52 protein-coding genes, 1 tRNA gene and 1 pseudogene (1 of these 54 running past the window's edge) are annotated in these 57671 nt (G+C 46.5%); 29 read left to right on the top strand and 25 right to left on the bottom strand.

Annotated elements, in window-relative coordinates; translation table 11 throughout:
* Positions 1-58: 58 nt before the first annotated feature.
* The gene (locus QUA57_RS17125; protein WP_333062502.1) at positions 59-853 is read right to left on the bottom strand and encodes a DUF4347 domain-containing protein; all 795 of its coding nucleotides are present in this window, start codon (positions 851-853) and stop codon (positions 59-61) included.
* A 602-nt stretch (positions 854-1455) separates the two neighbouring features.
* On the opposite strand from QUA57_RS17125, the gene ctpA reads away from it, so the two are divergent.
* Complete coding sequence (gene ctpA / locus QUA57_RS17130; RefSeq protein WP_333062501.1) at positions 1456-2694, top strand: carboxyl-terminal processing protease CtpA; 1239 nt, start codon at positions 1456-1458, stop codon at positions 2692-2694.
* A gap of 223 nt (positions 2695-2917) precedes the next feature.
* Here the strand turns inward: ctpA and QUA57_RS17135 are convergent, their stop codons facing one another.
* Positions 2918-3334 carry a slr1601 family putative cell division protein gene (locus QUA57_RS17135; RefSeq protein WP_333062500.1) on the bottom strand — a complete coding sequence of 139 codons (417 nt, stop codon included), beginning with the start codon at positions 3332-3334 and terminating at the stop codon, positions 2918-2920.
* Positions 3335-3619: 285 nt separating this feature from the next.
* Positions 3620-3715, bottom strand: coding sequence for a photosystem I reaction center subunit XII (psaM, locus tag QUA57_RS17140; protein WP_015174804.1), 96 nt, complete (start codon positions 3713-3715; stop codon positions 3620-3622).
* A 338-nt stretch (positions 3716-4053) separates the two neighbouring features.
* On the opposite strand from psaM, the gene QUA57_RS17145 reads away from it, so the two are divergent.
* Entirely contained in the window at positions 4054-4824 is a 771-nt protein-coding gene (locus tag QUA57_RS17145; RefSeq protein ID WP_333062497.1) for a TerC family protein, read from the top strand.
* A gap of 489 nt (positions 4825-5313) precedes the next feature.
* On the opposite strand, the gene QUA57_RS17150 is transcribed toward QUA57_RS17145, so the two are convergent.
* Positions 5314-6402: an ABC transporter ATP-binding protein gene (locus QUA57_RS17150; protein WP_333062496.1), complete on the bottom strand. Its 1089-nt coding sequence runs from the start codon at positions 6400-6402 to the stop codon at positions 5314-5316.
* A 126-nt stretch (positions 6403-6528) separates the two neighbouring features.
* Here QUA57_RS17150 and QUA57_RS17155 point away from each other — a divergent pair, with 126 nt between their 5' ends.
* Positions 6529-8250, top strand: coding sequence for an iron ABC transporter permease (locus QUA57_RS17155; protein WP_333062494.1), 1722 nt, complete (start codon positions 6529-6531; stop codon positions 8248-8250).
* A gap of 36 nt (positions 8251-8286) precedes the next feature.
* Positions 8287-8808, top strand: a complete 522-nt coding sequence (locus QUA57_RS17160; protein ID WP_333062493.1) for a pentapeptide repeat-containing protein — start codon at positions 8287-8289, stop codon at positions 8806-8808.
* A gap of 65 nt (positions 8809-8873) precedes the next feature.
* Here the strand turns inward: QUA57_RS17160 and QUA57_RS17165 are convergent, their stop codons facing one another.
* Both QUA57_RS17165 and glgA read right to left on the bottom strand, forming a co-directional pair.
* Complete coding sequence (locus QUA57_RS17165) at positions 8874-9923, bottom strand: Fe(3+) ABC transporter substrate-binding protein (protein WP_333062491.1); 1050 nt, start codon at positions 9921-9923, stop codon at positions 8874-8876.
* Positions 9924-10692: 769 nt separating this feature from the next.
* On the bottom strand, positions 10693-12168 hold the full coding sequence (gene glgA, locus QUA57_RS17170; protein WP_333062489.1) for a glycogen synthase GlgA: 1476 nt from the start codon (positions 12166-12168) through the stop codon (positions 10693-10695).
* A 541-nt stretch (positions 12169-12709) separates the two neighbouring features.
* Between glgA and QUA57_RS17175 the strand changes: the two genes are divergently transcribed.
* From QUA57_RS17175 to QUA57_RS17185, 3 genes are all read left to right on the top strand, one after another.
* Positions 12710-13390, top strand: coding sequence for a sigma-70 family RNA polymerase sigma factor (locus tag QUA57_RS17175; RefSeq protein WP_333062488.1), 681 nt, complete (start codon positions 12710-12712; stop codon positions 13388-13390).
* Between the two features lie 51 nt (positions 13391-13441).
* On the top strand, positions 13442-14434 hold the full coding sequence (locus tag QUA57_RS17180; RefSeq protein ID WP_333062486.1) for a DUF1822 family protein: 993 nt from the start codon (positions 13442-13444) through the stop codon (positions 14432-14434).
* 133 nt (positions 14435-14567) lie between these two features.
* Complete coding sequence (locus QUA57_RS17185; protein WP_333062484.1) at positions 14568-16883, top strand: CHASE2 domain-containing protein; 2316 nt, start codon at positions 14568-14570, stop codon at positions 16881-16883.
* Positions 16884-17372: 489 nt separating this feature from the next.
* Here QUA57_RS17185 and QUA57_RS17190 read toward each other — a convergent pair whose 3' ends face one another.
* The 6 genes from QUA57_RS17190 to QUA57_RS17215 form a co-directional block, all read right to left on the bottom strand.
* Positions 17373-18125, bottom strand: a complete 753-nt coding sequence (locus tag QUA57_RS17190) for a hypothetical protein (protein ID WP_333062483.1) — start codon at positions 18123-18125, stop codon at positions 17373-17375.
* A 149-nt stretch (positions 18126-18274) separates the two neighbouring features.
* The gene (locus tag QUA57_RS17195) at positions 18275-19003 is read right to left on the bottom strand and encodes a response regulator transcription factor (protein ID WP_333062482.1); all 729 of its coding nucleotides are present in this window, start codon (positions 19001-19003) and stop codon (positions 18275-18277) included.
* Positions 19004-19237: 234 nt separating this feature from the next.
* Complete coding sequence (locus tag QUA57_RS17200) at positions 19238-19966, bottom strand: response regulator transcription factor (RefSeq protein ID WP_333062481.1); 729 nt, start codon at positions 19964-19966, stop codon at positions 19238-19240.
* A 277-nt stretch (positions 19967-20243) separates the two neighbouring features.
* A complete protein-coding gene (locus tag QUA57_RS17205; RefSeq protein ID WP_333062479.1) occupies positions 20244-23426 on the bottom strand; it encodes a tetratricopeptide repeat protein in 3183 nt (1060 codons plus the stop codon).
* 111 nt (positions 23427-23537) lie between these two features.
* On the bottom strand, positions 23538-24347 hold the full coding sequence (locus QUA57_RS17210) for a DUF928 domain-containing protein (protein ID WP_333062478.1): 810 nt from the start codon (positions 24345-24347) through the stop codon (positions 23538-23540).
* A gap of 177 nt (positions 24348-24524) precedes the next feature.
* Positions 24525-25253, bottom strand: coding sequence for an AIM24 family protein (locus QUA57_RS17215; protein WP_333062477.1), 729 nt, complete (start codon positions 25251-25253; stop codon positions 24525-24527).
* Positions 25254-25433: 180 nt separating this feature from the next.
* Between QUA57_RS17215 and QUA57_RS17220 the strand changes: the two genes are divergently transcribed.
* Positions 25434-26930: a glycosyl hydrolase family 57 gene (locus QUA57_RS17220; protein ID WP_333062475.1), complete on the top strand. Its 1497-nt coding sequence runs from the start codon at positions 25434-25436 to the stop codon at positions 26928-26930.
* 143 nt (positions 26931-27073) lie between these two features.
* Here QUA57_RS17220 and QUA57_RS17225 read toward each other — a convergent pair whose 3' ends face one another.
* Both QUA57_RS17225 and QUA57_RS17230 read right to left on the bottom strand, forming a co-directional pair.
* The gene (locus QUA57_RS17225; protein ID WP_006633230.1) at positions 27074-27373 is read right to left on the bottom strand and encodes a hypothetical protein; all 300 of its coding nucleotides are present in this window, start codon (positions 27371-27373) and stop codon (positions 27074-27076) included.
* Positions 27374-27422: 49 nt separating this feature from the next.
* Entirely contained in the window at positions 27423-28034 is a 612-nt protein-coding gene (locus tag QUA57_RS17230; protein ID WP_333062473.1) for a DNA-3-methyladenine glycosylase, read from the bottom strand.
* Positions 28035-28054: 20 nt separating this feature from the next.
* Between QUA57_RS17230 and QUA57_RS17235 the strand changes: the two genes are divergently transcribed.
* A complete protein-coding gene (locus QUA57_RS17235; RefSeq protein ID WP_006633228.1) occupies positions 28055-28177 on the top strand; it encodes a hypothetical protein in 123 nt (40 codons plus the stop codon).
* Between the two features lie 99 nt (positions 28178-28276).
* Here QUA57_RS17235 and QUA57_RS17240 read toward each other — a convergent pair whose 3' ends face one another.
* Entirely contained in the window at positions 28277-28795 is a 519-nt protein-coding gene (locus QUA57_RS17240) for a pentapeptide repeat-containing protein (RefSeq protein ID WP_333062472.1), read from the bottom strand.
* A 47-nt stretch (positions 28796-28842) separates the two neighbouring features.
* Entirely contained in the window at positions 28843-29025 is a 183-nt protein-coding gene (locus tag QUA57_RS17245) for a hypothetical protein (RefSeq protein WP_333062470.1), read from the bottom strand.
* Between the two features lie 282 nt (positions 29026-29307).
* Between QUA57_RS17245 and QUA57_RS17250 the strand changes: the two genes are divergently transcribed.
* Both QUA57_RS17250 and QUA57_RS17255 read left to right on the top strand, forming a co-directional pair.
* The gene (locus QUA57_RS17250; RefSeq protein ID WP_333042110.1) at positions 29308-29811 is read left to right on the top strand and encodes a hypothetical protein; all 504 of its coding nucleotides are present in this window, start codon (positions 29308-29310) and stop codon (positions 29809-29811) included.
* A gap of 108 nt (positions 29812-29919) precedes the next feature.
* Positions 29920-30360 carry a translation initiation factor gene (locus QUA57_RS17255; protein ID WP_333062469.1) on the top strand — a complete coding sequence of 147 codons (441 nt, stop codon included), beginning with the start codon at positions 29920-29922 and terminating at the stop codon, positions 30358-30360.
* 88 nt (positions 30361-30448) lie between these two features.
* On the opposite strand, the gene QUA57_RS17260 is transcribed toward QUA57_RS17255, so the two are convergent.
* Positions 30449-30533, bottom strand: a tRNA-Ser gene (locus tag QUA57_RS17260).
* Between the two features lie 34 nt (positions 30534-30567).
* Positions 30568-31485, bottom strand: coding sequence for a TIGR04168 family protein (locus tag QUA57_RS17265; protein WP_333062468.1), 918 nt, complete (start codon positions 31483-31485; stop codon positions 30568-30570).
* A 211-nt stretch (positions 31486-31696) separates the two neighbouring features.
* Here QUA57_RS17265 and nadA point away from each other — a divergent pair, with 211 nt between their 5' ends.
* From nadA to QUA57_RS17305, 8 genes are all read left to right on the top strand, one after another.
* Positions 31697-32665 carry a quinolinate synthase NadA gene (gene nadA / locus QUA57_RS17270; RefSeq protein ID WP_333062467.1) on the top strand — a complete coding sequence of 323 codons (969 nt, stop codon included), beginning with the start codon at positions 31697-31699 and terminating at the stop codon, positions 32663-32665.
* Positions 32666-32834: 169 nt separating this feature from the next.
* A complete protein-coding gene (locus QUA57_RS17275; protein ID WP_333062465.1) occupies positions 32835-33452 on the top strand; it encodes a TIGR04282 family arsenosugar biosynthesis glycosyltransferase in 618 nt (205 codons plus the stop codon).
* Positions 33453-33864: 412 nt separating this feature from the next.
* Positions 33865-34581, top strand: coding sequence for a TIGR04283 family arsenosugar biosynthesis glycosyltransferase (locus QUA57_RS17280; RefSeq protein WP_333062463.1), 717 nt, complete (start codon positions 33865-33867; stop codon positions 34579-34581).
* A gap of 113 nt (positions 34582-34694) precedes the next feature.
* Positions 34695-35204, top strand: coding sequence for a photosystem I reaction center protein subunit XI (locus QUA57_RS17285; RefSeq protein ID WP_333062462.1), 510 nt, complete (start codon positions 34695-34697; stop codon positions 35202-35204).
* 57 nt (positions 35205-35261) lie between these two features.
* Complete coding sequence (locus tag QUA57_RS17290; RefSeq protein WP_293127047.1) at positions 35262-35378, top strand: photosystem I reaction center subunit VIII; 117 nt, start codon at positions 35262-35264, stop codon at positions 35376-35378.
* A 336-nt stretch (positions 35379-35714) separates the two neighbouring features.
* Positions 35715-36269 (top strand): hypothetical protein, encoded by a 555-nt coding sequence (locus tag QUA57_RS17295; protein WP_333062460.1) that lies wholly within the window; start codon positions 35715-35717, stop codon positions 36267-36269.
* 138 nt (positions 36270-36407) lie between these two features.
* Positions 36408-37295, top strand: coding sequence for a hypothetical protein (locus QUA57_RS17300; RefSeq protein ID WP_333062459.1), 888 nt, complete (start codon positions 36408-36410; stop codon positions 37293-37295).
* Positions 37296-37482: 187 nt separating this feature from the next.
* Positions 37483-38199 (top strand): DUF2996 domain-containing protein, encoded by a 717-nt coding sequence (locus QUA57_RS17305; RefSeq protein ID WP_333062457.1) that lies wholly within the window; start codon positions 37483-37485, stop codon positions 38197-38199.
* A gap of 159 nt (positions 38200-38358) precedes the next feature.
* On the opposite strand, the gene QUA57_RS17310 is transcribed toward QUA57_RS17305, so the two are convergent.
* Both QUA57_RS17310 and QUA57_RS17315 read right to left on the bottom strand, forming a co-directional pair.
* The gene (locus QUA57_RS17310; RefSeq protein ID WP_333062456.1) at positions 38359-39180 is read right to left on the bottom strand and encodes an alpha/beta fold hydrolase; all 822 of its coding nucleotides are present in this window, start codon (positions 39178-39180) and stop codon (positions 38359-38361) included.
* A 92-nt stretch (positions 39181-39272) separates the two neighbouring features.
* Positions 39273-39998, bottom strand: coding sequence for a lysophospholipid acyltransferase family protein (locus QUA57_RS17315; protein ID WP_333062453.1), 726 nt, complete (start codon positions 39996-39998; stop codon positions 39273-39275).
* A gap of 417 nt (positions 39999-40415) precedes the next feature.
* Between QUA57_RS17315 and QUA57_RS17320 the strand changes: the two genes are divergently transcribed.
* A complete protein-coding gene (locus QUA57_RS17320; protein ID WP_190741078.1) occupies positions 40416-40730 on the top strand; it encodes a hypothetical protein in 315 nt (104 codons plus the stop codon).
* 129 nt (positions 40731-40859) lie between these two features.
* Complete coding sequence (locus tag QUA57_RS17325) at positions 40860-42587, top strand: succinate dehydrogenase/fumarate reductase flavoprotein subunit (protein ID WP_333062451.1); 1728 nt, start codon at positions 40860-40862, stop codon at positions 42585-42587.
* A 164-nt stretch (positions 42588-42751) separates the two neighbouring features.
* Here QUA57_RS17325 and QUA57_RS17330 read toward each other — a convergent pair.
* Together QUA57_RS17330 and QUA57_RS17335 are read right to left on the bottom strand one after the other, a co-directional pair.
* Positions 42752-42928, bottom strand: a pseudogene (locus tag QUA57_RS17330) (Uma2 family endonuclease); the annotation flags it as partial.
* Positions 42929-43185: 257 nt separating this feature from the next.
* Positions 43186-44094, bottom strand: coding sequence for a tetratricopeptide repeat protein (locus QUA57_RS17335; protein WP_333062449.1), 909 nt, complete (start codon positions 44092-44094; stop codon positions 43186-43188).
* Positions 44095-44676: 582 nt separating this feature from the next.
* Between QUA57_RS17335 and QUA57_RS17340 the strand changes: the two genes are divergently transcribed.
* Positions 44677-45924, top strand: a complete 1248-nt coding sequence (locus QUA57_RS17340; RefSeq protein ID WP_333062447.1) for a hypothetical protein — start codon at positions 44677-44679, stop codon at positions 45922-45924.
* Positions 45925-46554: 630 nt separating this feature from the next.
* A complete protein-coding gene (locus QUA57_RS17345) occupies positions 46555-46803 on the top strand; it encodes a hypothetical protein (protein WP_333251217.1) in 249 nt (82 codons plus the stop codon).
* A gap of 107 nt (positions 46804-46910) precedes the next feature.
* On the opposite strand, the gene QUA57_RS17350 is transcribed toward QUA57_RS17345, so the two are convergent.
* Positions 46911-51683, bottom strand: coding sequence for a CHAT domain-containing protein (locus QUA57_RS17350; RefSeq protein ID WP_333062446.1), 4773 nt, complete (start codon positions 51681-51683; stop codon positions 46911-46913).
* Between the two features lie 81 nt (positions 51684-51764).
* Between QUA57_RS17350 and rnhA the strand changes: the two genes are divergently transcribed.
* The 5 genes from rnhA to blaOXA all read left to right on the top strand — a co-directional run bounded on the left by rnhA (position 51765) and on the right by blaOXA (position 55775).
* Positions 51765-52682 (top strand): ribonuclease HI, encoded by a 918-nt coding sequence (gene rnhA / locus QUA57_RS17355; protein WP_333042079.1) that lies wholly within the window; start codon positions 51765-51767, stop codon positions 52680-52682.
* A 246-nt stretch (positions 52683-52928) separates the two neighbouring features.
* Complete coding sequence (locus QUA57_RS17360) at positions 52929-53717, top strand: HipA family kinase (RefSeq protein WP_333062444.1); 789 nt, start codon at positions 52929-52931, stop codon at positions 53715-53717.
* On the top strand, positions 53695-54159 hold the full coding sequence (locus QUA57_RS17365) for a DUF3037 domain-containing protein (RefSeq protein ID WP_333062441.1): 465 nt from the start codon (positions 53695-53697) through the stop codon (positions 54157-54159). Before QUA57_RS17360 ends, QUA57_RS17365 begins: the two co-directional genes overlap by 23 nt.
* Positions 54160-54342: 183 nt before the next feature.
* A complete protein-coding gene (locus QUA57_RS17370; RefSeq protein WP_333062440.1) occupies positions 54343-54756 on the top strand; it encodes an MAPEG family protein in 414 nt (137 codons plus the stop codon).
* Positions 54757-54902: 146 nt separating this feature from the next.
* Positions 54903-55775 carry a class D beta-lactamase gene (gene blaOXA, locus QUA57_RS17375; protein WP_333062438.1) on the top strand — a complete coding sequence of 291 codons (873 nt, stop codon included), beginning with the start codon at positions 54903-54905 and terminating at the stop codon, positions 55773-55775.
* Between the two features lie 264 nt (positions 55776-56039).
* Here blaOXA and QUA57_RS17380 read toward each other — a convergent pair whose 3' ends face one another.
* The gene (locus tag QUA57_RS17380) at positions 56040-56585 is read right to left on the bottom strand and encodes a phosphatase domain-containing putative toxin (RefSeq protein WP_333062436.1); all 546 of its coding nucleotides are present in this window, start codon (positions 56583-56585) and stop codon (positions 56040-56042) included.
* 57 nt (positions 56586-56642) lie between these two features.
* Here QUA57_RS17380 and QUA57_RS17385 point away from each other — a divergent pair, with 57 nt between their 5' ends.
* Positions 56643-57281, top strand: coding sequence for a pentapeptide repeat-containing protein (locus tag QUA57_RS17385; protein ID WP_333062433.1), 639 nt, complete (start codon positions 56643-56645; stop codon positions 57279-57281).
* An 87-nt stretch (positions 57282-57368) separates the two neighbouring features.
* On the opposite strand, the gene QUA57_RS17390 is transcribed toward QUA57_RS17385, so the two are convergent.
* A protein-coding gene (locus QUA57_RS17390; RefSeq protein WP_333062432.1) for a DUF4915 domain-containing protein crosses the window boundary here: on the bottom strand, positions 57369-57671 show its 3' portion. The gene runs 45 nt beyond the window's last position; only the last 303 of its 348 coding nucleotides appear in the window; the start codon falls outside the window, past its right edge; the stop codon is at positions 57369-57371.

A 57671-nucleotide genomic window follows, 5' to 3' on the forward strand; every position in this document is an offset into this window, starting at 1 on the left:
GCACGCTAACTTACTCTCCATTTTTGGAAACAATACCTAATTTACCAGGGTTTGAGCCTTAACTGAACCGTATTGGAAGCGAATCCCCATTAAAATTGCCCGCCACAATACCGCTGGGAGATCCTGCACTCCCCAAGGTCAAGTTAGTAGCAGTTCCAAAATTACCTTGACCTGTTCCCAACAAGATCGACACACTGTCAGAATTTCTGTTAGCTACTGCTAAATCGAGAAGGCCATCTCCGTTAAAGTCCTGGCTAACAATAGCTGTAGGGCTATTTCCTGTTGTCAAGCCAGTAGGTGTTTGTTTAAACGTATTGAGAACGTGGCCGTAAGCTGCGATCGCTTCTGGCCCAAATGCAATGCCAGCTTTGATTGTCCCCGCTGTCACTGCCAATTCCCAGTCGCCGCCGCCTTGTGCACAACCTGTCAGATTCTCAGAAGCAGCAACACTTGCCCCTGTTAGTTGACTCAAACGCTGTACCAATGCTTTGCCTATATTTCCTCGGCCAACATTACAGCCGTAGAGGAGAATTTCGGCATTTGGTGTCAGGGATTGCGCCCATGCTTGGACTGCTGCTACGCAATTACCCGCGCGATATCTCAAATTTTCCCAACTCAATTCAACGTTCCCCAGTTGCACGCAACCGGGTTGCCCGTGGGCAATAATGTGAATTATTGAAAATTGCTCTCCCTGCAAAGCTTCGGCAATTTGTTCTAGGCTGTTGCGGTTTGACTCTAATTGAATTACCTCGGTTTCAGGGATAACGCCGTCGATTAAGATTTGAGGGTCGGGGACGGCAGCATCGATAAATGCGATCGCTTTTGTGGAAAGTGGAGTTAGTGAGTTTAACATGACACACCTGCTAAAATTAAAATAGGATATTAGGATATCCTATGACTGATGTTTTTGTTTAGCAGCTATCAAAAAATCTTTGTTTTTCCCACTTGCGTTATCAAAAATTCATATAAGTTTTGAGAACTTAACCAACTATATAATCATTAATTTTTAACGTATCGATGATGTACGGATGCCACTCAATCTTGTTGCATCCAGACAGATAGTCCTGGACGCACTGCGAGACTCAGAAACCAAGTTTTTTACCGAATCTGAGGGCGAGAATGCGTCTTCTCATACATCAAACCCGGTTTCTCAACTCCGATGCGTCCACGACTAATGGAGATAGTCAGGCGGTCTTTAGTATCTCTGCGGAGAGTCAAACAAGGTTTACAAGCAATCCCTCGCTGGTCGCGCCAGCCGAGGGCGCAAGCGAATCGCGCCCTATTCCTGAGACGATCGCGTAATATCATCGACGACCGATCGCCTATATTTATTTACAAGTGCCAGCGGGAAGCTCGCGATCGTTCAAAAGGCGGGTTAAATCTGCAACAGCGTTCCCAGCGTACAAACGTAAAATACATAAAATGTAATACTTACTGGTATTTTACAGAACAATCATGCACAGACGAGTTTTCCAGATTGCTATTGTACTTTTCCTCCAAGTCGTCCTGGTTCTAGGCGGGTGGGCCCAGCCTGCCGCGGCGCTGACTCCTGAACAGCAGCTATTGAGCGAAGCTTGGCGAATTGTCAATCGCTCTTATGTGGACGACAGCTTCAACTCTCAAAACTGGTGGTCGATTCGCCAAAAAGCTGTCAAGGAACCGCTTAACGACAGACAGCAGACTTACACGGCGATTCAGGGGATGCTGGCGAAACTTGACGACCCGTTCACTCGACTGCTGAAACCCGAACAGTACCGCAGCTTGCAGGTCAACACTTCGGGAGAATTGACGGGTGTGGGGCTGCAAATTGCTATCGACCCCCAGACAAATACCCTGACAGTGGTGGCTCCTTTGGCCGGCTCACCGGCGGATAAAGCTGGCATCCAACCCCTCGATCGCATTCTGAAAATTGACGGCACTCCCACCTCAGAATTGAGCCTAGACGAAGCAGCAACTCGAATGCGCGGCCGCATCGGCACTGCCGTTACCTTGACCTTGGGCCGCGAGGGAAGGGACGCTGCTGAGGACATTGAGCTAGTACGCGATCGCATTGCTCTGAATCCGGTTTACGCCGAATTGCAGTCGGGTTCAGAAAATTTGCCGGTGGGCTACATTCGCTTGAGTCAATTCAGCGCTAACGCCACTGAGGAAGTCGCTCACGCGATCGACCGCTTGGAAAAACAAGGAGCCGCCGCCTACATTCTCGACCTGCGGAACAACCCGGGCGGACTGTTGCAAGCAGGAATTGAAATTGCCCGCTTGTGGCTCGATTCCGGGACGATCGTCTACACGGTGAACAGACAAGGAATTCTCGGCAGTTTTGAAGCCTCTGGACAAGCCCTAACTAATGATCCACTGATTGTTTTGGTGAACAAGGGAACTGCCAGTGCTAGCGAAATTTTGGCGGGTGCGCTGCAAGATAACGGCAGAGCTCAACTGGTAGGAGAAAATACTTTTGGCAAAGGGCTGATCCAGTCGCTGTTTGATTTGTCTGACGGTTCCGGGTTGGCCGTGACTGTTGCTAAGTACGAGACACCGAACCATAAAGATATTAACAAGCTGGGGATTGCGCCCGATCGCGTAGTGCCTTTGGAACCTATCGCGCGCGATCAAATCGGCACCGCAGCAGACTTGCAATATCAAGCTGCACTGCAACTACTGAAAGAAAAAACCGTGCTGGCAAAGTCAGTATAACCCGGAGTTTGAAGTTTTGAGATTCCAACAGGTGACAATACGCAGGTCTGTCTGTCTCTGCGTTTCGTTCGCCCGGACAGACAAGAATCATCCTAAAAACTCTTTTACTCAAAAGTGATATCACGTCCGACAGATTCATCTGTCATTGTTCGCTGTGCGAACCAATGACATAAAAGAATGATGCACATCGGACGTGATATCCAAACCCAAAACTGCTGTTCCCTTAAGGTTGGGGGGTTGATTCCTCGGCTTCGGGTACATCGGCTTCTTGCAAAATGACCTGACGCTGCTGCGGGTCAGCTTGGTTGCTTTGCTCTTGCATCACAGTTTTAGCAAGACTAGGGTCAAAGTAGCGGTTAAAGTCCGATCGCGACTGATTTACTCGCCCTTGGGTAAGATTGACTTCAGCTTGGATTTCGTGCAATTTTTCTTGCACCGCCCGGTAGTGAGGCCAAAGCTGAAGCAAAGCAGAAGTGGCACAGACTGAAAGTACCATGTTGACTGCCAACTTGACGCCTGTTTCGGCCGCGAGGGTTTGGTGAGGGTAGGAACGCTGGCGGCTGCTGCTGCGACCTGGAGTAACCCGAGGGGAGTTTTTTACAGGACGCAGTGGGGTAACGGTGGGTTGAATCGCTTGCATAATGTTTTTTCAAATACCTGAGACTGACGTTTTAGAGTTCAACAGAGCAAATTCTGAGCTTAACGCACACTCGCCGCTGTTAGTCAGGGTGCTGACAGCCAAAATTGTTGAGACAAAGGTGACGCCTGAAGACGGAATTTTCCCATAAAAATGCCTGCCCTTGCAGTCTCGTCTTGCTGAACACAAACAATCTACTGCACTGGGGCAGCAATTGTCTGTATCTGTAATGCGAGAGATTTAACTGCTCAGGCAGGCGTTTTGCGGTTCGCAACTGGTGTCTGGAAACTATTTGTACAGTTCAGTTGACAGCCGGAAAGCCAAGATTCCGGGAATCAAAGCAATTACGAGCGCTACGTAGACTTGGGTATCTGTTAAAGACATATTCGCAAAACTCCTTTTCGCGGGGACGAGCTTTCACCAATTTGAGACAAATTGGCGCTTTTGGGAATCATTTGTTACAACTTGCAACAAAAATAGTGGGTCCCGGGAGGAGTGGTATAGTGGCGCAGTGGCGCAGTGGCGGAGTTTTTGAGTGTCGGAGGGGGAGAATTTTTCCTGGTTTCCTGGGACTGCTTCCTTCGGACGTTGTTCGGACGATCGCCTCCCACAGAATTACCGCGTTAGGTTAAGATTTAAATGAAGGTGACACTAATGTTAGACAGAGCGGGTAATTTGCGCTGCGCTCTATCCTTGCCAATTTTAGGTGCACAAAATAGTTAATGCTAGATCAATTTCTCGACGCTTCACCCAATTTTGGAGTTGACGGCTTTTTATTATTGTTGGTTTTGGTGGCTTTGGAGGCTGTACTTTCGGCTGACAACGCGATCGCCCTGGCGTCTATCTCTAAAGGTTTGGAAGATGCCAAGCAACAGCAACAGGCTCTCAACGTTGGTTTGATAATTGCTTTTGTACTGCGGATCGCCCTAATTTTAACGGCTACTTGGGTGATCCAATACTGGCAGTTTGAACTGCTGGGTGCTCTTTACCTGCTGTGGCTTGTTTTCCAACATTTTACTTCAGAGACCGACTCCGAAGGAGAACATCACGGGCCCAGATTTGCGTCTGTGTGGCAAGCAATTCCCATGATTGCTTTTACGGATTTAGCCTTTTCCTTGGATAGCGTTACTACTGCGATCGCTGTTTCTGATAACACTTTTATCGTCGTAACAGGCGCTACTATTGGAATTATTGCTCTGCGATTCATGGCCGGGTTGTTCATCCGCTGGCTGGATGAATTCGTTCACCTAGAAAGTGCTGGTTACATCACAGTTGGGTTCGTGGGAATGCGGTTGTTGGTGAAAGTAATTAATCCAGATTTAGTTCCTCCGCAATGGCTGCTAGTTTCCAGTATCGTCTTGATGTTTGTCTGGGGATTTTCTAAGCGTACTCCTGAGTCAGTGGAGATTGCAAAATCTCTAGAAATGGCTCTGAATCAGCCGGATTCAGAAGTTGCTGTGCGAGAATCACAAGGACAAAAGTCCGAAAATTAACATACTTTCATTTGAATAAAATTAGCTTAAATCTGTCAAACCAACAAGATTGAAGGCTGGTCAAAATGTGCCAAAGCCTTTCATACCGGTGACGTTAGTCCGGGGATGAAAGGCTTTTATTTTTTGGTAATATTGTTTCTTTCACTAGCAGATAGAACTCATTGGAGTACAATTAAGCCTATGGGAAGACCGTTATCAAAATCAGACTCAGCAATGGTTAGACTGGTGGGATAGCGAGGGGAATTGGTGGCTGAGGGGGTTGGCGGCATATTGGCGATCGATCCGGCTCTGATTTAAGCCTTGCTGGTGGCTGTATTTTTTGAGGAGAGGGAAAGAGGGCGAGTGAGGGGAAGAGGTTGCAGGCGATCGCATTTCACCTGTCCGGAAAAAATTTAACCTTCCTGTTGAGTGGCTGCAAGTAACCTTTTCTACATAAGACAACGGTTTTAGATTCTTTTTCGGAGAGGTCTATTAGCAATTAGCAATTAGCTATCGCTTAGGCTTACCGACAAAGAAAGCTAAGGGAGAATTATCACCACAAGATAACCGAACTTTAGAACCAATGGGAAAAACATTTCCTGTGCTTGTAAGTGCATATAACTTTTCGCCTGACGGAGTTTTTAAACAATAACGATTTTCTCTGCCTAAAAATTGGCGATCGCAAATCACAACAGCCGAATTTTCATCTAAGAATAAACTTAAATCTTCCTGCCGGATCATCAATTCTCCTTCAGTAGAAGCATCACAAGGAACCTTTACAAATGAATCTCCTTTAACAGCAAAACAACCTACTTCTGTTTCCCAAAAATCCTGCTTTAGCGATGCAGAAACAAAATTAGCTTGCGTCACAAACTCAGCCACAAATCGAGAGGCTGGTTCTTGATAAACTTCTTCTGGAGTGCCAAACTGTTCTAATTTGCCTTGACGCATCACCGCTACCCAATCTGAAATCGAAAGTGCTTCTTCGCGATCGTGCGTGACAAATACACCAGAGGTTCCCGTTGCTTTGAGAATCTCGCGCACTTCCTGACGCAATCTTAACCGTACTTGTACATCTAAATTACTCAACGGTTCATCTAGTAAAATAATCGCAGGTCTAGGGGCTAAAGCACGGGCCAGGGCCACTCGCTGTTGCTGACCCCCCGATAATTCATGGGGATAACGTTTTTCCAATCCTTCTAATCCCACCAACGCTAATGCTTCTGCGACACCTTTCTGAATATTATGCTTTGACTCTTTTCCTTGATGCGTTAAGCCAAAAGCTACATTTTTCGCGACTGTCAAATGCGGGAAAAGTGCATAGTCTTGAAACACCATACCAATGTCTCGCTGTTCCGGCGGAACTGACATATTAACACTCGCTACAGTTTTTCCTGCTAAAGCGATCGTCCCTGCTTGTAGCTGTTCAAAACCAGCAATTAACCGCAGCAAAGTTGTTTTCCCACAACCCGATGGCCCCAACAACCCCAGTATATCTCCTTGATGTAAGGTCAGGGTGACAGATGCCACCGCAGGTGATGCTGCTTGGGAATACTGTTTTGTTACACCATCTAAATGCAGAATTATCGGTCGAGCCATTATTGCTATAAATAATCAACAACTTACTATTTTACAATAAACCAGTTTAGTGAGAGATTTTGTCAGAAAGACTTGACAAATGTTTACACCTACTGATAAAATAGCAAGCTAGACTTTTTACTAGCGATGAAAAATTCCCAACAATCACTACAACAAACAGGAATCAGGACAATCCAAGGGCGATCGACCTTACGCAGTTTATCCGCTAGTGGGTGGACACTTGCGGTTATCGCTTTAGCATTGCCGATCGCCATACCAGTGATCGGTGTCTTATCCAGTATCTTTGTTGAAGCTAAAGATACATGGCAACATTTAACCGATACAGTTTTAACCCGTTATATAGTCAACTCTTTATTGTTAATGATCGGCGTAGGCTTTGGTGTTGTCGTGATTGGCGTAGGATGTGCGTGGCTAGTAACAATGTGTCGCTTTCGGGCCAGTCGCGTATTTGAATGGACATTACTGTTACCCTTAGCGGCCCCAGCTTATGTTTTAGCTTATACTTATACAGACTTTTTAGAATTTTCAGGTCCAGTTCAAACTGCTTTGCGTTATATTTTTGGCTGGAGTTATGGAGACTATTGGTTTCCTAACGTGCGATCGCTCCCTGGAGCAATCTTAATGCTAATCTTAGTTTTATATCCCTACGTCTACCTATTAACAAGAGTTGCCTTTTTGGAGCAATCCACTTGTACGCTAGAAGCTAGTAGAATACTGGGTTGTAGCCCTTGGCGGAGTTTTATTACAGTTGCCTTACCAATGGCAAGACCAGCAATTATAGCAGGTTTAGCATTGGCTTTGATGGAAACTCTCAACGATTATGGCACTGTTCAGTATTTTGGAGTTGATACATTTACCACAGGTATTTATCGGACTTGGTTTGGCATGGGAGAACGAATTGCAGCCAATCAATTAGCGGCGATGCTATTATTATTTGTTCTGGGTTTAATTTTAGTAGAACGCTGGTCTCGAAGTCGCACTAAATATTATCAAGCTAGCAGCCGGTATCGCCAACTGCAAACTTATCAACTTAAAGGAATTAGGGAAATTCTAGCGGTAATTGCTTGTTTTTTGCCACTGTTTTTTGGTTTTTTATTGCCAGCAGGTCTTTTAGTCAAGTTGACCTTAGCTAATTGGCAACTCACTTTAGATGAACGTTTTTGGATCTTTGCCCGTCATAGTTTAATTTTGGCAACACTGACAGCAATTTTAGCAGTAGTTATTGCCTTGATTATGGCTTATGGCTTACGGTTGTATCCTAATTTAGGAGTGCAGTTTGGAACGAGAGTTGCGGCAATGGGCTATGCTGTACCTGGTTCTGTCATTGCAGTGGGGATTATGGTTCCCATTGGAAATTTTGACAATCTATTTGATAGTTGGATGCGTGAAAACTTCGGAATCTCTACTGGCTTGTTGTTAAGTGGTACGATCGCAGCTTTGGTATTTGCCTATATAGTTCGCTTCCTAGCTGTTTCTTTAAATGCGGTAGAGTCAAGTTTGAGCAAAATTAAGCCTAATTTAGATGATGCGGCGAGAAGTTTGGGTTATAGTCCGATGCAAACTTTAGTTACAGTTCATACACCAATGATGACGGGAGGTTTACTAACTGCCATGATGTTAGTATTCGTTGATGTGATGAAAGAGTTACCTGCTACTATAATTATTAGACCTTTTAATTTTGATACATTGGCTGTGCGAACTTATCAACTTGCCTCAGATGAGCGATTGGCTGAAGCTTCTGGCCCTGCACTCGCAATTGTTTTAGTGGGGATGTTACCGGTTATTTTATTAAGTTGGAAAATTGCGCGATCGCGCAAGTCTTCAACAGAGTTAACGGTTAACAGTTAACCGTTAACCGTTAACATTATCCCTTTACCAATCAAGATGATTAATAAAAATTCACCAATGTTTACCCGCACTACTGGCACAATCTTCTTCTTACTACTTACTGTTTTTGTCACCTTTGGATGTCAAAAACAAGTGGCAGGTCCCCTCGAAACATTACAAAAAACTAAGCAATGTCCAGGATGTGACCTGACTGATACCAAGTTAAGTGACATTGATTTAACAAGCGCTAATCTTAATGGTGCTAAGTTGGAAGGCGCTGTGCTAGAAAAAATCAAACTTAATGAAGCCTTACTCGATAGCGTCAATCTCAAAGGTGCAAATTTAAAAGGTGCTTCTCTGGAAAAAGCAGGTTTATTTTCTGCGGATCTCACAAATGCTGATTTGAGTAATGCAAATCTCAAGGGGGCTTTTTTGCGAGGGGCAAAACTGAATAATGCCAATCTCAGTAATGCCGATTTAAGTGAAACTGACTTAAATAGTGCTGATTTGACTGGGGCAAACCTGAAAGGGGCAAATCTGAAAGGTGCTATAATGCCGGATGGTAAAATTAAAAATTAAAGTTGATGGGATTCGGCGGTTGAAACCGCCGAATCACAAAGAGTAGCTTTTTGTTCAAAAAGCCTCTATTTCCATCCTGCCCGATCGGCAATCTTTAAAGCTTCGGGGTTATTTTTCCCAAACACATCAGGGTTGAGAGGGTCAGATTTGAATGTACCAAAACTGGCAACCGTAGGATCGATCGCCACATTTGAAATCACAGGGTATTCGTAATTACCCCTAGCAAAAATTTGTTGCGCTTCGCGACTGGCTAAGTGTTCCAAGAATTTGATCGCGCCTGCTTTGTTACGCGAGGTTTTGACTACACCGGCACCACAAATATTGACATGAGTACCTCGATCGCGCTGGTTCGGGAAAAATACACCTACTTTCGCCGCGATCGCTTGTTCTGCTGGATCTTTCGATTTCATTAAGCGAGCTACATAATAGGTATTAACAATGGCAATATCGCCTACCCCATCAGCAACCGCCTTGATTTGCGCTGTATCATTTCCCTCTGGAGGACGCGCAAAATTAGCCACCAATCCTCGCGCCCAAGCTTCTGTTTTTTGAGCTCCATGAGCCGCTAACATAGCCCCAACCAGAGACTGATTATAGATATTAGTGGACGATCGCACTAAAACTTTGCCTTTCCACCGAGGTTCTGTCAGCGCCTCATAGGTTGACAACAGGGAAGGGTTCACCTTGCTTTTGTTATAAACAATCACCCGTGCCCGACGCGATAGACCAAACCAGAAACCTTGAGGATCTCGCAAACTTGCTGGAATTGCCGATGTCAGCACTTGTGAAGACACAGGTTGCAGAATACCTGCTTGTTTTGCCCGCCACAAACGGCCACCATCCACCGTGATGAAAACATCAGCAGGGCTATTTGCACCTTCACTTTTGATCCGTTCAATTAGTTGGTCAGCCTCCGCTTCAACGAGGTTAACCTTGAGCCCAGTTTTTTTGGTGAAGCTTTGGTACAACTCATTATCAGTGTCGTAGTGACGTGCTGAATAAAGGTTGAGAGTGCCGGTTTGGGCTGCGACAGGGGCTTTTTTGCTTAGTTCCCCCACTGCCACGACAGCCATTGCTGTACCGCTGGCAAGAAAAATACGCCGAGAAATGCTCATTGTTCTATAATAATAGATTTTTTCATCTGGTAATTGACACGATGGTGTATCTACAGCCATCTATAGTCATTGCTTTACTATATTAATGCAAGTAATTCTTATTTGATGATCGAGAGCGTAACTATTTTAGGGGTGACGCACCCGTGGTCAGAAATCCCGTCTCGACTTCGCTCAACAGGCAATTTTTTTTACGAAAAGACTGTGGGGTAGCCCGCAGATTAGGTAAAAAATTGGCATTGCACAATTTGAGGATGATTGTAGGGTGTCCCGCCTGCTGTAAAAATACACGGCTTCGGGCTGATGGGGCCATCCACAAAAAAAATCAAAATCATGCTGTTATTACGCAACGCCAAAAAATTTGCTTATGAAGGTCTTGATGCGTCCAGGACTGTATTTATGACAAAGATTTTTGCTGAATAGGTATCACAACTTGTTTGCAATAGACATCTCCAAAAACTCCCAAGCCCTATCCCCCGTATGTTTCTGACTGTCTGCCCTTTGATGGCAGACAGTGCTTTAAAAAAAATACTAATTGCGAGCGACAACAACTTCCAGAGGTTTTATTAGATTTGGCCCACAAGATAAATGTAAAAAGATTCCTTAAACCATCTCGCGCTCCCAAAAACAAAGCAAGAGCCACCTCATGGCGATTCTCGTCACCGCCATGTATCAACTGTCAGACTTCGCGACCAGGCTCAACAGCCACCAAGAAGCGGGCTAGCAGTGCGAACCCTACATTTAATAAGGTGCACACTGGATACCCTAAGGATTATTTGTGTCGAATTAGCTCGTAAATTTCCACATAGTCTTTAGCTGGATATTTCCACGAATTGTCACAATTCATGCCTTGAAGCATGAGTTTTTCAAATTCATCATGATAGTCATACCACAATCCGATCGCCCGATCGAGCGCCGACTCCAAAGCGGCGTAGTCGGTTTGGTAAAACACGTAACCGTTGCGTTCTTCCGGGAGGTGGCGGGTGTCGTAATCTCGATCGAACACAGTATTCACCAAACCGCCAACTCCCCGCACCACAGGAACAGTACCGTACCTCAACCCGATCATCTGAGTCAGCCCGCAGGGTTCGTAATTACTGGGAACCACAATCATATCCCCACCGGCGTAAATTAAGTGCGACAGTTCCTCATTAAAACCTAGTTCTAAATGGCAGTCTGGATTGTCATTTAAAAACTGTCTTTCGTGCTGGAAATGCGCGTTAATTCCCGCTTCCGTCGCGGAACCCAAAAGCACGAATTGCGCTCCCTTACTCAGAGAGTAATAAATTGCATGGTGGACGAGATGAACGCCTTTTTGGTCGTCCAAACGACCGATAAAGGTAATAATAGGCTTGTCAGCATCGCGCAGTAACAGCCGATCGCGCAAAGCTTTTTTAGTTTTGGCTTTTCCTGCCAAATCATCCTTAGTGTAGTGGTGCGGAATATAGCGATCGCTTTCGGGATTCCACACATCATAATCAATGCCGTTGAGCACCCCGCGAAACTTCTCTTGATACAAGTGCAATGTGTGACCCAAACCGTAGCCAAACTCGCCGAGGTGAGCTTCCCAAGCGTGGTGTGGCGAAACCGTGGTGACAAAGTTTGAGTAAACAATACCACCTTTCATAAAGTTGATAGCAAAAGGGTTAAAGTTATCTCGGAGGCGATCGTAATCAAAATAATAATCCGGTCTGTGCAAACCCGTTGCTTGCAAAATATCGCTACCTCCCATGCCTTGATGCTTGAAATTGTGAATGGTATAGCAGACTCGCTGATATTCCATCCAATTGTATTTGTATATTTCAAACAGCAGGACTGGAACCAAACCAGTTTGCCAATCGTGACAGTGAATCACATCGGGACGCTTGTTGCTTCTGAGCAAAAATTCCAACGCGGCTTTGCTGAAAAATGCAAACCGCATATTGTCGTCATTGCAGCCGTAATAACAGCCGCGATTGAAAAAGTTATCTTGAGAGCGAGGTTCGATGAAAAAACACAACTGCCCGTGCACCCAGCCGCACAAGACATCACATAAGATTTCGCCGCCGTACCAGGGCACAGCCAGATCCCGGTAGGCTTCGTGAAGTCCCCAAATGTGGTCGTACCTCATGCAGTCGTACTTCGGTAGAATAATCTCGACGCAGTGGCCGGAATTCTGCAACTCCCGGCTCAAGCCGTAAACTACGTCGCCCAAACCTCCTGCTTTGATAACGGGGGCGCACTCCGAGGCAATTTGTACTATGTACATTTTTTTTTCTCGCTCCTGGATGAATCAAAAAAATATTTTCTTAACTTGACAAAGTATATGAGTTCTCGGCAAATAAGCAAGTCGGCCATTGGGAATACAGGGAAATACGCACAGGTAGGGGATGTTAGGGCAGATTCGGGCGATCGGTGATACCGTTTCGGCTCAGATCTGAATTATTTAAACCGCAGACGAGGCAGAGAACGCATCCGTGGGTTCAATATCAAATCGATTTAATACCCCATTTGCTGGCATTTGTCAACTAAATATTTTAAAAATTTTTGCCTAATTTGCGCGAAATTTTCTCGCACGATGCTGATAACTGATTGGCACAGAGCACCTGTTCGGCTGCCAAACATCCACAGGACTTACGCATTCAAGGGAGGTGTTGCAAGGGTTTGAGATTCTTCATTTCACTTGCCAATGACACAATTACCTTGAAATGCGTCCAGGACTAATCAAATCAGGGATTCTATCTTGGAATTTAAACCAGCAAATGCCGTGTCCAGCATTCATCCAGAGACTCTTAAGGAGGCGCTCGCCGATGCCCGACACCAACGGTAAGGAAAACAATTTAAACCAACAACTGCAACAGCTAGTTGCTGAAGCCTGTTCGCATCCGCCCAAAAGCTTGATGCGGCGGGAAAAACTCAGCGAGATAGTGAGGCTGATTGTAAAATCCGGCAAACTTTGGCAAGAAGACACGCCTCATTACAACGATGCTTTACAGCAAACTTGGGTGTATTTTTGTCGCAATGTTTGCGAAGCGAACACCGCAAACAAACCTTACGATCGCAATCTGGGCAGCGTCATTACTTGGCTGGACAAATATCTCAAGATGCGGCTGAAAGACTTCACTATCGAACGAACGCAGGAAAAAGTTAGACGTGATTTACCGTTGATGTCAGAAGACTCAGCAGAAATTAACCTGATCAATAATATCGAAAACCCGCCGACTTATTCTGATAGTCCGCTAGCCATCCTAGAAGAGACAAAAAAATGGGTGCGGGCAGATCCGGAGGGGGAATTAAGAAGCGTTCACCTTAAAGAACGCCCCGATGTCACTTGCCAAATCTTAATTCTGAGGCGTCTTCCCCCGGAGACTCCCTGGAAAAACATTGCTCTTGAATTTAACTTGCCACCGTCAACCGCCCCCAATTTTTATAAAAGAGAATGTCTGCCCCGCTTGCGAAATTTTGCCAAAAATCAAGGATATCTGGAATAAAGGCAGGACAAATCCTGTCCTAAAAAAAATCTGTCAAACAGGAAAACCGTGATGAATAACAGCACCGAAAATATCAGAGAAAAATCTATTACCCTGCCCATTACAGCCGCCGCCTTGCGGGTGGCACAGAAGTTTTCAAATCTTGACGGAGTGACATCCCCGGAAAAAAAAGAGCAAGTTTATTTCAACACTTTAGCTGTATGTGCAGTGAAAGATTACATGGAAATGATGGACATTGCCACCGACTTGAATGCCAGCGACAGTTGGAACGCGGCCATGCGCCTTTACACCGATGCAGCAGACTTGAAATTAACTCAACTAGGTCATTTGGAATGCCGACCTCTGAAGTCGGGCAAGTTTTGTTACATTCCGCTGGAAATACCGGACGATCGCATTGGTTTAGTAGCAGTTGAAATCGATATAAAGCGACAACAAGCTACTTTGTTGGGATTTATGAAAACTGCAAACGCTGGCGATTTAGCTATTGATAAATTGCAAAGTTTCGACAAACTTCTTCAACATTTGGATTGTCTAGAACGCCGCCAAAAAACAGTAAAAGTGCACCAGTGGCTGCACAATATTTTTGAGGCTGGTTGGCAGTCTATAGAAGATATTTTAGTGCCAAAAGAACCTCATTTAGTTTTTCGTTACAGCAGCGCAGTCGTGCGGGGCAAGATAATCCATCTGACCGCAGATACCTCGGAAAAAGCATCCGCAACCATCGATGCTTTTCAAGAAAAACCTAATTTCTGGAGGGGTGTAATAGAACCAGCCCCAGCGGTAGCTTTGCTGGTGGCGATCGAACCAACAACCGATACTGAAACTAATATTAAAGTACAGGTGCATCCCGCCGGCGGGGCAGACAGTTTGCCGCTCAATCTGACTCTGACAGTCACCGACGGCGAGGGAAAAACAGTCATGGAAGCTTGCGCCGGCAGCGGTAACGGCTACATGACTCTAGAATTTGCCGCCGATCGCGGAGAATGTTTCAGCGTTGTGGTAAAACTGAAAGAACTCTGTTTTGCAGAGAATTTTGCCGCCTAAAGCGGCTCGCTTGCCATAAGTTGTTCAGCATGGAAATTGAACCTTTCGGGCGGGCAGAATGCCCAGCCCACAAGAATTTAATCGCGCCGTGACTGTAAAATTTAGATGCGCCTGAGCTTATCAGTTGTTAGCCATGCCGAAATTAGTTGTTTTGAAGCTAGATGATAACTTGATAAAAGGGGTGCGAGTTTCTCTGGAAATCGGCGCGGAAGGAGCTCGCCCCGCAGTGGAAATCCAAGCCTTCCTGCCTCCGAAACCAGAAATAGCGGAACACTACGATCGCTGGCAGTCAACCTACCGCAGTTTGGGAGATTTTCGCATTAAGCCGATCGAAATTAGCATTATGGGCTCTCGTGCACAACAGTTGTCCAAATGCCGCTTGTTGCGGGAACAGTTAAGCCAGCAAATCAATAGCTGGCTCAACTCCGAACCGTTTCGCAAACTCAAAGAAACATTGCTCGAACAATTAATGCCGTCGGACACGATTCGATTTTTAATCAAAACTGACGACATCGATTTGCGGCGGCTGCCTTGGTACTGTTGGGATATTTTTGAGCGCTACCCGAAAGCCGAAATTGCTTTGAGCCCCGCAACTTATAAAAAACCGGCTATAGCCAACATAAATCCGGCTCAAGGCAGCGTAAAAATTTTAGCAATTTTGGGCAACAGTCAAAAAATTGATATTGAGCAAGATCGAATTATACTTGCAGGATTGCCCTCAGCAGAAGTTACTTTTTTAGTAGAACCAAGTCGCCGCCAAATCGGCGATCAGCTTTGGGAAAAAAGCTGGGATATCTTATTTTTTGCAGGACACAGTTCTACCCACAGCGACGGCCGCTCGGGTCAATTTTATATTAATCAAACTGAGAGTTTAACAGTAGAAGAACTGAAACACGGTTTCAAGCTAGCGGTTAGCAGCGGCTTGCAGTTAGCCATTTTGAATTCCTGCGATGGATTGGGAATAGCGCGACAGCTTGAAGATTTGGGCATCCCGCAAACGATCGTAATGCGGGAACCGGTGTGCGATCGAGCTGCCCAAGATTTTTTAAAGTATTTTATCCAAGCTTTTTGCACCGGGGAATCTTTGTATGTGGCAGTGCGTCTCGCGAGGCAAAGATTGGCAGAATTAGAGTCAGAAATTCCTGGCGCGGATTGGCTGCCGATAATTTGTCAAAATCCGGCATCCCAGCCGCCAACTTGGCAAGAGTTGCTGCACAAAGCTGAGCGGGAAACTGTCAGCAATCCGCCATCTTTATCTCGGCTGCGCCGCTTTCAGATCGGGCTGTTGGCGATCGCAACTGCTGCTGTTTCTGTCATGGGAGCGCGATCGCTGGGCTTGCTCCAGATATGGGAATTACAAGCTTTTGACCAACTGATGTGGCTGCGCCCTGCAGAAAGCTCAGACTCGCGTTTGCTGGTGGTGGAAGCCACGGAAATGGATATCAACAAATACGGCTTTCCACTGCCGGATGCGACGATCGCAAAAGCAGTGGGAAAATTGGCACAGTATGGGGCGCAAACGATCGCCCTAGATATCTTCCGCGATCGCCCTTTACAACCCGGTTATGCAGCATTAGCCGCTCGCTTTCAGGGCGATCGAAATTTAATTGGTTTGTGCAGCGTCAAAGAAACCGGCAAACCCAACAAATACGGAATCAAACCGCCGCCCGCACTGCCAAAAGAGCGCCTCGGGTTCAGCGATGTGGTGGCAGATGCCGATGGCATTCTCCGCCGCCACTTGCTGTTTATGCAGCCGCACAGCAGCGATCCTTGTACTACAGAGCACTCTTTGAGCGCGAGGGCTGCCCTCCATTACCTAGCAGCAAAAGGCATCCAACCGGAATCTCTTCACAGAGATAAGATAAGGCTGGGCAATGCAGTTTTTGCACCGATTCACGGCCGTACAGGCGCTTATCAAAACTTGGACGATCGCGGTTTTCAAATGATGCTCAATTACCGAGCGCCTCGAAATTTTGTTCGCCGAGTCATGCTGACCGAACTGTTAGAACAAAAAGTCAATCCCAATTTGATAAAAGACCGAATTATCTTTATTGGCGTGACGGCGCCGATTTCCAATCCAGATTATTTTTTGACGCCTTACAGTGCGGGAGAATCGCCTTCCCAGAAAATGCCGGGGGTATTAATTCAAGCGCAAATGTCGAGTCAAATTATCAGCGCTGTTTTGGATCGGCGCCCGCTGCTGCAAATTGCACCTGAATGGGCCCAAATGGTGTGGATTGTGGGTTGGGCAGCAGTTGGTAGCGCGATCGCGATTGTCAGCCGACGCAGGCTGCACGTGGTGTCAGGGGCGATCGCATCTGCGGGGATTTTGTGCGGGGTTTGCTGGTTTTTGCTAATCGGGGGCTGGTGGGTGCCTTTGGTACCCTCAGCTTTGGCAATGGTAGAAGCGGGTTTAATTGCGATCGTTTTTACTTTTCGCCCGAAATGACAATAGGAATTGGCAATCGTTAGATGACATCCCCAACAAATAATCTCAAGCCATTAGAGAGATGTAGAGGTGGAGCATTTGGGCGACAATTCATGTTTCCCACCTTTGATTTTATGCCCAAATGCTTCACCCTCCCCCGGCTATTCACTTAGAAACTAAGTAGGTAGGCAAGATTAAACCGAATAATATAACACTATGTAAACAGGTTTAAGTTAGCCAGTAGAGAGCATTTGGAGACTTTGCCCTCGTTTACATAGGGGCGTTTTTTGGCGCCGACTTACTTAGAAGAGATTTTGGTGAAAAACCCTGTTTCTGCGTAAGTCCGCAACCTTGAGAAATCGAGTCGATCGCGAAGGAGCATCTCATATTTGTAAAAACACTTCTTCTGGCTCCTTCCTTCTTCCTCTTTCCTCCTAGATCCTGGCTCCTGGCTCCCAACTCCAATTTCTAGCTTGGTGGCAAAAGTGAGATGCTCCCGATCGCGATCGGCTATTTTTGGTTATTTTGCTGGTGCAGATAGTTGTTAATCGCTTTAGCGATTTTTGCTTGCTGGTATGGGTTCATCGTGCGGGGTAGGGAGATGCGAGAGCCTCCACAAACTAACAGTCTAACTTCGTACCAAATGTCACGATCCCGATCTTTTGTTCGATCGACTTCCACGCCATAAATATCGCACAGAGAGTATTCCATTACTTTACGTGCCAACAAACCCCGCTGTTTAACAGTCAAGGTGTTTAAAGTTTCATCGAAGCTGTAAGTTTCATTATTTCTCAAGACGATCGCTGCGATTCCTGCGAGCAAAAATATTCCTCCTGTCCATCCCAACCAGCGATCGTCTTGGCTTAAGCGCAGCAAGCGATCTTTGGCATTTTTAACATAAAAATTGATGTCAGAAGCCACAGCGTCTTGGGTTCCCCAATTAGTGGAGTTAGCAGTGAAAGGAACATTGCCAACAGAAGTCAAAAGTACAACTCTGGTTTTATAGCCGCATCTTTCAACTTTAGCTCCCTGCAAAGAAGCAAGCTCAATTTCTTTGATGTTCGACCCCAGTAAATTCGATCGCACAATCTGGCAATTTCCTTGTTTTGCCTGCAATCGCTGGCAGCTAAGGGTTGCTGCATGATAGTCAAAAGTCAGCGATATCAGTCCAACTGCCATTAATAAACAACTAGGGAGCCAAAAATCAAATATGCTTTGAGTCTGAATTATTAATTCACTTGCTGTTTGCTGGATTATTTTCATTGATCTCACCCTTTTATTCCAAAAATGAGGCTAAGTAGGTAGGCGCTGTAAAACACAATTATGTAAACGGCTGCCAAGTATTCAAATGCCCTAAGCGTGGCTAAGTTAGCCCTGTTTACATACAGTTACATAGCTGTGTTTAATCCCGCTTACCTACTTACCTTGTTATTGCGATCGAGCGGAGCGAAAGTGTAACCGTATCCCTGAGTAGTTTGAATAAAATTCGGAGCAGCCGAATCGACTTTAGCCAGTTTCCTGCGAATCAGACGGATATACACGTCCACCACTTGCTCGTCTCGTGCGTCATTGCATTTCCATCCCCAAACTTTTTCGATTAGCTGTTGGCGGCTCCAAGCTTTACCTGGGTAAGTTGCCAAAAAATACAAGAGTTGAAATTCTAAGGCCGTCAGAGCTAAAGTTTTCTCTTTCAATCTCACCTCCCTACTCATTAAATTTATCGCTAGTTCACAGAAGACAAGATTGCGCGGACTGACGGTTTTCATCTCCCTCAACAAGATTTCTATTTTAAGTGCCAAGTCCTCAAGACTGAACGGTTGGCTGATAAAATCATCAACACCTGCTTTTATGATTTTAATTCGAGCTTCTTCGCCTGTAACGCTGCGGAAAATCACGAGTAAAAAAACATTCTTCCGTTTCTGCATTTCTTCGCAAAGTTTAACGCCGATATTATCGGGCAAATTCCCATCCAAGATTACGAGGACTGGGTTGAATTCCTCAAAGATTTCTAAAGCTGTTTTTCCGTCTGCTGCAGATTGTACTTGATATGTCTCATTCTGATAGCCGTCGATGAAATTACGGACGGGGGCGTCATTCTCTACAACCAGAAGTTTGGAATTTTGCTCAGTAGATATCGTCATAATTTTTGGCTCTCTTGTTAATGGTTCACACTTTAGAAAATCGAGTAAGTATGCTGTCTTTTGATTAGCTCCTCGATTCTCTATAAGGCGTGTTTTCTTTACTCGTAGATGCCCCCTTAGCTTGCCCCCTACTCAACCCCTACTCCCTTTAAAAAGGGGATTATAGGTGGGACAATAGCGAATTAACTGGTTCGCGCGCTCTACCTAGGAACCAGTCATAATTATGATGATTGTTTAATTACCAACTGCCCTGTCCCTGCGAGCGATCGGAGCGAAAGTGTAACCGTATCCCCGAACAGTTTGAATAAAATTCGGAACAGCGGCATCAACTTTAGCCATTTTCCGGCGAATTTGGCCGATATGCACGTCCACCACTCGCTCTTGTGAGCCATAATTGGATTTCCACCCCCAAACTTTTTCGATTAGCTGTTGGCGGCTGCAAGCTTTACCTGAATGAGTTGCCAAAAAACACAATATTTCAAATTCTAAGGCTGTCAGCGTTAGAATTTGCTCCTTGAATCTCACTTCCCTACTCACTAAATTGATCGCTAATTGACCGAAGACAAGGTTAGGCGGGTTGACGGATCTCGACCGCCTCAACAAGACTTCTACTCTAACTGCCAATTCTTCAAGAGAGAACGGTTTGCACATAAAATCATCGGCACCTGCTTTCAGGATTTTAATTCGATCTTCTTGGGAGGTGCGGCTGCTGAGAATTGCGACTAAAACATTAGTGCGCTTCTGCATTTCCTGGCAAAGTTTATAGCCAGTAGTATCGGGCAAGTTCCAATCCAAAATGACAAGGACTGGGTTAAATTCTTCAAAAATTTCGAGAGCAGTTTGGCCGTCGGCGGCAAATTGTACTTGATATGTTTGATTCAGAAAGCGGTAGATGAGAGTGCGGATAGGGTCGTCATCCTCTACAACCAGAATTTTGGCTTTTCCATCGGCAGATATTGTCATAATCTTTGACTTTATTGTTAAGGGTGCAAAGTTAGGAAAGCGAGCAAGTGTATGAAAACAGTCTTTATTGTTTAGTCCGCTAGGAGTGGACTAAAGTTTGTGCAGTAGGGGCAATCCCCCCGTGGTTGCCGGGATTTCAATTGCAAGCGTGACTTTTTTGAAGAAATTAAATCGACACATGACTTATCGCTCCTGGCGCGATCGAGTTTATGTGGAGCTTTCAGCGAAAAAACTAATTTTTTCGCTGTTTTGGCAATTTTTTACAAAATTTAATCAATTATGTTTCGCCGATCAGTGTGAAAGCCGCCCAATCTCTGGGATTTGGATGCTGCTGCATTGTCTCCAGCATGGCGTTTCGCAAGGCTTGAGCTTTGTTGCCCGTTCGATCGAGATTTTGATAAAATTTCACCATCAAATCGGCTGTAGGAGCATCCGGCACCGCCCACAAAGACACGATCGCACTGGATGTACCAGCCGAAATTAAAGCGCGAGACAAACCGATAACGCCGTCGCCGGTTATCCGCCCCATGCCGGTATGGCACGCGCTCAAAACTACCAAATCCGCATTGAGGTGCAGGTTCAAAATTTCCTCAGCAGTCAGCAAACCGCTATCAGTGCGATCGGGTGCAAGGGCGATCGCGCTGCCGAGCCCGCGAATGTTATCGAGCAATCCGTGGGTGGCAAAATGGACGATGCGGGCGTTTGGCAAGCGCTGAAGTACAGCAGCTTTGGTAGCGGATTTGCCAGTCAGGGCTTGAGTTTGGAACAATTGGGCGATCGCGTTAGCTTCGGTTTCTGAATGCGGCAAAGCAGATAACCGCTGCGGGGGTTTTCCCGTTACCAGAGCTATTTCGGGCATAGTCGGATTTCCTACTATTAGAATGTCCCAAGCTAAATCGGAAATCTCTTGCCGTTTTTGGCGGGTTAATTCCAGAATTTGAATCGAAGGAGCAGTCAGAATAGTATGTTTTTCAATTAAGAATTTCCCCGCACCATCTTGCAAGGCCGGAAAGGGAACGAAAAACAGTTCACCTTGAGGAATAAAGATAATCCGGGCTTCTGGATCGGCTGGCAACAAATCGGCAATCGGTTCGATTAACAGTTGATGGAGTTTTTGCAAGCGCGGGTGATTGGTGAGGCTCGATTTCACTTTGGTTCTGACATCAATTGCAGGTCTGGGAATAGTCAATCCTGCCGGAAAAGAAGGTTGCCAGAGGGACAGAATGCCGTGAGTTTCATCAACAGATATTACTTGCCAAGGTTCCCAATTAGGGGCATCGTCGTGGAGTTTAACTAAATCGCCTGGGTCAATTTTTATAGTTGGATTGAAGTCGCGATCCCTGATGCCAAGAGACTCGCGAGAGTCGGAAACCAAGTCTTTGAGCGGAGTATGTTGATAGTTGAGGTCAACTTGGCGAAATGCAATTTCACCCGTCGGCTGAATTACCCAGATAAAAAGTTCTTCTAAAAAAGAAATCGAATATTCCACAAAAGTTGCATTTTGTGCATTGGCAATTTCTTTAATTCGATAGATGTTAGGCGGTTTAATATCGGGTGTCTCATCTAACTTCGCAGATAACCGAGCACCCAGTAACTCCACAAAAGCCCGCGCCCGCCCCCGCTCCGAAATTTCCAGCGCCTGTTCTGTTTTTGACTGGGCGATCAGGGCTTTTTCCAAATGGCGGTACGTTGCTGCTTGGGTTTCAAAAATAGATACTTTAAAGTTATCATTTTTGCCCAATCTTCCTCGAAGCGATTCCCAAATTTGAATCGCCTTGCGGAGGAATGTTTCAGCTTCTGCAAACTGTCCAGAGTCAAAGAAAGCCAGTCCTAAATTGTTGAGAGTTGCCCCTTCTGACGCCCTTTCGCCGATCGATCGCGCGATTTCTAAACTCTGCTGGCTGTATTCGATCGCCCGTTGGCACTGCCCCAAACAGCGGTAAGCATTGCCAAGATTTCGCCAGGAAGTCGCTTGCCCAGAGCGATCGCCGATTTCCTGCTGAATATCTAAGGATTTCTGGTAGTATTCGATCGCCCGCAAGTTATTCCCCAAATCACTGCAAGCATTGCCCAGAGTCATTAAAGAATTCGCTTCCCCATAGCGGTTGTCGATTTTCTGGGCAAGATTCAAAGACTCTTGAGAGTATTCCATCGCCCGTTGATACTGCCCCAGGGAAACGTATGTACGGCCCAAAGCGTTCAAGGAGTTCACTTCTCTATGCTTAGAGTTGATTTTTCGCGCCATATCTAGGGACTGCTGGTGGCACTCAATTGCTTGCAAGTATTCTCCCAGAGAATGATATGCACTCCCCAAATCGCGCCAGGAACTAGCTTCTCCGTGACGGTTGTGGGTTTCTCGCTCAATATTTAGCGACTGTTGGTAACAGTCAATTGCTTGCAAGTATTCCCCCAGGGCATCGTAAATATTTCCCAAAGCGTTTAGGGAAGCAGCTTCCCCACGGCAGTTGCCGATGTCTCGCTGAATGTTTAGCGACTGCTGGTAACAGTCAATTGCTTGCGAGTATTCCCCCAGCAAACTGTAAATTTCGCCTAGATTGTTCAGAGAGTTCGCTTCTCCGTAGCGGTTGCCGGTGTCTCTATGAATATTTAGCGACTGCTGATAGTATTCGATCGCCTGCGAGTATCTTTCCAGGGAATTATTAGCACTGTCCCAGAAGGAATCTTTCTCGTGGGGCTGTCTTGCTGCTCTTTTCATCATTCGATCGGGAACAACAATTTTATTATTAATAGGAGACTGAATTGCTCGATATATCGACTGCACCTCGGCTGCCAACAGCACCCTTTTGTATAGCCGAATATCTGCAATATTGCCCCGAAAAATACCGCCAAAATCATCCGATCGCCTGCCAATAGTTAGGAGCATATTATTGCTGAGAGAACCTTGTTGGTCTATTGGTCTGAACCGCCAACCTAGTTCCTTGCCATCGACATACCCGCGCCCGCCATTCATACGATCGCGATCGACTGTTACTGCAACATGATGCCATCGCTCGTCGCTAACAACAGGGAAAGTATCAATTTTTTCATGATAGTCGCCACCACAGTTTAGCCAATTTTTTGCATCCGCTATTTGCAGGTTAATTTTGCCTTTATAAATAAACAAAGACCAGCCTTGCCTGGGGCCGGAATTTTCAACTCGCTTCTCGATAATTTTAGCAATTCCGGCATCTCCCGTGCGAATCCAGGCACAAATAGAAAAGTCTTCCGTGCCGATATCCAGTAAAGGAGTTACTGGAAAAGTAACGTAACCTCCTGTCAGCAACAAACTTTCCGGCGGCCCGTTTTGTGATGGTTCAACAGCACAGGAAACGCTGTCAATTAGGTTCGCCGGAGGGAGCTCGGGGCGATCGCTCGCCAAGTTGCCTGCTTCATCAAATGACCAACGGGCGATCGGCTCTGTATTGAAAGTATTGTAGACGCTTAATATCGGGTATTTCATCGCTTAGTTGACTTCTTTTTTGTGGAACAGGCATCTTGCCTGTTCCTGATGGGCGGGCTAATAAAAGGCTCACAAAAAAACTTACTCTTTGTGGAACAGGCATCTTGCCTGTTAAAGTGGTGAAACTATCCCGTGCAAGCGGACAAACGGATGCTGCAATAAAGCCTCCCAGTCAGCATCCAAAGTCGCCAGAGAAGATATTTTCTCAAATCCAGATAGCTCTGCTAGCGCTTCATACCGCAAGTCATTTTCAGCATAAATTAGCAGCCTCTCCTCTAAAGAAGTAGCTGCCTGTAATTGGCTCAACAGTTTGCCGCGCAGTGCAACTAATTCTGTGAGAGTTTCGTACCACAAACCGTGTTTAGCAAGCAGAAAAACGCGCTCCCTTAGAGATGCTGTTTCTAGCTGATCCAAAATTTCTGGTTTCATTGCCACCCGCTCAACCCACCCGTGGCGGGAGATATTCCCGCACAAAAAGCACCATTGATACTTCTTGCCAGTTTCCAGAGGAGGTGAAGTGGGCGGCAAGGAAAAACTCGCAATTCCCGCTGCTTTTTCTAGCTGAAAAACAGTTCGGAAAACTACCTCTTGCTGTTCGTCCCGCAGCACAAACTCAAAGGGAATATCATCGGGCAATGAAGCCGGCAAGTACAGCCAAAAAGTCGGATGTGCGATCGCTGTCAACCCTATATTTGTAGCGGGAATCAAAGCTAAAAAGTTGTGAGGATCGCGACTGCCTGCGTCTTTGCGATCGCCCGGTGCGCCGCGCGCGGGCGGATCGTAGGCGAGTACCTGTGGCAGCAAATTCGGTTCCCCCGATGATGAATCAGCGAGCATCGCTGCCAATCCAGGTTGAACCATTGTTAAAGCAACAAGCACATTAAGCGTTGCCTGCTGTAGGAGCAGTTTTGTTACATTCATAAAATATCCGCCAAGTAGAGGTGTAAAATCTCAGTTCGATCCAACTGCACCCTGAAAATAATCTTGCCAGATTTTTTATGCTAGCGTCTATAGTTTCGCGTAATTTTTTTAGTATATTTGCCCAATAAAATTCCGCGATCCCTGCTCCAGCAACCTCTACTTTAAAAATGAAACAACTCAACCTAAACCCATAGCATCATTTTCACATACTAATAATTTACCTTTCCCCTGATAATACCAAACATAACCCTCTCCACCCCCTTTCCCAAAATGACCTAATTTTCGATAATCTTCTTCAATCCCCTTGGTATATCCTTTAACCAAATCGCAATCAGCTATCAAAGTTTCACCTTGTTTGAGTTCGACAATCTTACCCGGCGAATTTGTAGCTGCTACAACAGTAGCTTTTTGCTCGCGCAAAGCTGTAACAGCAATCCTCCACCTACCGTCATTAGAAGCAGCCACTTGTCGGAATTTCAGTTTTTTAGCACCGATAACTACATTGTCCGAACAAAATTGAAATATACCGTCATCAAACTCCCACTGCTCCGCATCCGAAAGCTCGATCTGCGTATAATGCAGGAAATGGCCTTTTTGTCTCGGTTCCAATTTCACCGTACCAGTCCCTTGATATACGGGAGCGTTGTAGTCCATTTCCGTTGTCAAAGATACCCACATATCCTTCAAACGGTTATCCGTTTTATAAACACCGGAAGTCAATTTCCCCATACACCAATGCAGCGCACCTTTTTGAATTATCACTCCCGAATTGTTCAAGTTAATTTCCGCTTGCTGAACGAGGGGAATATTCTTAGTGGGATGGTAAAACTTATTGGTTTCAGGATTGATGTTATTTTGGATGTACCACAAATCCGTCGGTTCCAAAACCTTGATTTCGTATTTCATAATTTACCTCGCCTATTTACGTGAAATGTGTTAAACATTTGACCCGTGATTTGGAGATTCCGCGCTCCCGGACTTATCCTGTGAAATTTATCTTTTGCAGACTTCCTCTGCTACTGTTAAAGTATCTAGCTATCTTAGCAATAGCAGACAGCGCCCCTCCACAATTGTTGAGAAAAATTTATGCCTGCGATCGCACAATCTCCCAATTTACCCATTTTACAAGAAATCAACTCAGGATTGCCCAATATTTGTGGCTCCGAAGCAGAAATCAGTGCCGCAGCCAATAGCAACGAACCAATCTTTCTACCTACCACAAATCTGCGCCTCGAAAACATTCAAGCCGGATTCGCCTGCGCCCTCCATATGCACCAACCGACAATTCCTGCGGGTGCAAACGGCGAACTGATCAGCAATCTCCAGAATATGTTTGAACATCCCAACCAAGGAGACAACCACAATGCCGGAGTGTTTGCTTGGTGCTATTCTCGCATGGGGGAATTCATCCCACAACTGATTGCTGAAGGCTGCAACCCGCGAATTATGCTCGACTATTCGGGCAATTTATTGTGGGGATTGCGCCAAATGGGACGCGACGATATCTTCAACAATCTCAAGCGGATTACCTGCGATCCTCAATATCAACCCCACGTAGAATGGCTGGGGACAATGTGGAGTCACGCCGTCATTCCCTCAACTCCCATTCCCGACATCAAACTTCAAATTCAAGCATGGCAACATCATTTTGCGGCAATTTTTGGCTTGGATGCCCTGAAGCGTGTTAAAGGTTTTTCGCCCCCAGAAATGCACTTTCCCAATCACCCAGATACACTGTACGAATACATCAAAGCTTTGAAAGAATGCGGCTACCGCTGGCTGATGGTGCAGGAACATTCTGTAGAAAATCCCGACGGTTCGGGATTGTCGCAAGACCAAAAATATATTCCCAACCGTTTAGTTGCTCGCAATTCTCACGGCGCAACAATCAGCATCACTGCTTTGATTAAAACCCAAGGTTCGGATACGAAATTGGTGGGTCAAATGCAGCCGTATTACGAAGCGAAAGGACGCAATAAACAGCAAATTGGCAATATTACAATTCCTTCTTTAGTCACTCAGATTGCCGACGGCGAAAATGGTGGCGTGATGATGAATGAATTTCCCAGCGCCTTTGTCAAAGCTTGGCACGAAAACCGCGAACAAGGCGGGGGAAAATCCGGCGTTGTCGGTTTAAACGGCACTGAATATTTGGAGATAATTGAAGCGGCGGGGGTTAATCCTGAAGATTATCCTGTTTGTCAGGGAATTAACCAGCACAAAATCTGGCACCTAGTCGATCCTAATAATGCGACGCCGGAAAAAGTGGAAAGTGCGATCGCCCAACTCAAGCAAACCGACCATAATTTTCACATGGATGGTGCTTCTTGGACTAACGATTTGAGTTGGGTGAAAGGTTACGAAAATGTCTTGGAACCGATGAATCTACTCAGCGCTGCATTTCACAAAAAATACGACCCGCTGGTGCAGCAAGATGCTTCAGTTACCAAGCAGTTTGAATACCAGCAAGCTTTGCTTTACAACTTGCTGCTACAAACAAGCTGTTTCCGCTATTGGGGACAGGGAACTTGGACTGATTACGCGCGCGAACTTTACAACCGTGGCGCTGCTTTAATGAAGTAGCAGAATTTATTGTAGGGTGCCCGGGAAACAAACTGTTTGAGCCTCCTCAAATATCAGCGCTGACGCACCCTACATCTAGAAAACTTTATTGATAAAGAGAGGACTGAAGTCCTCACTACAAACACAGACTTACCAATTACTGTCTACATTTCCTGCATCAGCCGCAAATAGTTTTGCCGCATCTGCGTCATATTTTCCATCATTCTATTAGCCATATCTTTCTCAACATCGCTCATTTGCTGCCAAAATAAAGCCGATCGCCTCGCCATAATTGCTTCTTCCCACAGCATCTCCAAAAGTTGCGCCGCCATTGGGTTTTCAGCATCGATAATCCCGCACAATTGCTCGAATGCCCGGTTGGCTTCGGTATGAGTGCTAACATCCTGAACCAGGCTTAGGCATTTTTTGAGTTGTACGATCGGATTTTCAGAAGAGTAAGCCATAATTTCACTAAGATAAGCGACAAAATTTACACTGATACCTTTGACATTACTAGAGTTGTGACACAGCGGTAGAGTTCCCTACATACCACCGCCAAGGCAAATCAATTCCTTGAGAAATCCCGATCCGCGTAGTTTGCACAAAATTTATTGTACCCTCCTCCACAGCTTGCTGAAAGTTCTCGCTCCGGTGTTCCAACCGCAGCGGTTGGCCTGCACCCAAGGGAAAACCGCTTAAAGTTCGATCAATCTCCAGCACATTACACAGTTTCCCAGGTCCGGCGGCGAGGCGCGATCGCTTCTTATCGGGAATTCCAGCGTACCCCTTGAGAACCGCATCTACCTGCAAAGCTCGAATCAGCACAGCACTAGCAACTCCCTCTACATCGGTCACAACATTAAAACAGTGATACATCCCGTAGATTAAGTAAACGTAGCTCATACCCGCAGGCCCGAACATCACCTCATTGCGAGAAGTGCGCTGTCGGTAAGCGTGACAAGCGGGGTCTCCCGGGCCGTAAGCTTCGGTTTCGACAATAATTCCCCGAATCGTCTCGCCGTCAGGAAACTGCCGCACCAGAGTACAGCCCAGCAAATCTGGCGCTACGCTGGTAGATGGCCGCGCCAGCCAAAAAGATTCTACAATCTGAGTATTTGCACTCACTCAACAACAGCAGGTAAATTATGGACGTTAAGTTAGTTTTAGCAGTCTTGACAGCAGTTTTCACCGTTTGCTGTCTGTTCTTCGGTACAAAAAACGGATTCTACGATACTGACAAGTATCACGGTAACGGTTCTGCTCACTAATTTTAAGCGTGCAGTTAGTTGCTTAAAAAACCGCTGCCTGTTTGTCAGGCGGCGGTTTTTTTTCGATTTAATAGATATAAACAGTATTTGCTGGCCTTACTAAGGATGAATTGTGCCATCTGGCATTTTAGCTTCTTGCAAGCTAGCATTTGAGAAATCCGCGCATCCCATCAGGTTGAAACGCATTGTCGCTCCTCGATCCGTTGCTTTCATATTGAAACCCACTACTGCATTTTCTGGGTTATTCTGTTGTGGAACAGCGCTGACATTAAAATCCATATTTGCTTCTTTTTCATTAGCCTCAAGGTTGAAAGTGATGCCGGCACAGCCCAAATCAGCTCCCGTGAGGTTGGCTCTATTTAAGTTGGCATTTTTGAGGTTGGCATTGGTCAACTTGGCTCCTGATAAGTTAACACCTTCTAGATTAGCTCCCTGCAAGTTGACTCCTTGCAAGTCTAATCCTTTTAGGTTGGCATTGCTGAAATTGAATTCGCGACAATGTTTTGTTTGCAGCAATTCCTTGACTTGGTTTTGTTGATTTAAAAAAGTTAGATATTTGGCCGCAGTAAATACAACGGCGATGGACAATTCAGCAGTAAATAAATTCTTTAATTTCATAAATATTCGAAAAGCTTCGGGGGCTTTCTCTCGCTGTTAAGAGATTTCTACAATAGTGCGATCGACCTCTCCACAATTCCCACACTAAAATTGCAGGCATCTCCCACAAGCAGTCTGGCGAAATTAAACACCGCCGGACTTATACATCCCGCCTCCTTTCCCCCGCCAGTGCTGCTTTGAGCATGGCACTCGCCCCCTCCGTTTGCTTCACTTTGCTTTGAGCAGTCCACAAACGGAATTTATTGTTACCCGGAGCCGCGCATTTGCATATACCTGCGGACAGAAATCAAAGAAACTTTATTTATATCCCTGGAATGAGTAAATCTTCGAGAGATTACAGCATGATTAAATAGAAACGCAATACCGTACCTGCGCTGTTAAGTTCTCAGCAACTACTTGTGTCAAAATTGCTTTGAGAAATTAATTTACTCTAAAAACTGTTAGCAGCAGCTCAGGTTCCTAAACCTCGCCAGAATACACCCTACCTATAATCCCGACAATTCGGAGCGGTAATGAACACAATCAAACCCGAACCCCAAAGATCGCGCTTCATGGCTCTGCTGCTGACAACGCTGTTGACCTTTCCCTTTGTGAGTGCTTGCGGTTCTGACGAGCGAACTTACGCTCCCCCGCCTCCTGTTGACAACACTCGCGCTGGAGGAGTGCAAACTAATCGCGCCTCCAGTCCAACGCCCCAAGCGAAAAAAGGACTGAGCAATGCTCAAAAAGTAGGGATTACTTTAGCAGGAGCAGCCGCCCTTTACTACATCTACAATCAGTACAAAAATAAACAAGAAAAGGGGCCGCAGGGAAAACATTACCTTTCCAAAAACGGTCGCGTTTACTACCGCGATGCCCAGAATCGCGCGGTCTGGGTAACGCCCCCGCCTGAAGGAATTAAAGTTCCGGAGTCCGAAGCAGCGCGTTACCGCGAATTCCAGGGGTACAACAACCAAACTACCGGTCGAGACCTTACTACCTTGCCGGAAGCTACAGCTCCTGTTCCGGCACAGTAGCCTAACCATTTGAGATTTTAGATTGCAGGTTCCGTGACTTTCAATTAAATCTCGGATTCCCAATCTAAAACAGCAGTTTTTCACAACATAAAAAAGAGGAACTTTATCATGGTAGACGGATTTTTGCGGAAGTTAAAAGATGCGATCGTCGGACCAGAGGGCGAGCAAGTCGATCCTGACGGCTATTACGAAGATGCCTCAAATCCCGGACAGTACGGCAACGTGACTCCAGCCAGCGAAGACCCCTACGGCGACCCGGCTGAGTACGGAGAGTACGGCAACCTGACTCCAGCCAGCGAAGACCCCTACGGCGACCCGGCTGAGTACGGAGAGTACGGCAACCTGACCCCGGCAAGCCAAGACCCCTACGGCGACCCCGCAGACGACGCCGGTACCGACTACGCACAGTTCGGCAACGTGACTCCAGCGAGCGAAGACCCCTACGGCGACCCGGCAGACTACGTAGCGGATGCTGGAATGTTCGGCAATGTGATCCCGGCGAGCGAAGACCCCTACGGCGACCCGGCGGATGAAGAAGGCTTTAGTTAAGTAAGTTAGCTAGAAAAATTACCTGGTAAGCAACCGCACCCCTGTAGGGGTGTTTTTTTTGCCAGTTCTTTTTGCTAGTTCTCAAAAACGGAGAGGGTGGGATTTGAACCCACGGAACCTTGCGGTTCACCTGATTTCAAGTCAGGCGCATTCGACCACTCTGCCACCTCTCCTGGCGCATAAATTTTATCATACCAGCAAATGTCTCTAACTACAAATAGCCGCAGATTCAGTGCGCCGATAAAGAATTTGTTCTCTTTCTACCGCGCAATCTTCGCCTACCCATACCAGAGACACTTCCGACACTGCTCCATTTTCCAGGAGGACAATCGAGAAATTCCGCAATTTCGAGCACTCTCTCTCCACAATTCGCGGTACGCAGGCCGCATTCAAATAAACTGTACCCTCCGCACTCACCTCCAGCGACTTCCGCAACTCCTGCTTCGTGTGCCGCAGTTTGTGGTGCATATGACCAAAAGTTACCAGCGGTATGTGCTTTCCTGTGGTACGAGTTCGATCGATCGCCTCCGCAAAATCCGGGTCGCCCCAATCCCCTCCCAGCGGCTTCCAATCTCGCCCGCAGGGGTCTTCAGGAGCCTCTCCCAGCCCCGTCGGGCCCGTGTGACCCAAAAAAATCACATTTTCGCAGTGCGCCTCCGCCGCAGCTTCTGCAATGCGTCGCGCTGACTCTTCAAAACTCTCTACGCCAAACCATTCCGAGTAAAAATCCCCGTACTTCCACTCCGAGCCTCCCCAAGTAAACGGGCGGCTTCCCACGACAGTTACGCCCAATTCTGGAAAATCACGCTTCCCGTAACCGACGTGAGCTTCTCCCATTAAATCTAACTGCTGTTTTACCCAATTTTCTTGAGTGCGATCGTAAGGGCACTGACTGCGGCCCCACTCTGTCGCCGTGTACCAAGCGTCGTGGTTCCCAAACACCGCTGCTTTCGGAATGTCCAATTGGGCTATCGCCCTCACCACCTCCACCGACTCATTACCAAAATCCCCCACAAACAGCACCAAATCAACGCCCAGATGCTTCAGGGCCTCGCCGTCTTCAGGTTCCCAGTGATCGTGAACGTCCCCCACCACCGCAATTTTGATAGATTTAGCTTTATTCATGTGATTTGTCATGTGCGATCGATCCCTAGCCCGTTCTTACTCAGCATAGGAAACAGCGACCAATTTTTGCACTCTCCCGCAGCATATTTTGGATTGGAGATTTGAGATTTTAGATTGGCTCCACTCAACAGCCAGCACTTTTTGGTGAATTCAACTATAATTCAAAATACACTTTAGCTGTCTTCGCCACCTTCCCCGGAATATTCTAACTGTGTTTACCACCGCACCTGCTCCGAACTTTACTCAAACCCGACTGCCCCACGACTTGTTTGCAGCCATTAACGCCCTCAAACAAGAGTTAAATGCCGTCATTCTCGCCCACTATTACCAAGACTCCGAGATTCAAGACATCGCAGACTTCATTGGCGACTCCCTAGAACTTGCCCGCAAAGCCGCCAACACCAGCGCCGATGTCATAGTTTTTGCCGGAGTTCATTTCATGGCAGAAACCGCAAAAATTCTCAATCCCGACAAATTAGTATTGTTGCCAGACTTAAATGCTGGGTGTTCCCTCGCCGACAGTTGCCCTCCCGAAGCCTTTGCAGCTTTCAAAGCCGATCGACCAGGACATTTAGTAATTTCCTACATTAATTGTACCGCCGCAATTAAGGCAATGAGCGATATAATTTGCACCAGTTCTAACGCGGTTAAAATTGTCAACCAAATTCCGGAAAATCAGCCGATAATTTTTGGGCCAGATCGCAATCTCGGCCGCTACGTCATGGAACAAACTGGTAGAAAGATGGAGATTTGGCAAGGAGCCTGCATCGTCCACGAAAACTTCTCAGAAAAAAAGATAGTTCAACTCAAAATCGAAAATCCCGAAGCCGAAATAATTGCCCACCCAGAATGCGAACCTCCCGTGCTGCGCCACGCTAATTACATAGGTTCCACCACTGCTTTGCTCAAATATTCTCAAGCTAGTTCTAGCCAAGCTTTTATTGTTGCGACTGAACCGGGAATCATTCACCAAATGCAAAAGCAAGCTCCGCACAAACGCTTTATTCCCGCTCCTTCAACCAATAATAACTGTGCTTGCAACGAATGCCCGCACATGAGATTAAATACCTTGGAAAAATTGTATCTCTCCCTAAAAAATCAAACCCCCGAAATTACCATGCCCCTAGATATTCAACTAGCAGCCTTGCAGCCCATCCAACGAATGCTAGAAATGAGCTAACCGGTGGATATTTTTAAGTAAATCTATTGTAGGCTGGGTTGGGCACAGCTATTCAATTAAGTCATCGCCTAACCCACCAACATCGAGTGGCACTCTGTCAATCAGTTGTCCACTCTTTCTCTTCTCTTCCTCTGGGGTGCCTACCTTTAAAACTCATGAACCACGATAAATGATGTCCGAAAAACTGATTGTTTTCACCCGCTATCCCGAACCGGGAACAACCAAAACTCGACTAATTCCGGTGCTGGGAAAAGCAGGTGCTGCCAACCTTCACCGCTTGATGGCCCAACGGACGATCGCCTGCGCTCTCTCTCTTGAAAAATCCCGCGGGTTATCGGTAGAAATTCACCGATCCGGCGGCAGCCAACAACTGATGCAAGACTGGTTGGGAAGTGATATTATTTGTCAAAATCAAATAGACGGAGATTTGGGCGCAAGAATGAAAGCAGCGTTTGAAAAATCTTTTAATTCAGGGGTGGAAAAAACTGCAATAATCGGTACAGATTGTCCTGATTTGAAAGCAGAAATCATGGCTCAAGCTTTTGAGGAACTGAGCCAGCACGATTTAGTTTTAGGTCCCGCAAAAGACGGAGGTTATTATCTGATCGGGTTGCGGCGATCGATACCGGAATTATTCGGTGGCATTCACTGGGGCACCAGTCAAGTATTTGCTTGTACGAGGGCGATAGCCCAAAAGCTAGACCTCAATATTGCTTATCTTCCCACTCTTGCAGATATCGATCGACCAGAAGATCTCCTCGGTTTAGATATTAATATTTTGAAATAACTAAACTGTATTTAATTTATTTTTATCATTATAAATTGTCATCTTTCATTAGATAAAACTACTTGATTAGGAAACCACAATGTCATAATATAGTAATTGTATTTGTCTAACCTAATGCTGAATCTCATTAACAGTTAGACAGCGCTTGGGACAATAGTCACAGGCGCGAGAAGCAGCCAAAAATTACCAACACAATTAGCAACTAACAGATCAGATTTGTACAAAAGCCGCCCTGCCACAGGAAAGCCCAATGTAGGCGCGGGCCCGGTGTAAAAAATGAGCAACTAATAGCTGGGTTTTTTACCAAACTCTCCCACCTTAAGACCAAATGTAGGGGCGAGCCCGGGGTCAAAAAGGGGCAAAATCAGCTTTGTACAAAACCCGCTCTTTCTCACGGGCTGCTTAATTCTGTATGTCGCCAGAAAATCCCAATATCAAAATTTCCATTATCATTCCAGTCTTAAACGAAGCACCTACAATTGCCTCAGTCATCTCCACCGCCCTTGAGGCCCAAAATGCCGAAATAATTGTCGCCGACGGTGGCAGCACCGACTGTACTACAGATATAGCAAAATCTTTGGGCGTCCGAGTTATCTCCACCGCCCCAGGCCGGGCCACCCAAATGAATGCAGGTGCTGCTGCTGCTACTGGAGAGATCCTGCTGTTTCTCCACGCAGACACTCTTTTGCCTCCCAGGTACGACTCAAGCGCGCGTCGGCTACTAGCTAACCCGTCTGCAGTAGCGGGGGCGTTTGAACTCAAGATTGACGCCCGCAGTCTCAGCCTCCGGTTGGTAGAAACAGGGGTAAACTGGCGATCGAACTTTTTGCAAATGCCCTACGGCGACCAAGCTATTTTCCTTCACGCAGTTACCTTTGACAAAATCGGGGGTTTTCCCGACTTGCCCCTCATGGAAGACTTTGAATTCGTGCGTCGGTTGAAAAAACAAGGCCACATCGAAATAGTACCCCAGGCAGTGCTGACATCCGCCCGTCGCTGGCAGCAGCTTGGGGTGATCAAAACCACTGCCATTAATCAAATAGTAATCATCGCTTATTTCCTGGGAGTGTCGCCCGATCGACTCGCTTTCTGGTATAAGAGGCAAAAGAAAAATTCTTCCAAAAACTAAAGAATAGTGAACTTTTCTAAAGCTCGCCGTTAATTATGTAAATAGGAAACACGTCCCTGCGTAAAATATGACTTGAACGCCTCAACTTTTTAAACTGCGAGGACAAACAGAATATGGCCGATCCCAGAGATGCAGAGCTTATTAAACCCTTTAACGGCGACCCCTTCACGGGTCATCTAGCCACCCCCATCAGTGCTTCTGATTTCACAAAAGCATTTATTGGGAACTTGCCCGCCTACCGCAAAGGACTCTCGCCCCTAATTCGAGGTCTGGAAGTTGGTTTGGCACACGGTTATTTCCTCGTCGGCCCCCAAATCGTCTTCGGGCCCCTGCGGGATTATCCAGAAGCAGCTAATCTCGGAGGATTATATACAGCCCTCGTCTTAGTTCTGCTTGGCACACTAGGTATGTCTGCTTACGGTTTAGTCTCTTTCAAACAAGACAACACCAGCTACCCTAGCGCTAATCCCATGACCCCTGATGCCCTCAGAAATGCTGAGGGGTGGAGCCAGTTTACCGGTGGTTTCTTCATTGGCGGGATGGGCGGCGTCTTTGTTGCCTACTTCTTACTCGAAAACTTTAACGGCATCGATGCCATTTTCCGGGGTTTAGTCAACAATTAGGCTTCACTCCCAAATATCCCTGTTGGAACACACTAACTTTAGTTTGGAGAATTTGATATGACAGGTTCCTACGCTGCTTCTTTCTTGCCTTGGATTTTGATTCCGCTAATTACCTGGCTGATGCCGGTTGTGGTAATGGGTTTGTTGTTTATCTACATTGAAAGCGACGCCTGATCCTTACCCCTAAAGTAGGCCTAAGTTGGAAAGCCGAAATAAGATGATTGACGAACAATTGCTCTGACATTTCTAGATAAATCTAGGGAAAATCAGCAAAATATTGTTTTGAGATTGCTGGCTATCCGAAAACTTAGTTTCTTTACCCCATCCCCAGAATTTATCTGTGGAGCAATCTTTCAGTTTTCTTCCTTCAGAACTCGTAATTGCAAAAAAATCCTCTGTCGGCAGGCAGAGGATTTTTTTGCAAAGAAGACAAATTATCGGCTCAGAACACACAAATTGCCAAATTCTAAGCCACAATTGTTATGGAAACCTACTAATGAGGAGACAGCGATGCAATTTTTCCCCGCACGCCGCATCTTAGCTCCATTCCTGATCTCGGTACTGCTGTTAGTGACCGCCTGCGGTCAAACCCAAGCCCCATCACGCTGGGACAAAGCTCAGCAGGAAAGCACCCAAAAACCTGGTAAAGCCAAGCAGACAACTGCTGATAAATCAAGTGCTAGTAATCAAAACCTGCCCAAGAAGGCAGTTGCAGGCGGTAAGTTAAATAAATACTTTCCGGCTTCTGGCGGTGGATTCGATCGCGTTTTTGCTCAAGAAAAATCTGGTTTTGCTGAAGCTAAGTTGAACAAAGACGGTAAAAATGTCGCGGTGCTCTCGATTAACGACATCGCCGGCAACCCCAGCGCAGGTGCAAAATTTAAGCAAAGTACCAAGCAAATCAGTGGCTATCCCGCCGTTAATCAGGGTGCTAATGGTACCGCTGTTTTAGTGGCAAATCGCTATCAGGTGAAAGTTCAATCACGCAGTCCCTCTTTTACCGCGAGCGAGCGCGAAGCTTGGCTGTCAAAATTTAACCTCGGCGGTCTCGCCCGCCTCAAGTAGCAATCTCTTTTGTCACACTCCGCGCCCGACTCCAGTCTGGCGCTATCAAAACTAAGTTGACCACAAAAATAGTGTGAAGTTTTTGCCATCTGCCAAAAGTAATATCTTTGATTTTCGTTCCAGCAAAAGGAGTTTTTTGTGAGCAAAACAGTCTTTGAATTAGTCGATCAACTGCCTCAAGACAACATGACTGTCAAAGCCCTGCGAGCGCTTGACTTTGTGGTTCCCGGTGAGTGGAACAATTTAGTTGGCTTTGAAAATACCATTCGCACCGTTACTGGCGAAACTGACGAAGAACTGATCCAGCAAATTGGCGAGCGCGCCATCTACCTCTACAACGATAAATCTGAGGGCTACCAGCGCGCTCTGTGGCTCTACCAAACTATTGACAACGCCGACAAGGCTTTGGGCAGTGCCGCCCTCGCTAATAAGGTTGCGGAAAATGTCTCGTTTTTATCGTTCCTCGGCAATATCACTCCCAAGGCAGAAAAAGCTCAAACGATCGACCTTTCTTTGAAATTAGTCACTGAGTTGCTGGCTTTTTGCCAAATCAACGGTATTCCCGGCGACAGCATCGGCGATTTTGCCGCTTCCTTGGGCGACTACGGTGGCGAATCCCTGATGCGGATGGCTGCTTTGGTTTGTTTTGACGGTTTGATTCCTTTGGGGCCAGACTTTATCATGGCAACTCAGTCTTGGATTCAAAAGCTCTCTCCTAGCGATTTGCAATCCAATCCGTCATTTAATGCGATCGGCGGCATGATTCCTGGGGGCTCTCCTGCAGGCCAACTCGGCTTTATCGGCGAAAGCTTTAACTCGGTTTCTGGCTGGATGAGCTCTTTTGTGAGCGATCGGGGTTTGACTCCCCAAAACGTACTCGGCAACTTGCAGAATTTTGTAGACATTTCTGCAGACAAGGTAGACTACGTGGGCGCATTCCTCGACATGACTACCAACTACTACGAACACACCGGTATTCAAACTCTTGCCCGCCGTTTGATTGAACGAGCTGTCGCTGAGATTTAGAATAACCAAAGGAGTTGTGATATTGGCAGGCGATCGCCCTCTGAGAGTGTTTTGAGTTCAAATTTTTTGGAACGAGGAATTCTCTCTCGGTTGGTTTTCGATAAAAAGTGTGCGCGATCGCAAAAGTCGATCGCCCCCACCTGCACTCACAACTCCTTTTACCGATCACTTTTAAAAGGAAGCGTTAATGCCAGAAGAACCGCAAAACCCTACCGCTGGAGAATCGGAAACTCCCAGTGCTTCGATCGAGAACGCCCCGAGTTCCGACGAACCCGAGACAAGCGACTTTCCCAGCACTGACAAGCCTCAGCCGACTGCTAAAAAGCCCGCAGCCAAGAAAGAACCGAAAAATCCTACCGCTGGCGAATCGGAAACTCCCAGTGCTGCGATCGAGAACGCCCCGAGTTCCGACGAAGCCGAGACAACCGACTTACCCAGCACTGACAAGCCTCCAGCGGCTGCTAAAAAGTCCGCAGCCAAGGCCGAAGGCGACAAGCCCCCAGCTAAAGCTAAAAAGGAAAAAGCACCTGCTGTTGAAGACAAGCCCTTTGCGGAATTTATTCAACAAGATTATTTGCCCGCTTTGCAAACTGCTTTGACTAAGCAGGGCGTTAAGGATTTAGAGGTGAGTTTGGCAAAGCAAAAACTCCCAGTTGCGGGTATGAGTTCCGCCGGGGATTGCTGGCAGGTAATTGGGAAATTCCAAGAAGGTCAGCGCCAATTTAACATATATTTTCCTCAAGAAAATATTCAAAGTCAAAGGGCGTTTTCCTGCGCTGAAAATAATACCAAAACTAGCACTTTAGAGCCTTTTTTGATAGATGAGCGCAAGGTAACACTAGACCTCATGGTGTTTGGCGTCGTCCAGCGGCTTAACGCTCAAAAATGGCTAAATCTTAATTAGTCAGTAGTCATTAGTTATTAGTCCTTAGTGGCGGGTCTTCGGACACTTACTAATGAGTGTCAGGGCGGGTTAATTGTAATATAAACTTTACCCCTCGCCCAATTTCTAATTTTGCCCTGACTGACTCAGAAGTCAAAAGTCATAGCTAATGACTAATGACTAATGACTATTGACTAAGGACAGATTTTCTTCGGATTTTGTCAAAAAATTGCGAGCTTGCATTATCCCGTAAAGATTAACATCTGTTTCTAACAAACAAGCATGACCGCTGTTAGCCAGCAGCACCATTTCAGCATTGGGAATTACCTTGACTAAAAGCTTCGCTTCTACTAAGGAAGGCAGCAGCCGATCGGCACCGCTAGCAATTACTAGCGTCGGCTGTTTGATGCCACGCAACTGGTTTTCGTCAACATTAAACGATCGCACTAACGCCAATCTCCACACAGACGTGTTTTGCGGTACCGCTTGCATCGCTTCTAGCAAAGCGCGGCGATCGTCGCGCCCAATCTTTCCTAATGATGCTAATATCGGCAATAAACCGATTACCGAGAGCGGATAAAGGTTGGCGGGCAGCCACTGAGTCAGGTACGAGCCCCACTGCACCCAAGGCTGCTGTCGAAACGAAGAAGCTGGATTGACTAAGATTAATCGATCGCACAATTGGGGAGCTTCTAACATCACTTTCATCGCTAAACACCCCCCAAATGACTCGCCGCACAGATAAACCGGCCGCTTCGGCTTTCCGGCTTGCTTTTCGGCTTCAATTAAGGCAATTGTTTCCCCAACCAGTACATCCCAACTAGGCGTATCGTCCGCAGGTAAAGTTAAGCAACGAATGTCGAAATGATTGGCTAATTTAGGAATTTGGGAGCGCAGCAGCAAACCGCCCCCGTCCATACCGGGCAAAAATACAAATAAAGGGCGATCGAGTTTCGGGGGTTTGGGGGTTAGGAAACGAACCTTATTGTTAGCATTTGCCATGATTCAAGTCAATCGATTTTAGATTTTAGATTTTAGATTGGAAATCTGACACCAGTCCACAGTCAACAGCCAACAGTCAACAGTCAACAAACTTACAAACAACGTCGTTGGAGTAATTCTGCAATTTCTCCCTGACAGTGGTCTGTGAGTTCAGCCACAACTGCTTTGGCTTTTTTGCCTTGATATTGCTGCTGTCTCTCGGCAGTAATCCAGTAAGGCTGGCCGATTAAAACATTAACTCGCTGATAAATTATCACAGGATGCCACCCAGAGCGATCGAACAGTGGTTCCGAAGGATCAAAAAAACTCAACAACTTGAGCGGTACACCCGATCTTACCGAGTGTTCCTCAAAAGAACTAATGGCCACCGGCAAAACCGCCAAATCCCGCACCGGAGCCCGCAAAGCCAAATGAGCAAATCCCCGCTGAAACTTCCCCACAGTATTCGGCCCAGTCAGCTTCACCATCGGTTCTGCACCCTCTGGAAACACCCCCACCATCTCCCCGCCTTGTAGCAGCGCTGTGGCTTGAGAGAAAAAATGCTGCTGTCGGTGCTCGGGTGCTTCCAAGGGGAAAGCGCCGAAAGTCGTGACAACTTCCCTCATCAGCGGAACTTGACCCATGTAATGATGACAAGCAAAGCGGATAGATCGACCCAAAGCCGCTGTCAGCAGCACAGGATCTAAGAAACTGCGGTGATTGCTCACCACCAGCACCGGACTCTCTTGGGGAATCCGGTCTTCGCGGAACACAAACGTCTGCGTTCCCAAACCAGCCAGGAAACAGCGCGAAATCAGCAATTTGCTCTCTGAAGACATGGGCGAAAAGACAGGTGCGACGCTATAAAGGTTGATTCCATTCCCACGCAGCTTAACATTACTTTACCAAGGCAGGGCTCCCTCAAAAAGTAGACTTTCCCCTGATGCGTTGGTTTGGTAATCCAGGACGCACCGCTGGTAATCACGTTGGTTTTTTCGCGCGTTTATTTCTAGTCAGTCGGCCCAAACCCTAAAAAACCCGGTTTCTAGGCTTCTGAGTGCGATCGCCAAGTGTTTCGGCAGAAATCCCCCCTCAGAAGCAAAAATTTATCAAGTGTTGTGGCAACTTATTAAAGAATGTTTACAACAACCCCAAAACCAAGTTGCCGCAGCTAAACTTAGAAATTTACAGTGGGCATTAACGCACTGTCAAAGTATTTTTGGACAAGTGGTAATAGCAATCTCGCGAGGCATCAAATGAATAACATCCAAAACTATCGCCTTAGATGTACGCTCACCTTTGGCGACATTTACGGTCAAATCATTGTTTGGCTGATAGTCATCTTCCTAAGTCTAGCGTCGGCACTGGCCTTGTGGAGTAGCGCCCGCCAAATCTTCGCCTTGGCTACCGTCGGCTTGATTTTAGTGCTGTCTCTGCCCTTCTTGCTGTTTGCTTTCGTTACAACTCTGTTAAATAACATTGAAGTGCTTGCTGTAGAACCCGGTACGGAACCTCAACCTTCTGCAACGGGAAATCAGTCGCTTCAGAATCCTGCCGAAAGCGCCGGCTAGTCCAATTTGAAATTTTAACTTTTGATTTTCCATTCAAATCAAAAGTTAAAAAACTTCCTGCTCTTTTGGTAGGAAGTTTTTTTTTGCGTCACGATAAGTTGAGCAGAACACTCAAAATAATTAAAAAAAATGCTAGAACACGACGTAATCATTGTAGGCGGCGGTTTAGCAGGTTGCCGCGCCGCAGTAGAAATTGCGCGGACTGACCCCAGTTTAAAGGTAGCTGTCGTCGCTAAAACTCACCCGATTCGATCGCACTCCGTCGCAGCCCAAGGCGGCATGGCCTCCAGCCTGCAAAATGTCGATCCCGAAGACAGTTGGAAAGCCCACGCCTTCGACACAGTAAAAGGTTCAGACTATTTAGCCGACCAAGACGCGGTAGAAATCCTCACCCGGGAAGCACCCGGTGTAATCATAGATTTAGAACACATGGGAGTCCTCTTCTCGCGCCTCCCAGACGGCAGAATTGCCCAGCGCGCTTTCGGCGGACATTCCCACCGCCGCACCTGCTACGCCGCCGACAAAACCGGTCACGCCATCCTCCACGAATTAGTCAACAACCTGCGCCGTTACGGGGTTCACATCTATCAGGAGTGGTATGTCACGCGCCTGATTTTGGAAGAAGGCCAAGCCAAGGGGGTAGTTATGTACCACCTTCTGGACGGTCAAATAGAGGTTGTCCGTGCTAAGGCGGTGATGTTTGCTACGGGGGGTTACGGCCGAGTTTACAATACCACGTCGAACGATTACGCCTCGACGGGAGACGGTTTGGCGATGACGGCTTTAGCTGGATTGCCGCTGGAAGATATGGAATTCGTGCAGTTTCACCCGACTGGTTTGTATCCCGTGGGAGTGTTGATTTCCGAGGCTGTGCGGGGCGAAGGCGCTTATTTGATTAATTCCGAGGGCGATCGATTTATGGCGAATTATGCCCCGTCGCGGATGGAATTAGCGCCCAGAGATATCACTTCGCGGTCAATTTCCATAGAAATTCGCGCCGGCCGAGGAATTAATGTTGATGGTAGTGCCGGCGGCCCCTTTATCTACCTCGATTTGCGGCACATGGGACGCGAAAAAATCATGAGCAAAATTCCTTTTGCTTGGGAAGAAGCCCACCGTTTGTTAGGAATTGATGCCGTAAATCAGCCGATGCCCGTGCGCCCTACCGTTCACTATTCAATGGGGGGAATTCCTACTAATGTTAGCGGGCAAGTTCGCAGCAGTCCTGAGGGTTTGGTAGACGGTTTCTTTGCAGCGGGGGAAGCAGCTTGCGTGTCTGTTCATGGCGCCAACCGTTTAGGAAGCAATTCGCTGTTGGAATGCGTCGTTTACGGCAAAGTTACTGGCGCAACTATAGCACAATTCGTACAAAATCGCAAGTTACCGACAGTAGACGAACAGCGTTATATTACGGAAGCAAAAGAGCAAATTCAGGCACTTTTAGAACGTCCCGGAAAATACCGCATCAATCAAGTGCGGCAGCAGTATCAAGATACTATGACTGACTATTGTGGCGTATTTCGTAGCGCCGAATTGATGCAGGAAGGTTTAAAAAAATTGGAGGATTTAGAGCGACAATATGAGGATGTTTACTTAGACGATAAAGGCAAATTGTGGAATACGGAAATTGTGGAAGCTTTGGAGTTGCGGAGTTTGATAATTGTCGGAAAAATGATTTTAACTTCTGCTTTAAACCGGCAGGAAAGTCGGGGAGCTCATTCGCGGGAAGATTTTACTCAGCGGGATGACATCAATTTCTTGAAGCATACAATGGCGTATTATTCGCCTGCAGGAATTGATTTGGCTTATATGCCGGTGGCGATTACGATGTTTGAGCCGCAGGAAAGGAAGTATTGATTTGTAGGTTGGGCGATGCCAGCCCTGTTTAGGTTGTGTAGAAATCCCTCAAACCTTTGAAATTGCGTAGCGGGCGATCGTTAAATCTTCTTCTGTTAACAGGCGATCGGCAATAAACCTAGTTTATTGCCGATCGCCACAGCCTAGAATGACGGAAATCAGTCGATCGCATATTGTCCGTCTCGATGCCGCTGCTGCAAAATTTGCCCGAGCGAATCAGGTAAAATTAAACTTTGCGGGTACTCCTGAAAATTTTTTACACAAGTACCGTCGGAGTCTGGTAATTGAGTGTGGTCTGGAAAAGCAGGAGGGAGAACAAGGCGGTTAGCGCTAGTAGCCATAATTCCCTCCGAGGTCTTACATAATTGGTAATTAGTAATTGGTAATCGGTAACAGGACGCTGGGCGCGAGGACTTAGAAACCCGGTTTATTCATGTATCTGTCGTCTTTCAACCAAGATTTATCGTAGAAACCGGATTTCTTTTCCTAAGTCCTGCGTAATTAAGAAGAAAGCGAGTAATTTTGAGTTTAAATTATTAAGTTTTTAACTTAATAATTTTTCACTGACAACTCAACACTCTTTCACTTAAAACTTTCCTTAAGGTTTCGGTAGCGCGCCTTCTGGACTAGGAGAAGCAGCCGGTTCGGGAGTAGCTGCCGCCGCAGGAGAAGGCGAAGGAGTGCCACTAGCTAACTGATTAATTTGGTCTTTATAGTTAGGAGGAGCTAACTCAGTAGCTCGATCGAACAGCGTTTTTGACTCATCTGTTTTGCCCTGTTCCTTCAGCACGATCGCCTTTCCTAAAGTCGGGCGAAAATCTTTCGGATTAGCTTTGGCAGATTCGTCATAAATGGCGATCGCCTCCTCGTAGCGCTTCTGCACAGCATAAACCTGTCCCAAAATCAACTGCACTGAAGTTACATCAACACTTTCCGGTTTCGCCAGGTTCGCAGCCGGAGCAGCCTTCAGCGTATCTTGCAGCAATCCGATCGCAGCTTCCGGCCGCTGCTGCACCAGCAGCAAATTCACCAACCCCTGCAAAGCCTTAATTTCCCCAGGCTTAGACGCTAAAATTGACCTGTAAGCTTGAGCAGCCCCTTCGCGATCGCCCGTGCGTTCCTTAGCCTGAGCCAGCAAAATCCCGTATTCAGTAGTCTCAGGATTCAGCGAAGCCAACTTTTCCAAAGGAGCGATCGCATCCTTAATGTCCCCCACTCCTTGCCCGATCAACTCCAGCCGCACCTGCAACAATCCCCGCAAAGCCGTTACGTTGTCAGGTTCCCGCTGCAAAACCAATTCGTATCCCCTAGCCTGAGCTTGCAGCAACTCTGATTGCTTCTCCCCTGACTGCGCCGTCTGAGTAGGTGTTGGAGTTGACGTACTTTGGGCTTGGCTGGCCTTGAGAATACTGTCCAAAATGGGAACCAGAGAAAATCCCAAAAAAGCGATGAGCGACAGCACCACCACCACAGTAATCAACCCACGACGCTTATTTGCTTTTTCCATAATTCAACTATCCCAGCTTAAAATCTACTATTTTCTAAGAATTAACGCATTGCCCGGGGGCGTCTGCCATTTAACTAGATCCATGCAACCATAAAAGTTCTTAACTTCAAAGTCCGAACGGACAAAGCAGCCTTTTACTTGCAGCTAATATGGTAACAGACCCACAACTCCATGCTAGCTAAACAATTTTGGACACTCAGACCCCCAGCCCCAAGGACTGCGGTGTCTGTCCAATTTAGTCTGGTCAAGCTAAAAATTACCGAAAATATGGCGGATCAGGCCGTTAGGTAATTGGATTAAGTAAAATAGGCAAGCTGAATATCCTAAATGCTATTAGCCAGCAACTCCAACTCGGCGCGATCGCAGGAGCGATCGGTCAGCAACTCCCAAAGTCCTTGCTCGCAAGGATTTTAGCAGCCAGCGAACCGATCGGCACTCGTAGCGTTGAAAGTTGGGGTTGACGGGTCACAACCAGACCTCCGGGCGCAAGCCCCAAGTCAGGTGCTAGTAGTTTTTAAAGCAGTTTCTTCAGTTTATTCCTAATTTCCCTTAAGGGATGTGTCTCCGCTGCAAGGAGTTTTTATGAACCCCTCTCCCAACCGGTCTTCCAAATCGTCCAAATCTACTTCAACTCGCAAGGCTCAGCCCAGCGAACAGGCCGTCAATCCGCCTAAAGATACAGATTCCATTCCTGAGACACCAGACGAAAGTTCGGTGCCTTCTGCGTCGGCTGCACCTGTTGACCAAAATCAATCGGCAACGCCAACAGACGCCCCAGCGTCCAAGGATAGGCTGCAACGACCACGCTACAGTTCTGCCCCCGACAAGGACAAAACAAAGCCACAAGACCAGCCCAGCAATGCTCCTGCACCCCCGGCGCCTGCAGCGTCTTCGACACCTGTCAGCGATACTCCAGCGCTAGCAGTCGCACCGCCCGCAAACGCCGATCCTGCCGCTAACGAAAGTCAGTCCCATGAGGACATACCCTCCGTCATGCGCCAACATCCCATTCCCCCCCCCAGCGAACCCAGACAGTACCGAGCTGTTGGTTTGGTGCGGGGCCGCTACACGCCATCAGAAGAGCAATTCACCCGGGGTATGTTGATAGCTGCTGACGGAACTGCCATCGATGCAGTTTTACTGGGTAGAGTCATGAGTTTAGTCAAAAATCACCTGGAGCTGGAACAAGAACACCTGTGGGTGGTTTATCCGCGTACCAGACAAGAAGACGGCAACTTGCACGCCCAGATTATGGGGGTTTGGGAGCCGGAAACGCTCAAGAAACCTCCCGAACCGTCCTCTGATGAGGAAAATCAGGAAGCAGCGGAGATTGAGGCTAGCGGCGAAGCATCGACCGCATCTTTGCCTCCCTCGGAACCTGATGTTGAAGATGGCTATTTTTCGATTAGAGGTGAGGTGATTTATCAATCCCAAGACGAAGAAAAGTATGTCATCGTCAAAATCAAGCAAGCTCCCCGCAAGAATGACGACAAGATGAAGTTTTTCAAACTCAAACTCAAGGGAGATTTAGCAACAAAGGCGATCGGGTTTTTTTGGGATTTCCACGTCAAATTGAAAGGTGACAGTCTGATGATTGAGCAGGCTAATAATATTGGTGCCCTGCCGATTAAAAAGCGGAAATTTCCCCCTGGCAGCAAGCCTCCCGGTGGCTTCAAAGGAGGAGGGAAGCGTTCGTTTACTCCTAGGCCCAGCGGTGACGGTGCTCCTGTAGGGCGTCCTACCATCAAATCCGCAGCAGCAGCACCACCGCCTGTCCCGAAAGAACCTCTTCCTAAGCCGGTTAAGAAGCCTAAGCCGATCGAGCAATAAAAAATAGTGAAAGTAAAAATGCAAGATTAAAGGTTAAAAAACTTTTAATCTTGCATTTTTACCATAAGTGTTGACGACCCCTTGATCGGAGCATAAAAATAGATAAACTAATATTGTAAACCGCTGATTGGAGCCATTAAAAATGAGTTTTTTAACCAGTGAATATAGCTATTTTTTTACACATAAATACCTATAAATAGCGTAATTAATCTAGCAGCTTATCACCGATTACAGATGGAACCTGCACTATTTGAAAAAGCAAGTAATCAATCAAAGAAGGATAGATTGGTATCCGAATCCCCTTGGTATGATTCGTGATTAAACGAGAAAAGTTTAAGTGCTTTTTCAGAAATATTCATAGCAACTCAATTTGCCATCGTCTTTGATGAAATTATCGGATTTCTTCCTTACTATATCCCAGGTTTCCTGATTCAGGTAAATTGGTCACAAATCTAAATTATGTCCCGATCTATAAATATGAAAAAGTCACCAATCTTACTTGGACTGCTCGTTCACCTTTCCAAACTTCATAAGTTCCATTTTCCTTGATATTGAGACTAGAATTATTTTTAATTTTCAACATACAATATAAATTTTATTTTTTAAGTAATGCTTTAACTCGTTCAGAGCTTGAAAATCCTCTATCCATTACAGCGACTCCCTTCTGGGGCAGGGCTGTTTCATTCTCAGGAAAATCGGGATTTTGACTCTTGTAGTGCCAAGAATGTCTACCTCCCCACAGACGACTTCACAGGCGCTTTAGACATAGGGGCAGCCACGGGGGGCAGCCCCTACAAGAGAATGAAACAACCCTGCCCTGAAGAGGCATTCTCGCCCCGTCAAGCGATCGTGTGGTGGTGGACTCGGCATCAAAAATAGTGAAAAGGACGATCACACTCGGAACTTGCTTGCTTGCGGGCGATCGACTTTTCCCGAAAAATCATTGATATCCAACCAATAACAAATCACTAATCACTAATCACCAATCACCAAGGACTCCCAATCATCACAAAAGCCGACCAATAATAAGGATGCGACAACTTCAAATCCGCAAACCCTTGCAGCGAAGCCGGCAACTCCACTCCCTCACCCCGACTCAAACCCCGCAATCTGCCGCCCTCCAAACGCACATCTCCCCGCAACATCGCAATTTGCGCTTGTCGCAGCGCCGCCCCCTTAATTCGCGCCGTCTTCAACTGCTGGTAAAACTCACTCATCAATCCCAAAGTACCTTCATCACTCACGTACCATAAACTTCCCAAAGCCGTTTGCACTCCCGCTTGCAGCGCCAACCCCCCAAAACCCAACTCCGCTTGTGCATCTCCCACCGCAGTCCGACAAGCACTTAAAACTAACATATTCACCTGCGGATCATTCAATCTCAAATCCCGCAATTGATCCAGTCGCAGCCGACTATTCCACAACTGAATAAAAGAATTATTGGGTGTTCCAGGTCGAAATTCGCCATGAGTAGCTAAGTGAATAACCCCAAAAGGTCGGCTTTGATGCTGTTGCTTCAAATTATCCAAAGTGAAACCCTCATTTAGAAAACTAACTCCCGGCCACTCTCTAGAAATAGCGGCTATTTCAGCAGGAACTGCAGGCAAAGGATTCAACTCGGAAAATTCCGAGGCCCCCATTGCTAAAACTTGAGAATTTCTGAGATCGACGTAGCGAGTATCTGTTAAATTAATGCTGGGCATTAGGCTGAGATTGTACTTTTCCACCAAAAATTGCTGTCCGTCGTGCAAAGCAGCAAAGGGCATACCTCTCAAACCTCGATCGACAACAAAGGAAATAGTATCCGTTTCGCAGTTTTTCAAACTGTCCTCTAAAGGCGCAATCATCCACTTATAAAGCTGTTGCGAAGATGGTAGATAACTCGTAGTAGCCCGCACCCCCGGTTTGGTAATCTCACCTCTGAACTCATTTACAACTTTCAGCAGTTCTTCCCGGTTCGCTGACGGCACGCTTTTGTGCACCGCTTCACCGCAAGAATTTATTAACACTAAGTTTAATTTTTCCCGCTGCGAGAACAGATAAATTAAGCTGGGTTTTGTGCCAGTTTGTGCACCCACGGATGCTAACTTTTTTTTAATTTCCTCTGGGGATACCAACTCGTCGCTGATGTTGATGCCTAAATATTCCCCGAATTCTTGGCTGAAAGATTTGTCCAGCAGAGACAAAGCTGCCGATATTTTGCCGGTTTCCAAATTCCGGCCGATATCGCCGCGAAATGCTGACTGAATAACTGAATCTCTGATATTTGAATTGATGAAATTTCTCAGTTCTCTGGGAGAGTGCATTCTTTCGGGCGGCATCCTTTCTCCGGGTTTTCCTATATCTCGCGATATTCTGTTTTGGTTCTGCCGCTGTTCGCGACTCAAGGGTTGGTTGCGATCTGGAAAAATTGCTCTCCCTCTATCTAATGGGAATCTATCCGTTGGCGATGGTGAAGGAGTTGGATTTGGTGAAGGAGTTGGATTTGGTGAAGGAGTTGGATTTGGTGAAGGAGTTGGGGTTGGAGTTGGGGTTGGAGTTGGAGTTGGGGTTGGAGTTGGAGTTGGCGGAATAATATTGACAGCGCCATCGATCGGCGCAGCACTACCGTTAATTCTCGCATCTCCTTCCACAAAAGGTATCGGCGGGTTCCTATCGCCGCCGCCGTGGCGAATCGCAACCGATCCTGCCCGATCGCCCCTAACAGTCGAGATGCTAACTGGAGTGCCGTTTTGGTTGTTGAAAGTATCAGTTACTCGAACAAAATTGGGAGTTTCTATATTAACGTTACCGCCCGGAGCATTTATGGATGAAACACTGATATCATTTTGGGCATTAAGAGTGACTGTCGGAGTTCGATCGAACCCAATCGAATTAACATTTATTCGCTCAATTCTGATTTCGTTTCCGGCTAAAATTCTCACTATTCCTGAAGCATCTATATTGCCAGTGCTAACAGTTCCCCTGCTGCTAGTGACATCAACTGCAACTCCCTGCAAATCTCGTGAATTCACATCGAGCGGCGCTATTAAATTGACATTTCCTGTTGTAGCGTCTGTATTGCCAATATCAATACTTCCCGTATTGCTAGTTACATTAACTCCAACTCCCCGCAAATTTCTTGAATTTACATTGCCAGAAGTTGTCAAACTGACATTTCCTGTTGTGGCGTCGGTATTGCCAATATTAATCCTTCCCGTATTGCTAGTTACATTAACTCCAACTCCCCGCAAATCTCCTGAAGTTACATCCAGCGGCGCTGTTAAATTGACAGTATTTTCTGTTGCTGTAGCGGATCCAACATCAATAATTCCAGAAGTGCTAATTACATTAACTTTTGTTCCCAGCAAATCCCCTAACTTTACATTTCCTGAACCTCTTATATTAATATTCCCAATAGATGTAGTATTACCGATCGCAATATTTCCCCGATCGCTATTGATATCGACTGAAGCCCCCAGCAAACTCTGTGCATTTAAGTTGCTGGTTGCTCTCAAAGCAATCCTAGCCGCCGGAGCATTGATGGAATCAACGCTAATATTAGTTAGGGCGTCCAGATTGACTGTAGGGATAATGGGATTAACTGGATTTGTGGCGACAGGATTAACAGTTATTATCCCTGTATTGATTTGCTGTCCTGCTACAATTCTGACATCTCCAGAAGTAGCGATCGCCCCCGTAGCGACACTCCCCGTACTGCTGCTAGCATTGACAGTCGCAGCGGTGAGATTGCCGACCGTTAAGTCCCTAAAAGCTGTCAAATTGATATTCTCAGTTGCTGTAATATTGACAGGTGTAGTATTAGGCACAATGGTATTGGCATCAGTCAAAACCCCCAAGGCCGCGGAGTTACTGGTAATATCAACATTCGATCCCTGCAAAGTCCCAAAATTCACATTGCCAAAAGCTCTGAGTACGATCGCCCCGGAAGTCCCAGTATCGATCGATCCTGTGACGATATTACCCCGAACAGTATTCAGACTAATACTGCCGTTGATATCAGCACGAGAAATGTCACTTGTCAATATAATATTGTCATTAGCTTGAATATTAATTGTCGAACTAGACGTTAATCTACCCCCAGCTAGCACTCCGGCTTCCCTGCTTTCGATATTAATTTGACCGCCATTAATATCTCTAGTGGCGATATTTCCCGGCGCTGACAAAATTACAGGCCCACCGGCTGAAATATTTTCAACTGAAATCAAATTGCTCGATAAAAGTGGGCTTGTAAATATCGAATCTTCATCTAAACTGTTAGTAGGAGGATTTAGCAGATTTGCCACTCCCGCCCGCAGAATTAAGGCCGGACTGCTGCTTAAAGTAGCAATATCGGGATCACCACTCACATTTTCCCTACCCAATGCAATATCGGGGCCGGTAATTGTAATATCCTCGGCAATAATGCTCCCCTTCGCCTCGACTTTCAGCGAAACACCAGTATAATCTCCAAAGAAAACATCTCCTTCAGAACTGATAATCGGGTCAAATAAACTGACCAAGTTTCCCGGCCTTCCCGACAAATTGCGAATCACAAAATTGCCACCAGAAACAAAGTGAGAATCCCCCGAAATAACGCCGTTGCTAACCAAACTCAAATTGCCACCGCTTTGGAATTGCGGGGGAAGAGACAAGCCGCCGATCGCATTTTGAGTGAGAATATCAATAGTGCGAGATCCCTGAATGTATAAATTCCCCCCAGCCTGCGCCAAAAAAGGATTCTGGGCGCTGTCCCTGACCCGCACCGCATCCCCACCCAGCAAACTCAAATCCCCCGTAGTTTGCAGCCTAGCGCCTGCTAACGTGAGATTTTCCGCAGCCCATAAATTCGCACTTCCCGCATTCAACTGCGGCAGCCCAGACACATTAGCAGCAATCGCCACATCCCCAGAATTCACCTGCAAACCAGAACCCACAAGCCGCACAGAACCGTCATCGGCAACCGCAACACCCGCCGCCTGATTTTGCCCAGTACCTGTCAGCAACTGCGGCAAAGAAACAGGATTTAAAGTCTGTGGAGAATTACCAAAATTTCCGCCCCTTGCTATTTCCAAACTCAACAAATGCCCCGGTTGACTAATGCGGAGAACATTTCCGCCCCCAACAGCAGCAACAGTAATTTGCCCGCCCGGGGCCGACAACTGTCCGGTACTAACAACCGTACCGCCAAGCAAAGCCAAATTTTGCCCCGGAGTCACCGCTAAATTGCCAGCATTAACAATACTTCCCGGTACACCCGCACCAAAATAAAAAGCATTTGGCGTACCCACCAAGGCGCTAAAATTATTTGTACCCGCAGCATTAAACCAATTTGAACCAAAACCGACACCATTCGCAGTAGTTGCAGTGAAAGCCGCCGGCACATTCAAACTCGCGTTGGGGCCAAACACAATCCCCGCAGGATTAATTAGAAACAGATTAGAATTGCCGCCCGTGACAGTAATTAAACCGTTAATTAGCGAAGCGTCCCCGCCCGCAATTCGAGCTAATATATTCTGAATAGCCGAATTAGTCAGAAAATTAGCAATTTGACCTTCATTCAAGCCGAACTGCCCAAAACTGTGAAAAAGATTCGCGCCGTCTCCCGACAAACTGCCGCCGTTGATATCATAGCGGTTGCCGCTGGGGGTGACAACAGTACCCGTACCGTCAGCAGCAGGCACTATGGGCTGTGCTTGCGCGAAAGTATTAAAAATTAACAAAGAAAAGGGACAAATAAATAGCCCGACCTTTTTAATCTTTAAGTTGGCATTTTTCATAGCAGCAAGTAAAACTATCTCAATTGCCTTAATTATCGCACTTGCAAACAAGTTACCTCTAAATAACAAATTAATTCGCTCATGACAACTCCCAAAATCAAAAGCCTCTACACAGACGGCGCTTGTTCCGGCAACCCAGGCCCAGGTGGCTGGGGTGCAGTAGTTTGCTTCGCCGACGGCAACTGTCACGAGCTCGGGGGTGGAGACCCCCAAACTACTAACAACCGCATGGAAATGCAGGCGGCCGTCGCAGCGCTGGAATTTTTTGCCAATTCCGGTCAAACCGAACCCGTCACCGTTTACACCGACAGCGAATACGTTAAAAACGGCATCACTAAATGGATTCAAGGCTGGAAAAATAAAGGCTGGAAAACCTCAACGGGCAAAGATGTTGTCAACCAAGACCTTTGGCACCGGCTAGACAAGCTGAATTCCCGGCACATCAAGTGGGAACACGTCCGCGGTCACTCCGGCGACTTCTACAACGACAGATGCGATGAAATCGCCCGCAGCTTCTCGCACAATCTCACTCCCGAACTGCAACAGCAGAAACCAACTGCAGGTGAGACTCAGGCGGGAACTTTGGTCAGCGCGGCCGCACCGCCTCTAGGTTCGGAAAACACAATTGTTTCGGAAGAAACGGACGCAACTGGTAACAAAACGATAGAATCCTATGTCATAACTTCTGACCTTCCGATCTCCAACTCTACCATGATGGATTCAACTGCCGATACCCTGGAGAACTTGCCCCGCGAGGTGAGGGTTCAAGACCTCCGCAATCTGATCGAAACGTTGCACATCGCCGACGAGGTTGCGACGAAAGGCTACTTGATTACCAGTTCTGAACTGGCTGATTTGATGGATGTCAATGCCAGCGCTGTCACCAGTCGTGGAGACAACTGGGTTTGGCGGAATTGGGTAGTTTCGCGGGTGCGGCGCGAAGGCAACCAAATTCTCTGGCAATTAGAGAGAATCGACCACGTTAGTACAACTGATTAGTGGTTAGTCATGAGTTATTAGTTGATTAATAACTGATGACTAATGACTGTCTCAAAGCAAGATTTGGCAAAATTCCGTAGGGACACAACATTGTTGTGTCCTTTTAGTCATCAGTTTAGTAAACACACTACTTAACATCAGTCCCAGTTAAAAGAAAGAATCCAACTGTCTGTAAGCCCGTACTCCAAACCCTTATAAAATCAGTGATTTTGCATCTAAAATCTCAAATAGAAAATCTAAAATAGCATGAGTATTAGCTTGCGAACAGTCACTGCTACCAGATATGTCACTCCTTTACGCGAGGGCGGGTCGCTACCCGCTATCGTCGAAGCAGATGATGATGGTTTGTACGTGCTCAAATTTCGCGGTGCGGGTCAGGGAGCCAAATCTCTGATCGCGGAGTTAGTGGCGGGAGAGATTGCTCGCGCATCCGGACTCCCAGTCCCCGAACTCGTCTTTGTTGAACTCGATCCCGAACTGGCTCGCACTGAGCCTGACCCGGAAATTCAAGACTTGATCCGAGCAAGTGCTGGCCTCAACCTCGCCCTCGACTATCTTCCGGGCTCGATCACTTTTGACCCGATAGCGGGGAAGTCCGATGCGGATCTCGCCTCAGAAATCGTCTGGTTCGATGCTTTTGTGACTAACATCGATCGCACGCCGCGCAATGCAAATATGCTGGTATGGCACCGCCGGCTTTGGCTGATAGATCACGGTGCAGCCCTCTACTTCCACCACACCTGGAAAGATTATCTCTCGCGCAGCCGCGATCGTTTTCCGCCAATCAAAGACCACGTTCTACTGCGTTTTGCCAGTACGCTGGAAGCGGCAAATTCAAAGATGAGTCAAACTCTAACCCCGGACATAATTTGCAACATTGTTAAACTAATTCCTGATACTTGGCTGGTGGGAGATTCTCCTTTCAGCGATAGCAACCAACATCGGAATGCTTATATCGAGTACCTGCTAAATCGGCTAGAATCACCACATATTTTTTTGGAGGAAGCGATTAGTGCCAGATCGATTTCTTTATGATTACGCCATTATCCGTGTCGTTCCCAAAGTCGAGCGCGAGGAGTTTATCAACGTGGGGGCGATCGTTTCCTGCGGTACGAAAAAATTCCTCGAAGCCCGTATTGAAATTGATGAACAGCGCTTGATGGCGATCGACTCAACGTTGGATTTGGAAATGATTCGCAATCACCTAGCAGTCATTCCCATCATTTGTGCAGGCGGCAAGGAAGCTGGCGCGATCGGTCAGCTTCCCCACAGAGAGCGCTTTCACTGGCTTGTAGCCCCCCGCAGCACGATCGTTCAGACATCGCGGGTACACACTGGTTTTTGCCAGAGTCTACCGGGTGCGATCGAACACTTGCTTGATACAATGGTGCGACCGTCAAGCCGAAAACCCTCTGTAAAGGCTCGGTTGCTAGCGGCGGGAATTGACACTCAGGAGATGCGATCGCACTCTAGTTAGCGTCAGCTTGTCGGTTAGATGCTGCTGTGAGCTTGGTGGGCGATATATCGATTTATCGATTTCCCAAAACAGCCAGAATAGAAGCATCCTCAAGCTGTTTTAGCTAAAAATGAGAATGCCAGAACAAGAGTCTTGACCGATAACTTTTCTAAAGTGTTAGCAGCAGTTTCGCAAGGTAGAAAGATGATGCAAATTGAACCGACAAATATGACTTTCCCTCTCTGGGGTTTAACAATTTTCATCCTGTGGACGATCGCAGTTGTTGTTATGCTGCTGACAGTTAGGATTCGGCATCTATCGGCGGGCGGATCTGTAAAAGATTTCGGCACGCAAAACGACGACAGCTTGCTTTGGCGACTATTTCGAGTACAATCCAACTTGATAGAAAACCTGCCTTTGTATTTGGGAGTTGTTTTTCTTCTAACAGTTAGGGGTGTTTCAGGAGCAGCAGTAGATTTGCTGATTGTTGTGTACATCCTATTTCGGCTTGTACATTCAGTGATTCACATCGCTGGCCTCGATCCAAAGTTTCGGTTCTTCAGCTTAGTAATTCAGTTAAGCTGTTTGGTAGCCTTAACTATTAGGGCAGTTTTATAGTTGAGAAATTACGCAATTGCAACCTCTATATAGTAGGTGGCGTCAGGACAAACCTTAATTGTTTCTTACACAGCGTAAGTCAGACGCATTTTACAAATAGCGCCTATGACATTACTGCCTGTGAGTTGGCTAACTTATTGAAGTTTATGAACCGAACATCTCGCGCGATCGCTCTTATTTTAATTGTATTAGGCTGCATTACTTTTGTTTTAGTTGGGCCACCGCAATCAGCCTTAACCGTACCACCTCCAGTGCAAGAGTCTCCACGACGGGGAGGAGATGTTGCTGAGACAATGAATTTTGGACGACACTTTCAAGAATTAGGAGTTGAAGGCTCGATCGCAATTTATGATTTGAATAGCGATCGGCTTTATCAACACAACCCGCAGCGTAACGCCACAGCTTTTTTACCTGCATCTACATTTAAGATTCTCAACTCTCTAATTTCCTTAGAAACAGGGGTGATTTCAAATGAAATTGCCCTGCTAACTTGGGATGGAACTCAAAGGCCAATTCCCGCATGGAATCGAGACTTGAATATGAGAGAAGCCATGAAACTTTCCGCCGTTTGGTTTTACCAAGTTCTCGCCCGCCGAGTCGGACACGAGCAAATGCAAAAATGGGTAGCTAAAGTCGGTTATGGCAACCAAAAAATCGGTAACAAAGACGATATTGACAAATTCTGGTTAGAAGGAGAACTGCGAATCACACCCAACGAGCAAATTCAATTTCTCCGCCGTCTCTACAAAAACGACTTACCCTTTTCTGAGCGATCGCTGTCTCTGGTTAAAGACATCATAATTGTTGAACAAACTCCCGATTACACAATTAGAGCCAAAACAGGATGGGCAAATTTTGGAGAACAAACAAAGCCTCAAATTGGCTGGTATGTAGGTTATTTAGAAAAGGATAAAAATGTTTACTTTTTTGCTACAAACATTGACATCCGCAACAATAATGACGCACCTGCAAGAATCGAGTTAACGCGCCGTTGCTTCAAGGCTATTGCGCTGCTGTAACTGCGTTATTTGTTCTCTTATATTGGCAAAAACGCTAGCGGATAGGCTAACAGTGACAGCCAAAACAGCCATTTATTCGATGCCTGAGTTCGATCGTAGGAAGCCGAGTCTTTTAAATCTTTTAGGACTTACGCAATTGGCACATATAGCAATCCTTGTAGAGTCTAAATTTTTTACCCCACCCCAACCCTCCCCTTACCAAGGGGAGGGAGCAAGAAACTCACAAATGATGCGAGGATTGCTATATATATAGTTGGTATAGTGCTATGTATCATTCCTCGCAGCAAGGCGACAATCATCTAAGAGAGCATTAAGTTCTTCAACGACTAGCCAGGGGTTTCGGCCTTTCAAACAAGCTACGATCGCTGCTTCATAGGGATTTCTGCCAGTTTTTTTTACTGCTGCGATCGCCTGTTTGTTAGACAATCCCCGCCCGCTGACCAACCAAGCAGCCAAAACCTGTCCTGTACGTCCGATCCCCCCAGAACAGTGAACTACCACCCGTTCGCCTTTGCTATCTGCCGATTCCAAGAACGGCAATATTCGATCTATTAAAATATCGCGATCGACCAATTCAAAGTCTGCGATCGGTGCCCAGCAAACTCGATCGCACCCAAATATTTTCCGATATGTTCCCAGTAAGTCACTGTAGCGGATGAGTTGCGTCTGAGCAAGCAAGCAGCAAACTTGCTTGATATTATGCCCCTGCATAAATTCAATCCACCGAGCAATTTCTGCATCGCGGTATCCTGGTCTGGCTGCACCAAACACAATTAATTCATTCTCTGAAGCCGCAGCGAATTTGTGCATACTGTTTTCAATATTTTTACCTATAATTAAGAAAGACGCACAAATCCTGAATCTACAGTGAAAAACAACAGCTCGATCGGTTTAATGAACTGGCTGCCACCCAAACCAGAAACTGTTTTGTTATGCGACTCAAGTGCAGCAGCTTCTGAGATGGCATTCATGCTCAACGGTGAGTGGGATGGGTGCAATAGTTTGGTGCTCTCTAAATGCGACAAGGTAGCAATTGAAGCAGCCGCCCGTTTGCTGGAGACATCGTGGTGCTACCAAAATACTTGCGAACCCGTTTTAATTCGGCTGGAAGTTGACGAATTGCTGCGCCGTTATGCGGTTGGAGACAGGTTTTTTATTAATGCTAACTTGCGATGCGCGCAATTGAGCGAACTTTGCTTGGAAAACCTTGATTTGAGTTATGCTAAATTAAATTTGGCTAACCTCAGCGGCACTAATTTAAGCAAAGCAAACTTAATGGCAGCACAGATGCCAGCAGCCAATTTGAGTGGCAGCAATTTGAGTAAATCGCAACTTGTGAGGGCGAATTTATCAGGAACCAATTTATCTGATGCTAATCTCAAAGGTGCTGATTTGAGTTATGCAGATTTAAGCAATGTTTGCTTAAGAGGTACCGATTTAAGAGGTGCTAATTTAGCGAGAACAGACTTAAGAGAAACAAGCTTAGATGGGGCGATTTTTGAGTAAGACCCAATCCCGCTTAAATACTTTCTCTCACACCCTCTGCGTACATCCTGTCAACACTTATCTGCGTTAATCCGCCACCATCTGCGGTTAAAGTTCCAAAGTAATTAACTGAGCAATTTCGTCAGTGTGAAAACCCAACGCCATCGGCTTTTGTACTTGAGGAATCACTTGTACATCATAGAGTTTTGTGACAATTCCTTCAAACCGCAACCAGTGAACGATCGCCCCATTCGTCAAATCAATCACCATCATACCACAGCGAGCCTCAGCATCCTTGACGAGCAACAACTCATCCAATTCTAAACCGCTAAAAATGTTGTCACCTCCACGAGGTTTCGAGAGTCCAACAATTGCCCACTGTTGCCAAAAAGCTAGTCCTCGGACATATCC

This window comes from Microcoleus sp. Pol7_B2 (assembly GCF_036701035.1).
In the GTDB taxonomy this organism is placed as follows: Bacteria; Cyanobacteriota; Cyanobacteriia; order Cyanobacteriales; family Microcoleaceae; genus Microcoleus.

Excerpts from the sequence above, each read along its gene's own strand:
- QUA57_RS17235 (WP_006633228.1), top strand. The coding sequence starts at position 28,055 with ATGGACGTTAAGTTAGTTTTAGCAGTCTTGACAGCAGTTTTCACCGTT.
- QUA57_RS17190 (WP_333062483.1), bottom strand. The coding sequence starts at position 18,125 with ATGAAAATAATCCAGCAAACAGCAAGTGAATTAATAATTCAGACTCAA.
- QUA57_RS17205 (WP_333062479.1), bottom strand. The coding sequence starts at position 23,426 with ATGAAATACCCGATATTAAGCGTCTACAATACTTTCAATACAGAGCCG.
- QUA57_RS17325 (WP_333062451.1), top strand. The coding sequence starts at position 40,860 with ATGCTAGAACACGACGTAATCATTGTAGGCGGCGGTTTAGCAGGTTGC.
- QUA57_RS17175 (WP_333062488.1), top strand. The coding sequence starts at position 12,710 with ATGCCCGACACCAACGGTAAGGAAAACAATTTAAACCAACAACTGCAA.
- QUA57_RS17165 (WP_333062491.1), bottom strand. The coding sequence starts at position 9,923 with ATGAGCATTTCTCGGCGTATTTTTCTTGCCAGCGGTACAGCAATGGCT.
- QUA57_RS17145 (WP_333062497.1), top strand. The coding sequence starts at position 4,054 with ATGCTAGATCAATTTCTCGACGCTTCACCCAATTTTGGAGTTGACGGC.
- QUA57_RS17305 (WP_333062457.1), top strand. The coding sequence starts at position 37,483 with ATGCCAGAAGAACCGCAAAACCCTACCGCTGGAGAATCGGAAACTCCC.
- glgA (WP_333062489.1), bottom strand. The coding sequence starts at position 12,168 with ATGTACATAGTACAAATTGCCTCGGAGTGCGCCCCCGTTATCAAAGCA.
- QUA57_RS17360 (WP_333062444.1), top strand. The coding sequence starts at position 52,929 with ATGAGTATTAGCTTGCGAACAGTCACTGCTACCAGATATGTCACTCCT.
- QUA57_RS17295 (WP_333062460.1), top strand. The coding sequence starts at position 35,715 with ATGCAATTTTTCCCCGCACGCCGCATCTTAGCTCCATTCCTGATCTCG.
- QUA57_RS17220 (WP_333062475.1), top strand. The coding sequence starts at position 25,434 with ATGCCTGCGATCGCACAATCTCCCAATTTACCCATTTTACAAGAAATC.
- QUA57_RS17180 (WP_333062486.1), top strand. The coding sequence starts at position 13,442 with ATGAATAACAGCACCGAAAATATCAGAGAAAAATCTATTACCCTGCCC.
- QUA57_RS17250 (WP_333042110.1), top strand. The coding sequence starts at position 29,308 with ATGAACACAATCAAACCCGAACCCCAAAGATCGCGCTTCATGGCTCTG.
- QUA57_RS17215 (WP_333062477.1), bottom strand. The coding sequence starts at position 25,253 with ATGAAATACGAAATCAAGGTTTTGGAACCGACGGATTTGTGGTACATC.
- QUA57_RS17340 (WP_333062447.1), top strand. The coding sequence starts at position 44,677 with ATGAACCCCTCTCCCAACCGGTCTTCCAAATCGTCCAAATCTACTTCA.
- QUA57_RS17225 (WP_006633230.1), bottom strand. The coding sequence starts at position 27,373 with ATGGCTTACTCTTCTGAAAATCCGATCGTACAACTCAAAAAATGCCTA.
- QUA57_RS17240 (WP_333062472.1), bottom strand. The coding sequence starts at position 28,795 with ATGAAATTAAAGAATTTATTTACTGCTGAATTGTCCATCGCCGTTGTA.
- QUA57_RS17310 (WP_333062456.1), bottom strand. The coding sequence starts at position 39,180 with ATGGCAAATGCTAACAATAAGGTTCGTTTCCTAACCCCCAAACCCCCG.
- QUA57_RS17285 (WP_333062462.1), top strand. The coding sequence starts at position 34,695 with ATGGCCGATCCCAGAGATGCAGAGCTTATTAAACCCTTTAACGGCGAC.
- QUA57_RS17335 (WP_333062449.1), bottom strand. The coding sequence starts at position 44,094 with ATGGAAAAAGCAAATAAGCGTCGTGGGTTGATTACTGTGGTGGTGGTG.
- QUA57_RS17125 (WP_333062502.1), bottom strand. The coding sequence starts at position 853 with ATGTTAAACTCACTAACTCCACTTTCCACAAAAGCGATCGCATTTATC.
- QUA57_RS17155 (WP_333062494.1), top strand. The coding sequence starts at position 6,529 with ATGAAAAATTCCCAACAATCACTACAACAAACAGGAATCAGGACAATC.
- rnhA (WP_333042079.1), top strand. The coding sequence starts at position 51,765 with ATGACAACTCCCAAAATCAAAAGCCTCTACACAGACGGCGCTTGTTCC.
- ctpA (WP_333062501.1), top strand. The coding sequence starts at position 1,456 with ATGCACAGACGAGTTTTCCAGATTGCTATTGTACTTTTCCTCCAAGTC.
- QUA57_RS17370 (WP_333062440.1), top strand. The coding sequence starts at position 54,343 with ATGATGCAAATTGAACCGACAAATATGACTTTCCCTCTCTGGGGTTTA.
- QUA57_RS17315 (WP_333062453.1), bottom strand. The coding sequence starts at position 39,998 with ATGTCTTCAGAGAGCAAATTGCTGATTTCGCGCTGTTTCCTGGCTGGT.
- QUA57_RS17265 (WP_333062468.1), bottom strand. The coding sequence starts at position 31,485 with ATGAATAAAGCTAAATCTATCAAAATTGCGGTGGTGGGGGACGTTCAC.
- QUA57_RS17135 (WP_333062500.1), bottom strand. The coding sequence starts at position 3,334 with ATGCAAGCGATTCAACCCACCGTTACCCCACTGCGTCCTGTAAAAAAC.
- QUA57_RS17195 (WP_333062482.1), bottom strand. The coding sequence starts at position 19,003 with ATGACGATATCTACTGAGCAAAATTCCAAACTTCTGGTTGTAGAGAAT.
- QUA57_RS17185 (WP_333062484.1), top strand. The coding sequence starts at position 14,568 with ATGCCGAAATTAGTTGTTTTGAAGCTAGATGATAACTTGATAAAAGGG.
- QUA57_RS17160 (WP_333062493.1), top strand. The coding sequence starts at position 8,287 with ATGATTAATAAAAATTCACCAATGTTTACCCGCACTACTGGCACAATC.
- QUA57_RS17210 (WP_333062478.1), bottom strand. The coding sequence starts at position 24,347 with ATGAATGTAACAAAACTGCTCCTACAGCAGGCAACGCTTAATGTGCTT.
- QUA57_RS17320 (WP_190741078.1), top strand. The coding sequence starts at position 40,416 with ATGAATAACATCCAAAACTATCGCCTTAGATGTACGCTCACCTTTGGC.
- QUA57_RS17290 (WP_293127047.1), top strand. The coding sequence starts at position 35,262 with ATGACAGGTTCCTACGCTGCTTCTTTCTTGCCTTGGATTTTGATTCCG.
- QUA57_RS17380 (WP_333062436.1), bottom strand. The coding sequence starts at position 56,585 with ATGCACAAATTCGCTGCGGCTTCAGAGAATGAATTAATTGTGTTTGGT.
- QUA57_RS17200 (WP_333062481.1), bottom strand. The coding sequence starts at position 19,966 with ATGACAATATCTGCCGATGGAAAAGCCAAAATTCTGGTTGTAGAGGAT.
- QUA57_RS17275 (WP_333062465.1), top strand. The coding sequence starts at position 32,835 with ATGATGTCCGAAAAACTGATTGTTTTCACCCGCTATCCCGAACCGGGA.
- blaOXA (WP_333062438.1), top strand. The coding sequence starts at position 54,903 with ATGAACCGAACATCTCGCGCGATCGCTCTTATTTTAATTGTATTAGGC.
- QUA57_RS17350 (WP_333062446.1), bottom strand. The coding sequence starts at position 51,683 with ATGAAAAATGCCAACTTAAAGATTAAAAAGGTCGGGCTATTTATTTGT.
- psaM (WP_015174804.1), bottom strand. The coding sequence starts at position 3,715 with ATGTCTTTAACAGATACCCAAGTCTACGTAGCGCTCGTAATTGCTTTG.
- QUA57_RS17150 (WP_333062496.1), bottom strand. The coding sequence starts at position 6,402 with ATGGCTCGACCGATAATTCTGCATTTAGATGGTGTAACAAAACAGTAT.
- QUA57_RS17255 (WP_333062469.1), top strand. The coding sequence starts at position 29,920 with ATGGTAGACGGATTTTTGCGGAAGTTAAAAGATGCGATCGTCGGACCA.
- QUA57_RS17280 (WP_333062463.1), top strand. The coding sequence starts at position 33,865 with ATGTCGCCAGAAAATCCCAATATCAAAATTTCCATTATCATTCCAGTC.